Genomic DNA, 57,671 nt, shown 5'->3' with positions numbered 1-57,671 from the left:
GGCGTTCACATCGACCAGTGTGAGAGCTGTCGCGGAATCTTCCTGGACTACGGCGAGCTCGAGACACTGACCCGCATGGAGAGCCAGTGGTCGCAGCAGACCCACGCCGCTCCCCCGCCGCCGCCCCCGCCGCCCGTGCACGGGGCCCCCGCCTACGGAGCCCCCGGCTACGGCGCTCCCGCGTGGGGCGCGCCGCACCACGGCGGCCACTACGGCCACCACCGCCAGCGCAGCTGGGTGGGAATGCTCTTCTCGACCTGATCGGGGTCCGGAGGACATGAAACGGAGACCGCGATCCCCTGAGGGGGTCGCGGTCTCCGCGTTCGCAGCGGTCCCGGCGTCCGCGCCGGTCTCCGCGTCCGCGCCGGTCTCGGCGTTCTCAGCGGTCCCGGCATTCGCGCCGGTCTCCGTGTTCGCGCCGGCGGCGCCCACGGGCCGGCGCTCGGGCCCGGCGGGCGGTCAGCCGGGGAAGTCGTTCGGGTTGATCTTCTTGGGCTTCACGTTCCCCCCGACGACGCTGTGCAGCGTGATCGTCCAGACCGACCAGCGGATGTGGGTCGCGGTCCTGGTGGTGGTGAACCGCACGCTCTTGCCGAACTGCTGGAAGTCGCACGACCGGGTGAAGGTGCGGGCCTTGGAGTCCCAGTCCTCGCCGAAGGTGTAGTAGATCTTGTAGTTGCCGTCCCGCACACCCTGGATCTTGAACTTCGACTTCTTGCGGACGTACACGCTGACGGCCTTCCTGCCGCCGCGTACCAGGATGACCACGGCGTCCTGCGCGGTGCCGTTGCGCAGTTCGAGGGAACCGCGGCCCGACCGGCTCTCCGAGGCGACGAAGCTGCCGTTGGACAGCCGCCGGTCGCGCTCCTTGGGCGCCTTGACCGAGATGACGCTCGCCGGGTAGCCGCTCAGCGCGCCGGCGGCCCGCTCCACCGCGCTCAGCGAGCCCTCCTTGCCCATGTTGGCCAGCACGGCCGGGCCGGTGCACAGCTGCTGGGACGCGGCGTCCTGGCGGGCGCCGCCGAAGGAGGCCGACAGGTCGCGCAGTGCCGCGACGTAACCGTCGTGCTGGGCCTTCACCTCCGCGGGCGGGGAGAGCGCGCCCAGCCGGGTCACCGCCCCGTCCACCGCGGTGGTGGTCCGGTCGAGCTGCTTGCCGAGCGTCTTCAGGCCGCCGGTCCCGGCGAGCCGCTTCACCGCGTCGCGGATCGGGTCGCGCGCCTCCTGAAGCTCCGTGCGGTACTCGTCGGCCGTCAGCGCCACGGCACCGGGCGAGACGCCGGGGTCCCCGGGCTCCGGCGAGGAGGCGGGACCGCCGGAACCCTCGCCCGCGCCGACCACGCCGCCCGCGGTGGGGGGGCCGACCACGGGGTCGCCGGGAGCGGAGGTGCAGGCGGTCAGGGCCACCAGGGTGACCACGGCACAGGAGAGAATACGGGGGGCAGTCACCGCACAACTATTGCCGTATCCGTCACGGTGCGTCAAACAGCACCCGGTCACGGGCCCTGGCCGGCCCCCTCCGCCCTGCGGATCACCAGGAGCGAGCGCGGGCGCTTGGTGAACTCCACCTCGCCGGAGACGGTGAACGTCTCGCCGTCGCTGCCCAGCAGCAGCCGTCCCGAGGGCGCCGAGAGGCGCAGCGTGTCGGCCTGCCACTGCTGGTGGTGGTGCGACAGCTTCACCCTTCCGGCCAGCAGGCTGAGGAAGACCCGCACGCGGGGCAGCCGGTCGGCGGCGGCGAGCACGCGGATGTCCAGCAGGCCGTCCTCCAGGCGGTGTCTCCTGGAGGGTGCGCCACCGCGCGGCTCGTGCAGGCAGTTGCCCACGAACACCGTCCAGACGCGGCGGGGCACGCCGTCCACGACCAGGTCGACGGGGCGCGCGCCTCCGGGGCCGAGCAGCTCGGCCATGGCCCACAGCAGGGCGGGCCACTTGCCGATCCGGCCCTGCCGTCGCTCCCATCGTTCCGTCAGCGCGGGGTGGAGGCCCACGGTGGCGCTGTTGACGAACGTCCGGCCCGCCACCTCCCCCACGTCGACGGCGACGAGATCGCCGGTGTGGTACGCGTCCACGGCCTCCTGCACGGTCTCCACCCCGAGCGCGCGGGTGAAGCGGCCGTGACCGCCCGCGGGGACGACCAGCAGCGGGGTGGCGCCGCCCGCGGTCTCCCCGGCGGCGAGGTCGACCGTGGAGTCGTTCCCGGCCACGGCGAGCACCGTGGCCCGCGAGGCGGCCTCCCGCAGGACGGCGCCGAGGTCGGCGTCGCGCGCCACCTCCACGACCTCGGCCCGGGGCAGGGCCTCGCGCAACTGCTGCGCGACGCCGGTGTCGGCGGAGCCGTCGACCACGGCGATCGCCCCCTCGCCGCCGGGGTCGAGCCGCGCCGAGGGCGCGGTGAGCGCCGCGCGGGCCTGCCCTGCCTCACCGGCCTCGGGCCAGATACGGCGGGTGATCAGCCCGGCCGCCACCCCGACCCCTGCTCCCACGAGCACGTCGCCGGGGTAGTGCACGCCGGTGTAGACGCGGGAGAAGCAGACCCCGGCCGCCAGCAGCGCGACCGGCACGGCGACCGCCCGGGGGGCCTCCATCGCCACGGCGGCGGCGAAGGCCCCGGCCGAGGCCGAATGGCCCGAGGGGAACGACGCCGAGAGCGGCATCTTGATCAGCACGCCGGGGAGTCCCTCGGCCGACGGCCGCCTGCGGCCGAACGCCTGCTTGCCGACCAGGTTGACCAGCGGGCTGGCCAGGCTGACCGCGAGCAGCCCCCGGGTGGCGGCGCGGCGCAGCGGCCGGCGTCCGCTGACCGCCAGCGCGCCGGCCAGGCCGGCCCACAGCAGCGAGTTGTCGGCCGCGCGGGACAGCGCGGGCACGACCCGGTCCAGACCCGGCAGCCTCGTGCCCGCCACCATGGCGAACACCCGCCGGTCCAGCCTGCTCAGACGCGAGCTCAACCGCATGCGCCGTACACCCCCCTGCGTCGAAGAAGACCGATGACGGGCCGGCGGGCGCCGGGTTCCCCCGGCCGTCCCGGCACCCGGCGCGCGTCACCCTTGCACGATCCCACCCCGGGCCGCCCCCGGTCAGTCGTCCGCCGCCCCGGCCGCGCCCTGCGGGGCGCTCACCGCCTCCTGTCCCCGGGCGGCGAGCTCGGCCTCGACGGCGTCGCAGACGGTCTCGGCCACCGTGACGCGGGCCAGGCGCTTGTCGTCCCCGGGGACCACGTGCCAGGGCGCCCCCGGGTGGTCGGTGCGGGCGAGCATCTCCTCGACCGCGGCCTCGTACTGCGGCCGCTTCTCGCGGTTGCGCCAGTCCTCGTCGGTGAGCTTCCAGGCGCGCAGCGGATCGGCGGCCCGGTCCTGGAAGCGCCGGAGCTGCTCCTCCTCGGAGACGTGCATCCAGAACTTGACCATGATCATGCCCTCGGCGGCGAGGGTCCGCTCGAACTCCACGATCTCCTCGTACGCGCGCGACCACTGCCGCTCGGTGGCGAAGCCCTCGACCCGCTCCACCAGCACCCGCCCGTACCAGGAGCGGTCGAGCACGGCCATCCCGCCCCAGCCGGGCAGGACGGGCCAGAACCGCCACAGGAAGTGGTGGCGCTTCTCGTCGTAGGTCGGCGCGGCGAACTGCGCCACGCGGACGTGGCGCGGGTCCAGCGGGCGTACCAGCCGCTTGATGGCGCCTCCCTTGCCCGAGGCGTCCCAGCCCTCGAAGACCACGCACAGGGGCGGGCCGATGCGTTTCTCGCCGGCCTGGCCGCCGAGCGTGAGCCGCAGGCGGAGCAGGCGTTCGAGGGCGGCGTCGAGGCGCTCGGACGCCTCCTTCTTGGAGAGCTTCTGCGAAAGGTCGATCTTGGACAGGCGGTTCATACCGACAAGCCTCGCATGTCCAGCGCGGCGGGCGGCGCCGGGAACGGCCCGGCCGTGTCCTCCCGGCAGGCCCGTGCCCGGCCGGGACGTCCAGGACCAGGTCGTCCCCGTGGAAGGAGGGCATCATGTGGTGGTCGTGCCGGCCAGGGGGGCGTCCTCGGGGTACCAGCCCTGACCGTGCTCACCGTACACGGTCCACTTGCACGGGAAGCCCGCGCGCACCCGCAGGCGGGCCGCCGGAGGGGCCGCCGGTCAGCGGCTCCCGGTGGACTCGGCCGGGGAGGACGTGTCCGGCAGGGGCTGGGCCTTCACGCCCAGCCGCGTCCTCATCGCGTGCTCCACCAGCGTGATGAGGACCTCCATGCCGGACGCGCGCCGCCGGGCGTCGCACATCACGATCGGGATGTCCTCGTGCAGCGTCAGGCCGAGCCTGACCTCGTCGAGGTCGTAGCGGCGGGCGCCGTCGAAGCAGTTGACCGCGACGACGAAGGGGGTCTCGCGGCGCTCGAAGTAGTCGAGCGAGGGGAAGCAGTCGGCCAGCCTGCGGGTGTCGGCGATGACCACGGCGCCGAGGGCGCCCAGGGCCAGCTCGTCCCAGAGGAACCAGAACCGCTCCTGGCCCGGCGTGCCGAACAGGTACAGGCGGTAGTCGTCGCCGATGGTGATGCGGCCGAAGTCCATCGCGACCGTGGTGGTCTGCTTGGTCTCCACGCCCGACAGGTCGTCGACGCCGACGCCCCGGTTGCTCAGGACCTCCTCGGTGCGCAGCGGCTCTATCTCGGAGACCGCTCCGACCAGCGTGGTCTTGCCCGCGCCGAACCCTCCCGCGACCAGGATCTTGATCGCCTTGGGCAGCTTCACCCTTCCGGCGTCGCGGCTAGAGCGCACGGAGTCCATCGAGCACCGCCCTGTACAGCCTTTCGTCGTGCATGTCGGTCTCCGAATGCGGTTCTTGCATGGCGATGAATCCCTGGTCGAGCAGGTCACCGAGCAGGACACGGACCGTGCCCGCCGGAAGGTTGGTGCGGGCGGCGATCTCCGCGACCGACTGGGGCTGCAGGCACAGCGAGACGATGGCCACGCACTCCGGGTCCAGGCCGGGCTCCCTCGGTGCCACCTGGCGGACGGTCACCACCAGCGTGATGAGATCGATCTTACCCCGGCTCGGCTCGGTCCTGCCGCGCGTCAGCACGTACGGCCGGACGATCGGCCCCGCCGCGCCGTCCACCCACAGGTTGTCCGGCTGCTCGTCGAAGATGCTCATGGCGTGCCGTCACCCCGGAAGGAGGACTCCGCGGTCCTGGTGGGCGAGGTGAGGTACTGGCCGACCCGGGTGACGAGCATGGCCATCTCGTAGGCGACCAGGCCGACGTCCGCCTCGGTCCCGCAGAGCAGCGCCAGGCAGGCGCCCTCCCCGGCGGCTGTGACGATCAGGTACGCCGATCGCATCTCGATGATGGTCTGGCGCATCGGGCCGCCGCCGACCCGGTCGCTGACCCCGCGCCCGAGGCTCTGGATCGCCGAGCCGACGGCGGCCAGGTGCTCGGCGTCGGCCGGGGAGAACCCGGCCGACGCGCCCAGCAGCAGGCCGTCGGTGGAGAAGACGATTCCGTGCCGGGCTTCCTCCACCCGAGCGACCAGGTCGTCCAGCAACCAGGCCAGGTCCGTGAAAGATCCTGTTCCCTGCACCACTCGTTGTCCTCTCCTTCTGCCTGCAGGCGTTCCGCGCCGCCTGCCCGGCGCGCGTCCTGGGATGGTCGGTTCGAGTCACACGGCGGGCTCCCCCTCGCCGGCGTCGTCCGCGCCCCGGCCGTAGGGCCGGCCGCCGTCACCGGTGTCCCGGCCGTGCGGCCGGCCGGCGTCGCCGTTGTAGCGGCCGTACGACCGGCCGGGGTCGTCCGCGCCGGCCGCGCCGGCCGGGTCGTTCGGGTCGTTCTGGTCGTTCTGGTCGTTCGGGTCGTTCTGGTCGTTCTGGTCGTTCTGGTCGCTGCCGTGCAGCCGGTCCGCGTCGTCGCGTCCGCGCCGGGTGCCCGCCTGGAAGGAGGACATGGCCGCGCGGATCTCCTCCGGGGAGCGCGCGTCGGTGCCGGTCTCCTCGGCCGGCGGCGGCGCGGCGGGCTCGCCGTCCAGCAGCGGGGCCGCCAGGTGGGTCTGCGGGACGCGCCTCGGCAGGCCCCCGGGGGTGTGGCTGCTGTCGGGCGGGGGCAGCACGGGCGGCAGCAGCGTACCCGCGGCCCCCGCGGCCCCCGCGGCCTCGGAGGCCTCAGAGACTCCCGGCCCCTCGGTCACCGGCTCGTCGGGCACCCCGGTGCCGGCGTCCTCGGCGGCCCGCCGCCGGCGGCGGGCCGGCGCGGCGGGCGCGGCGTAGTCGGGCAGGCGGTCCCACGCCCCCGAGGGGGCGGCCGGATCGGCGAACCGACCGGTGGCGGCGCCCCCGGGGACGTCCGCGGAGGGGTCCCTGACGGCGTCCATCGCGGCGTTCATGGCGGCGTTCATGGCGGTGTCCGTCGCGCGGTCCCCGCCGCGCGCCGTCGTCGCGTCGGCGGAGTGCCGTCCCTGGGGCAGCCTGCCCGCGAGACCGGCGGTGAGATCCGGGTCGGCGGCCAGGCCGGGCATCCCGGCCGGCCCGGACGTGCCGGGCGCGGTGCCGTTCATCTCCCCGGTGCTCGCGGTGCGCGCCTGGGGCACCCCGACCGGGACGGCCGGCCCGGTCACGGACCCGGTCACGGGGGCGGGGTCCTGGGTGATCAGCTCCTGCGGGACGAGGACCACGACGGTCGTGCCGCCGTACGGCGAGGCCTTGAACGTCACCCGGATGTCGTGCCGTTCGGCCAGGCGGCTGACGACGTACAGACCCAGGCGGGCGTTGCCGGAGAGTTTGAGCTCGGGGGGGTTGGCGATCCGCTCGTTGGCGGCGACGATGTCCTCGGGGCTCATGCCCAGGCCCCGGTCCTCGATCTCCAGCGCGTAGCCGTGGGCCACCGGCTGGCCGGTGACCTGGACCGTGGTGTAGGGCGGGGAGAAGGAGGCGGCGTTCTCGACGAGCTCGGCGACCAGGTGGATGACGTCGCTCACCGCGCGGCCGTCCAGGGAGACCTCGCCCAGCGGCATCACGTCGATCCTGGTGTAGTCCTCGATCTCGGCGAGCGAGCCGCGGACCACGTCGATCATCGGGACCGCGTCGCGCCACGCCCGGCCGGGCGCCGCGCCGGAGAGCACCAGGAGGTTCTCGGCGTAGCGTCGCATGCGGGTCGCCAGGTGGTCGAGCCGGAACAGGTCGCGCAGTTCCTGCGGGTCGTTCTCACGCCGTTCCATGACGTCGAGCACGCTGAGCTGGCGGTGCACGAGCGACTGGGTGCGGCGGGCGAGGTTGCGCAGGATGTCGGCGATGTCGCGGCGGAGCTGGGCCTGCTCCACGGCGACCTTGACGGCGGTCTGCTGCACCGCGTTGAACGCCTGGCCGACCTGCCCGATCTGGTCGTCGCCGAACTTCAGGGGTGGCGCCTCCGCGGCCACGTCCACCGTCTCCCCGTGGCCGATCCGCTCGACCACCGAGGGCAGCCGCTCGTTGGCGAGCTCCCAGGCGGCGGCCCGCAGCTTCTCCAGCTGCTGGACCAGGGCTCGGGCCGTGGTGATGGCCAGGACGACCGAGGCGACGACGGCCACCAGGCCCAGGCCTCCGGCCAGGGCCAGCCGCACGATGACGCCGGTGGCGACCGGCATGGAGCGCTCGACGATACTGTCGCCGGAGAGCAGGATCGTCTGCTGCAGCTTGACCAGGACGGGCTGGGTGACGGAGGCCCACTGCTGGGCGTCCACGGGCTCGGACATGTTCATCGGCGTCCTCGCCTGGATGAGCTGATCCTCCATGATCCGCATGCGGAGGTACGCCGGGTCCTCGGCCAGCCTCAGGTAGGGGACGCGATCGGCCTCCGGCAGTTCGTCGACCTTCTCCCGGAACAGGAAGCGCTGCACGCCGACGATCTGCGTGAACATGGAGCGCTCGGCGTCCGTGAGGCGGCCCGCCGCCAGGGCGCCCGCGGCCATGGCGTCCTCCTGGGAGAGCGTCTCCAGGGCGCGGCTCAGCTCGATGAGCGTGCGGACGTCGGCGGCGATCTCCTTGTCGTCCAGCGTCGCCATGGAGTCGTAGATGTGGTAGATGGACGAGATGACCTCGGTCAGCGAGGTGGCCGCCCGGGTACGGTCGGTCCGTGCCGCGTCGATCGCCTTGCGGTCGGCCGCGAGGCCGTCCAGCTTCCTGTACACCTCGGCGATACGCCGGCCGAGCATGTCGCTTCCGAGTGTTCGCACGCTGCCGCTGCCGGTGAGCCTCCGGAACTCCGTTCCGGCCGCGTCGGTCCGCTTGCGCTGGGCGGTGAGGGCGTCGCGCATCCGGCGGCCCGCCCGCGGGTCTCCCTGCGCGATGAGGGTGAGACGCCGCTCGGTCTGAAGCGCGCCGACGAGCTTCTCGCTCGGCTGGGCGACGTTGGTGTCGAGCGTGGCGACGCCCAGCATGTTCACGCCCTCACGCACCGTGACCCATGCGGTGAACGCCCAGAGCGCGGTCAACGACACCAGCAGCGCCGTCACCTTGGTCCGCAATCGGCCGTTGCGCACGCGCATAGCATCCATCCCGGTGAAAGTGAAATAAATTCGCAGTGCGTTTCACGGCGATCGGTACGCGTGAATCACCTGACGCCATGCCGCAGTCACAACACACATCGGCGGCGTCCCGCGTCACACCCGGTGAACCTTAGCAACGTCGCGAAATACACTCAAGGCAGCATCGAAATCACCTCATAGATGTCCTTTTTTGGACAAGGCCTGTTAATGATTGATTACTCTTTGTTACGGTCAAGAGGTACCAGACCCTCCACGGCCGGAAGGGCGCCGGAAGCCGGAAGGGACCGGGGACACGGGGGACGCCCATGACGCCGGGGACGCTGAGGACGCTGAGGACGCCGGGGACGCCGGGGACGCCGGGGACGCCGGGGACGCCGGGGACACGGCCCTGTCCGAGAGGTGGAGGGCCCCCAGGACCGCCGCCCGCACGATGGCGGCCGGCAGGTAGAGGTCCTTGTCGTGCCAGAGCGGCGGGGCGTCGACGGGCTCACCCCGGTCGGTGATCGAGAGCAGCAGAAAACGGTGGCCTCGCTCCAGGGCGGCGGCGCGCGCGTCGTCGCGGCCCGCCGCGGGGCCCGCGGCCAGCAGCAGGGTCTGCAGCGCGTACGCGGTCTCCTCCGCGGTTCCCTCCCAGCGGCCCCAGGACCCGTCGGGGCGCTGGGTGGCGAGCACCCAGTCCCCCGCGGCGCGCACCGCGGCCGTCGACTCCGGCCCGCCGAAGTCCGCCAGCGCGATCGAGCAGCAGGCCGTCGCGTAGTACGGGGAGGCGTGCCAGCGGTCCAGCCAGCTCCCGTCGGCCTCCTGCCGGTCGCGCAGCCAGGCGGAGATCCTGGTCACGGCCGCGGCGTAGCGGGGGCCGGCCGGGCCCGCGCCACGGCGCAGGTACTCGCCGAAGGCGTCCAGGACATGCGCGTTGACCGTCGGGGACGTCCCGTCCTCTCCCTGCCAGGTGCAGAAGTGGGTGCCCGTGTCGTACGCCCACAGCCCGGCGGGTTCGAGCCGGATTCCCAGCAGGGCCAGCGCGTGGAAGGCGACGGAGGTGGTGTCGGCGTCCGGCGGCAGTCCCGGGCCCGCCGCGGTGCCGCCGGGGCCGAGCGCGCCGCTCAGGCTCGCCGCCAGCGAGGCCGGTACGGTCGTGCGGATCCCGGCGCGCAGCAACCAGCTCAGCACCCACCCGCGCTCGAACACCGTGACCGGGGTGGCGCAGGGCATGGGGCCGCCGGTCCCGCGCGCGACCTCCTCCAGGTAGCGCAGGACGGGATCGCCCGGATCGGCGGCGTCCCGGTCCCCGAGCCAGGCCGCGCTCGCCGCGGGTGAGGCGCCGATCGCGCCGATCGCGCGGCCGCCCCGGCCGTCTCCGGTCAGGGCCGGGGAGAGCGGGGCGGGACCGACGCCCGCGGCTCCGGCGGCGGCCTTCCCGATCACCTCCAGGGCGTGGGCGAGCTTTTGCGGTACGGCGGCGCCCGCGACGAGCCGGGAACGGATCGCGGCCAGTTTCGTCCCGTCCATGCCCTCGGGCGTTTCCAGCTTCTCCTCCGGCGCCAGGTGGGAGTCGATCGCGGAGGCCAGGGCGGGCACGATGAGCTCGATCGCCGGCATGTCCGGCAGGCGGGTCCGTGTCCGCTCGCCCGGCCAGCGCCTCAGCGCCCGCAGCCCGCGGCCGGCCGCCTCCGTCAGAACGCGGAAACCGATTCCGGGAAGCGGGCCGGGAGCGCGGCCGTCACCGTCCGGGGAGCCGCGCCCGGCTCCGGCGGGGGGCCGGTGACCTCTTCGCCGCAGCTCGGCCAGGAGGGCCTCGGTCGCGCTCAGCGTGGGGACCAGGTCGTAGCCGTCCGGGAGGCCCCAGCCACCGTCGGGGCGCTGCGCGTCCAGCAGGAAGCGGACGCGGTGGGCGTGGCCGGAGAGCCACGGCGCCGCGCTCACCACGCGCCCGGTCTCGTAGACCGAGGCGGAGACCTGCCCCCAGGGCTCGGCCAGGAGCCCGGCCACCAGGCCGCGCGCCTCGGCGGCCACGTCGACGCGCGCGGGAGGCCGTTTCCGTCGCGCTCCGGGCATCTGTGTCTCGAGGACGCTCTCGGAGACGCTCACAGGGGCCCCCAGTAGTCGCCGACCCGGTAGAACCCGGCGCAGAAGTCCATCTGCCGCTCCAGGTATCCCGCGATCCGCGGATGCCCGTGGCGCAGGGGCGCGATGAGCCTCCGGCTCGTGGCCGCGAGCGCGGCGACGTGGCGCTCGACCTCGGAACGGCCGGTACCGAGCAGCAGGGCGTTGAGGTCACCCCAGTCCAGGTCGCGTTCGTAGGTGCCCAGGTCGTTGAGCAGGCGGATCACCCGCTGGACCGCCCGGCTCGCCTCGCGGATCGGCGCGATGTCCGCTTCGTCGACCGGTCCCGAGGTATGGATCCAGTGGGAGGTGAACGCGAAGGCGAAGCCCAGGTTGTCGGCGTTGCCGAGGTACTCCTCGAACGAGGGCCGGCCCCCCCGCCCCTTCCAGTGCCACTCCAGCAGCATGGCGTCCAGCATGAGCCTGAGCTCCTCGCGCCAGACCGGGCCGAGCATCGGGAAGGCGGGCGAGGTGGCGAGCTCGTCGCGGATGTCGGCCAGCATGCGCGTCAGGTCGTCCCCGGGTACCGGGGGCGCGCCCTCGGCCGTGGCCAGGCACCGCCGGGTGACGTCCTCGGCCTCGGCGGGCGAGGCGGCGACGTAGTCGACGAGCCAGTCCAGGGCGAAGGCCCACAGGCAGACCTTGTTGGCCATCCGCAGCCGCTCGGCGTCGAACCAGGGGCCGCTGAACGCCATGGCCAGCGACAGCGTGCTGTAGAGGGCCGCGTCGAAGGGCCTGGCGGAGAAGAGGCCGGGATAGGCGGCGGCCCATCCGCGCATGTCCCGCTGGCACTGCCCGGCCACGGCGCAGACCATCCCGCTGCCGACGGCGTCGGGCAGGCCGTCCGGGCCGTCGGCGGCACGGGGATCGGCGAGGTCACGGAGCCCGGGGAGGGCAGGGAGGGCGGGGAGGGCGGTCACCGCACACCGCCCGCGACGCGCCCGGCCCGGGTGATCTCCAGTTCGATGTCCTGCTTGGGCCGCAGCGAGGCGGCCGCGGCCGCGGTGAAGGGCCCCTTCGACCGGACGCCGATCCGGAAGCGGCCGAGGATGGCCCCGAGCAGCAGGGGTGCCTCGACGTAGAACAGGTGCTGGCCCAGGCACTGGTGCGGGCCACCGCCGAAGGGGAAATAGGCGTACTTGTGTCGGCGCGGCCGGTCGCCGGGGGCGAAGCGCTCGGGGTCGAACTCCAGCGGCCGCTCCCAGAACTCCTCCAGGCGGTGCGTGGCGTAAGGACTGATCAGCACCTGGGAGCCCGCCTTGATCCGCACGCCGCCGATCTCGCCGTCCCGCATCGCCATCCGGGGGAAGATCCAGCCCGCCGGGTAGAGGCGGAGGAGTTCCTGCAGGACCATGCGGGTGTAGCGCAGTTCGGGGACGTGCCCGGCGGCCACCGGGCCGGAACCCACCACGCCGTCGATCTCCTCCTGCAGCCGGGCCGCGATCTCGGGGTGCGCGTCGAGCAGCGGCCACAGCCAGGTCAGGGTCATGGCGGTGGACTCCGAGGCCGCCCCGTAGACGCTGACCAGGTCGTCGCGGATCTGCCGGTTGCCGGCCTCGTCGTCGTCGCGCAGGTCACAGAGGGCGGAGATGACGTCGGGACCGCCGGAGGAGTCGGCCCGCGCCTTCCTGATCAGCGGGAACACCACCTCGTCGATCGTCTCGACGGCCTTCATGAAGGCCCGGTCGCCGGGTACCCGGATGGAGTAGGGCATGAACGGCATGACAAGGCGGAAGGTGATCGAACCGGCCGCGGTGTCGTAGGCGGGCGCGAGACGCTCGCCGTCGGCGCGGCTGATCCTGCCCCCGAACAACGCCCCCACGATGGCGGCGTTCACGATGCGGGCCATCTGCTCGGCGGCGTTGACGAGACGCCCCGAGCCGGCGTACTCGTCGAGCTCGTCCATCCGCTCGTTGATGATCTCCGCCATCCGCTCGGCCAGCGAGGCGACACGGCGCGTGGTGAAGAGGGGCTGGAGTGCCCTCCTGCTGGACTCCCAGGGCTCGCCCTCCCCGAGGATGCTGGCGCCGAGGACGCGTCGCAGGGGCCGCCAGAACATGCCCTCGCGCTGGTAGCTCGTCCAGTCGGACTTCAGCACCTGCTGGACGTGGTCCGGACGTGTCACCAGGTAGGGGCGGAAAGGACCGAGCCCCAGCCGGACGAGCTCACCGTCCACCTGCCCGCCGATGTCCGCCAGGGTGTTGGCGGGGTCGCGGGCGAAATTCGGCAGAACCCGGTGAACAGGGATCGTCCGGGCGCGGCGGAGCGGCGGAGCGCTCACGTCGATCGGCATCGGTGTGTTCTCCCACCTGGCGCCGCGTCAGGGAACGCAGCGTGACGGCCGCCCGCAGCGGATCGCACGGGCGGTGTGACGCGGACCGGGAACAGCCGTCGCGTCATAGCGTGTCGACGTACGAGAAAAGGCCAGAACCGGTCAGTCCGGTCAGCCCTCGCGTGCCTTCCCGTGCCTTCTCGTACGATGCAGATCTAAAGTTCTTTTATTGCACTTTCATTCTGTTAGGGCGGATTATCACATGATCAACCCGGAGCGATCAACCCATACCTGGAAATAGATGCCTGTAACGGGATGAAACACGCTATTAACAAGGCTTTCGTCGGCCGTTGACTTGACAGGGATTGACAGGGCGTGTCACGATTACGGACCGTATACGCCCGTCCGTCACCGTCCGTGCTGCCCGCTCCCCCGCGGGGACGAGACACGCGGCCGTCAGGACGACCGTCCGGGCACGTGGCCGGGGGATTCCGCCGTCCCGGCGAACCGGGATTTCCGGCGGTCAGACCGCGTGAGGACGTCGCCCCGGGTGAAGGCGCCCGGCGCGTGGGGCCCGCGCGTGGGACGGGCGCCCGACGCCGCGAGGGTGGCGGCTCAGCGCGTGAAGGCGTCCAGGACGCGGTCGGCCGCCGCCGACGGCGTCAGCAGGCCCTCGCGGACCTCGTCCTCCACCCCGGCGACGACCTCCGCGACCCCGGGGTGCTCGCGGAGCCGGGCCAGCAGCCGGTCGGTGATCAGCGCCCAGGTCCAGCGGACCTGCTGCAGGCGGCGCCGCTCGGCGAGCTCCCCGGAGACCTCCAGGGCGTCGCGGTGGGCGGTGATGTGCTCCCAGAGCTCGTCCAGCCCCGCGCCGGTCAGCCCGCTGCAGGTGAGCACCGGGGGCGTCCGGTCCGCGCCCAGCAGGCGCAGCGCCCCGGCGAGCTCCCTCGCGGCCCGGCGCGCGTCCAGCTCGTGCGGGCTGCCCTCGGCGCCGTCGGCCTTGTTGATGGCGATCACGTCGGCGAGCTCCAGCACGCCCTTCTTGATGCCCTGGAGCTGGTCGCCGGTCCTGGCCAGGGTCAGCAGCAGGAAGGTGTCCACCATGTCGGCGACGGCCGTCTCGGACTGGCCCACCCCCACGGTCTCCACCAGCACGACGTCGTAGCCGGCCGCCTCCACCACGACCATCGCCTCGCGGGTCGCCCGGGTGACGCCGCCCAGCGTGCCCGAGGTGGGCGAGGGGCGGATGAACGCCGCCGGGTCCGTCGCCAGGCGGGACATCCGGGTCTTGTCCCCCAGGATGCTCCCGCCGGTGCGCGTCGAGGACGGGTCCACGGCCAGCACCGCCACCCGGTGCCCCATGGCGGTCAGCCGGGTGCCCAGGGCGTCGACGAAGGTGGACTTGCCGACGCCCGGCACGCCGGTGATGCCGACCCTGCGCGCCGCGCCGGCGTGCGGGGTCAGCTCGGCCAGCAGGTGCTGGGCCGCCTGTCTGTGGTCGGCCCGGGTGGACTCCACCAGCGTGATCGCGCGCCCGATCCAGGCCCTCGACCCCCCGGTCACCCCCCGGACGTAGTCGTCATGCGCCCGCGTCATGGCCCAGCCGGGTGAGCAGGTCCGCCAGCAGGCCGCGGGCGGCGTCGGAGATCACGGTGCCGGGCGGGAAGATGGCGCTCGCGCCGGCCGCGCGCAGCGCGTCGAAGTCGTCCGGCGGGATGACCCCGCCGACCACGATCATGACGTCCTCGGCGCCCAGCTCCGCCAGCGCCTCGCGCAGCGCGGGCACCAGCGTGAGGTGCCCGGCGGCCAGCGAGTTCACCCCCACCACGTGCACGTCCGCCTCGACGGCCTGGCGGGCGACCTCCTCGGGCGTCTGGAACAGCGGGCCGACGTCCACGTCGAAGCCGAGGTCGGCGAAGGCGGTGGCGATCACCTTCTGGCCCCGGTCGTGGCCGTCCTGTCCCATCTTGGCCACCAGGATCCGGGGACGGCGCCCCTCCAGGCGCTCGAACCCGGCGCACGCGGCCCGGACCTCGTCCACGCCGGACCCCACCTCCTCGCGGTACACCCCGGTGATCGTACGGATCTGCGCCGCGTGCCGGCCGAAGACCCTCTCCAGCGCGTCGGAGATCTCCCCGACCGTGGCCATCGCGCGGGCCGCCTCGATGGAGAGCGCCAGCAGGTTCCCGTCGCCCTCGGCCCCCTTGCTCAGGGCCGCCAGTGCCTGCTCCACCCGTACGGGGTCGCGCTCGGCGCGCAGGCGGCGCAGCTTGTCCAGCTGCTCGGCGCGCACCGCGCTGTTGTCGACCTTGAGCACCTCGACCGGCTCGTCGACGTCGGGCCGGTACCTGTTGACGCCGATGACCGGCTGGCGCCCGGAGTCGATGCGCGCCTGGGTGCGGGCGGCGGCCTCCTCGATGCGGAGCTTGGGCAGCCCGGCGTCGATCGCCCTGGCCATGCCCCCGGCGGCCTCGACCTCCTCGATGTGCGCCCAGGCCCGCTCGGCGAGCTCGTGGGTGAGCCGCTCGACGTAGTAGGAGCCGCCCCAGGGGTCGATGACCCGGCAGGTGCCCGACTCCTGCTGCAGCAGCAGCTGGGTGTTGCGCGCGATCCGGGCGGAGAACTCGCCGGGCAGGGCCAGCGCCTCGTCCAGGGCGTTGGTGTGCAGCGACTGGGTGTGGCCCTGGGTGGCGGCCATCGCCTCCACGCAGGTGCGCACCACGTTGTTGTAGACGTCCTGGGCGGTCAGCGACCAGCCGGAGGTCTGGCTGTGCGTCCGCAGCGACAGCGACCTGGGGTTCTTCGCGCCGAAGCCTGAGACGATCCGCGCCCACAGCAGCCGGGCCGCCCGGAGCTTGGCGACCTCCATGAAGAAGTTCATGCCGATGCACCAGAAGAACGACAGCCTCGGCGCGAACCGGTCGACGTCCAGGCCGGTCTCGACGCCGGCGCGCAGGTACTCCATGCCGTCGGCGAGGGTGTAGGCGAGCTCCAGGTCGCAGGTGGCCCCGGCCTCCTGGATGTGGTAGCCGGAGATGGAGATCGAGTTGAACTTCGGCATCCGCTCGCTGGTGTACGCGAAGATGTCGGAGATGATCCGCATCGACGGCGCCGGCGGGTAGATGTAGGTGTTGCGGACCATGAACTCCTTGAGGATGTCGTTCTGGATGGTCCCGGCGAGCTGCTCGGGCGCCACCCCCTGCTCCTCGGCGGCCACGACGTAGAGCGCCAGCACCGGCAGCACCGCGCCGTTCATGGTCATCGACACGCTCATCCTGTCGAGGGGGATGCCGTCGAAGAGCTGCCGCATGTCGTAGATGGAGTCGATGGCCACGCCCGCCATGCCGACGTCGCCGGTCACCCGGGGATGGTCGGAGTCGTAGCCCCGGTGGGTGGCCAGGTCGAAGGCGACCGACAGGCCCTTCTGCCCGGCGGCCAGGTTGCGCCGGTAGAAGGCGTTGGACTCGACCGCGGTGGAGAACCCGGCGTACTGCCGCACCGTCCAGGGCTGGTTGACGTACATCGTCGGGTACGGCCCGCGCAGGTACGGCGCGGCGCCGGGGTAGGTGTGCGGGAAGTCCAGGCCGTCGAGGTCGGCGGCGGTGTAGAGCGATCTGACGCCGATGCCCTCGGGCGTCTCCCACACCCCGTCCGGGCCCGGATCCCGGGCCGCGTCCGGGGCCGGGGCGCCGGTGTCGTCGGCGGCCGGTCGCGGGCCGAGCTCGATCTCGGAGAAGTCGGGAATCACCGGGTCACCCCCAGGTCGTCGAATGTCGTCCGGAGCACGCCGAGCGCGTCGCATCCGGCGTACAGCCGGGAGTCCACGCCCTCGAACTCCCCCTTGCCCGCGATCCAGATCCGCGTCGCGCCCGCCTTCCTCAGCGCGGCGGCCACGGCCTCGGCGTGCTCGGCGTACAGCCGGTCGCTGGAGCACAGGCACGCCACCGGGGTGTCCGCGGCGGCGAAGGCCGCGGCGATCTCCTCCGGGTCCGCCGACGCGCCGCCGGGCACGGTGGCGATGCCGCCCGCCCGGAACAGGTTGGCCGCGAACGACGCCCGCGCGGTGTGCGCGGCCACCGGGCCGACGGTCGCGAGGAAGACCTTCGGCCGCGCCGGTCGCGCGTCGGCCAGGTCGCGCAACGCCTCGAACTCCCCGGCGTAGTGCACCCCGGCGCCCCCCGCGGCCTCCCTCGCGGGCTCCCGGGCGGGCCGGGGCCTCCTGAGCACGGGCCGCTCGTCGAGGTCGGGGAACTCACTGACGCCGGTGATCGGGTCGCGGCGCCTGGCGATGGCGGCCGAGCGCCGCTCCCAGGTGGCGGACAGGCGCCCGGCGACCAGGCCCGAGGCGAGGGCGCCGGCCATCCCCCCGGCGCGCTCGATCTCCTGGAACCACCCCCAGGCCGCGTCCGCCAGGTCCTCCGTCAGCCGCTCGACGTAGAAGGAGCCCCCGGCGGGGTCGATCACCCGGGCCACGCCCGCCTCCTCCACCAGCAGCGCCTGGGTGTTGCGCGCGATCCTGCGGGAGAAGGCGTCGGGCAGGCCGAGCCGGGTGTCGAAGGGCTGCACGGTGACCGCGTCGGCGCCACCGGTCCCGGCCGCGAAGCAGGCGAGCGTGGTGCGAAGCATGTTCACCCACGGGTCGCGGGCGGTCATCATGGCCGAGCCGGTCACCGCGTGCTGCCGCTGCGGCTCCCCGGGGACGCCGCACACCTCGGCGACGCGCGCCCAGAGCCTGCGGGCGGCACGGAGCTTGGCGATGGTGAGGAACTGGTCGGCGGTGGCCGCGTAGCGGAACTCCAGCTGGTCGAACGCCTCGCGCGCCTCCAGGCCCGCGCCGGTCAGGACGCGCAGCGCGGCGACCCCGGCCGCGAGGGAGCAGCCCAGCTCCTCGGCGTCGCCGCCGCCCGCCTCGTGGTAGGGCGTGGCGTCCACGACCACCGCCCGCAGGCCCGGGTGGCCGTCCACGCAGCGGCGGGCCAGCTCGGCCGCGGTACGGGCGTCGGCCAGCGCGTCGGCGCCCAGGGTGCCGGTCAGGACGGCGCCCCCGCCGCCCGTGCCGGCCCCGCCGCTCCGGGCGGCCGTGGCGAACAGCGCCTCGGCCGCCTCGCGGGTCCGCCCGCCCGCGTCCAGCGCGACCGAGATCAGGTCCAGGTGGACACCCTTCAGGGCGGCGGGCAGGTCCTCGGGCTCCAGGGCGAGCCACAGCGAGGTGACGCCGCTCTCCAGGTCGGTGAGGATCGCCTCGGAGTCGGGCGTCTCGTGGCGCTGGCGCACCTCCCAGCCGCCCTCGGCGCGGGCACCCCGGATGTAGGGGGCCCGCCCGGGCAGGCCGGGATCTCCCGGCAGGTCGGACGCGTCGTAGAGCGGCGCGATCGTCACGCCGTCGTGGGTGGTGAAGGCCAGGGCCTCCTCCGGGGAGCCGGTCTCGACTCCGGACTTGCGCAGCACCCCGAGCGCCAGTTCCCGCCACCGTTCACGGGTGACCGATGGGAACTCGCCGGCCGATCGAGGGTCCTCAGGCGGCACCGTCATGCACCGGATACTAAGCGCAGCCGGACGGGGAGCGCTCGCCGGGTTCGTGCCCGGCGCCGATCCCCGTGGCGGGACGCGGTTCAGTCGACCGGCACCTCCCAGGAGGCGTTCCACGTCACCCGGTCGACCGCGCCGGTGACGGGCAGGTCCTTCTCCTTCTGGAACCTGCGGCACACGTCCTCGGAGGCCGGGCCGTACAGGCCGTCGACGTCGAGGTCCCAGCCCCGCTCCAGCATCCGCCCCTGCCAGGTGCGGACGTCCTCGCCCCGCATGACCGGCGGCTGGGTGAGCGTACGCCCGGGGAAGGAGGGGTGCGGCCCGGGCGGGCCGCCGGGGCCCGCGCCGGGGCGGGGGGCGCCCTTCCTGACCCACGTGTACAGGGGCTCGCCGGGGCAGCTCGTGGAGTAGCCGTCGCGGTGGCCCTTGATCTCCCGGCCCGCGCCGCCCTTGTCCCTGAGGTACTCGATGGCGTCGAGGATGCCGTGCAGCATGCCGTCGTTGGGCGTGGTGAGGCCCGAGGACCCCACCAGGCCGAGGACCGCGTAGTGGTCGCTGTTGAGCCCTGCGCCGTTGGCCGCCGGCACGCGGTTCAGGCCGCGTCCCTCGAAGACCTTCCGGTGCGGGCAGACCAGCAGGGAGTATCCCACGTCGATCCAGCCGTTGCCGTCCATGTGGTGGTTCTGGATGGATTTCACCATCGCGACGCACCTGGCGTGGTCGTCGACGATGTCCGGGCTGACCTGACCCCCCGTGTAGTGGACCTTCACCCCCCTGGTGGAGGTGAGCCTGCTGTAGGAGCCGCGGGGGGAGCGGGCACCCCATTCGCGGCGGGTGACGAGATCGATGGCCAAGGAACGTCTCCACTGTCTGAGATATGTCGGCCCACCGGAGCGTAACGGCTGACACGTGACCATATGGGGCAGGTCGATCAACCGGTGTTCATCGGATCGTGACGTGAGGGCACTCCGGGGACATCGGAAAACTTCGAGCAGCGAAACGCCCCTCCCCTGACCGTGACCGACCGGTCCAAACCACCGGGCGAGGACCGAAAACCCGTCGACCGGTGGACGTTGCGCGAGGATCATTGCCGCCATGTCCGTACTCAGGGAGGCCCACTTCACGCCGGAACCAGACCCGGCGGAGGTACCGATGAAGATCTGGCTCGACGACAGCGACTCGGCCGCGGACGTGATCGACGCGCTGGCGCTGTCGCCGTTCGCCACCGGGGTCCAGCCGTGGTCGTGCAGCGCGAGCCTGGAGCGGGTCCGCGCCGACGCCTCCCTCGCCCCCGCCTCGGGAACGCTGGTGCGGGCCGCCTCGAACAAGGACGGCCCCGAGTCGCGCCTGCTGCGCGGCGAGGGGTGGACGCTGCGCGTGGTCCGCTACCGCAACCGCGCCGCCACGGTCAGTGTGACCGCCGTCGACGAGGAACTGGCCCGCACGGTGCTCGACGAGGTCACCAGGGACGCCGAGGAGCCCGCCCCGCAGAGCGATCACGTCGACATGGGCTTCTGGTGGCAGGGCCCGCACGGTGGCCGCCGCGCGGGCAGGCCGATCACCGCCTCCCCCTGGGCGGAGGTCTCCGGCAACTACGCCGCCTCGGTGGGCGGGCCGCTCTCGCGGCTGATGTCCGTCACCCCCTCCGAGGTGCACGGCCGGCTGGTGCTGCTGCACGGCCCGCCGGGGACCGGCAAGACGACGCTGCTGCGCACGATCGCGCACGAGTGGCGGTCCTGGTGCCAGGTCGACTGCGTGCTGGACCCGGAGGCGCTGTTCCAGTCCCCCGGCTACCTGATGGAGGTGGCGGTCGGCATGGACGGCGGCGAGGAGGGGGAGGGCGACCGCTGGCGGCTCCTGGTGCTGGAGGACTGCGACGAGCTGATCAGGTCCGGTGCCAAGGAGGCCGTCGGGCAGGGCCTGTCGCGCCTTCTCAACCTGACCGACGGGCTCCTCGGGCAGGGCCGCGACGTCCTGGTGGCCATCACCACCAACGAGGACCTGGCCCACCTGCACCCCGCCGTCACCCGGCCGGGCCGCTGTCTCTCCCGGATCGAGGTCGGCCGCCTGCCGTACGAGGAGGCGGCCCGCTGGCTCGGCACCACCGAGGGGCTCCCCCGCTCCGGCGCCACCCTCGCCGAGCTCTTCGCGCTCCGCGACGGCGTGCTCGACCGCAGGACCGTCCCGGAGAGCACCGGGCTCTACCTGTGAGGCCCCCGTCACCGGAGTGATGAAGGTGACGCCGCCGGTGTCCGTGACCCGTGTGACACCTGTGAAGCGTGCGACGTCCGTGACAGGTGTGACCGATGTGACGTCCGTGACCGATGTGACGTCCGTGACCGATGCGATGTCCGTGACGGTCGTGGCGCATGGCTCCGGGAACGCCGGGTAACAGCAGCGCATGCTCGATCTTCTACCGGAGGAGACCCTCCGGGAGTTCGTCAACCTGCTGGTCCGCCTCATCGAGGTCGCCGGGGCGGCCGTCATCTTCTCGGGTGCGGCCATCGCGTTCGTCCGCTTCGTCGTGGTGGCCGTGCGGCGGCACGATCAGGGCTTCATCGCCGTCCGGCTGTTCCTGGGGCGATTCCTGGCGCTCGGCCTGGAGTTCCAGCTCGCGAGCGACGTGCTGCGCACCGCGATCGCGCCGAGCTTCACGCAGATCGGGCAGCTCGCGGCGATAGCGGCCATCCGTACCGCGTTGAACTTCTTCCTCAACCGGGAGATCGAGCGCGAGGGGCGCGCGGTGGAGGGCGGGGGCGACCGGGGCCCGCGGGGCGGAGAGGACTGACCCCGGCGGGCGCGAACCACCGATCCCCGGCGGCCCCGGCGGCCCCTGCGGCCCCGGCGATCCCGGCGGTTGCGGGGTCCCGGGGGACGGTCGCGCGGGGCGGCGCCGGCCGCGGTGACGGCCCGCCCGTTTTCCCGGCGACAACCCAACAATTCGGGGAACTCCGATGGATTGATCCCCAGGACGGTGGAACGGACCAATAGTCGTCATAGAGCAAACCACGCCCATCCGCTCGCCGCCCGCAATGCGAGACAACCGGAATCGCCCCGTCCAGAAGACGACCCTTGTCTTACCCGAGCGTGGCCGCGCCGCCCCTCAATGTGATCGGTCACGTCCCGGAGAGGCGCTTCGAAGGCCACGATCGTGAAGACCGCAAACCCGGCGGGGGAGGGGAGCCCATTCGGGAGCGGGACAAGTCATTTGTCCCGGGAAACCCGGGCGCGTTCGGTTACGGACATCCGGACGGTGCGAATTACCACAGAACAACCGGGACGGATCCCGCCCCGCCTTCGCGTGTCCCGCGCCCGGACCGCCCCGCCCCCGCCGGGCCGTCGCCTCCGCGGCGGCGCGGCGCCGAGGTGGCGTCGGCCCGGCACCTGACACCGGCCGGGACCGGACCACGCAAGAGCCTCCGGACCAGCGGAAAGACGACGGAGAGACGTCACGACGCCCGGACCGGGACGCCTCGTGCCGACGCCCGGGGAACCTCCCGCGACGCGAGATCCGGCGGAGTCGCGGGCGGCGGTCGCGCGTCGTCCACTCCATTTTTCAGGCGACGAGGGCGAAAACCACCCGTAGGTCACGAAACTTCAAAGACCTCCGCGCCCCCGTCCGAAAAACCGGCGCGCGGGTGAGTCCCCCTGCACCGCCATAGGCGTGCCGGGGAACCCGTCGGCGCCGCGGCCGTTTTTAATCCCCTCCCACAGGGAAGCATTTCTCAATGACGTGGAGACCCGGAGTTCGGCCTCGGGTAATTGTCCCAGAGGATGGATCTCCGACGGACAGGGGTTTCCCGCACGCGGCGGTGAAAGGAGGGACTAGAGTTTTGCGCGCGGGGAAGAGACGCGGGAACCATCGGTCGGCCGGGTTCGCAGCCGCACTCTGACGCCAAGATTAAGGAGTGACACAATGGCACGTCAGCAAGTCGTCACGTTCACCGATGACATCACCGGGAAGCGGGCGGACGAGACGGTCTCGTTCGGCCTGGACGGCACCAGCTACGAGATCGACCTGAGCTCGAAGAACGCCACGAAGCTGCGCGAGGCCCTCAAGCCCTTCCAGTCCGTCGCCCGCAAGGCGAGCACCGCCTCCGGGCGCAAGGGCAGGACCAAGGGGGCCGGTGGCAATCGTGAGCGGAGCGCCGAGATCCGGGCCTGGGCCAAGTCCCACGGGATAGACGTCAGCGAGCGTGGCCGTATCGGGGGAAAGGTGGCCGAGGCGTTCGCCGCCGGCGACCCCAGCCTGGCCAAGCCCGCGGCCAAGAAGACCCCGGAGGCGGCGCTCAGCGACTAGGACCGGGCTCCCGGACCCTTCAGGGGTGACGGCGTCGTAGCCGGCCGGGAGTGCGTGAGACGACGGCGAGAAGGTGCCGCTCCCGGTGTTCCCCGGCGCCCGCCCTCGGTGCCGTTCCCCGGCGCCCCCCGTGTCACTCCCACCCGCCGGGTGGACGGGGTGCCCTCGCCCGCCTCCGTGTCACTCCCACCAGCGGGGTGACGGGGGTGCCCTCGGCCGTCCCCGCGTCACTCCCACCAACCGGGTGACCGGGCCGCCCTCACCCGCTCCCGCGTCACTTCCGCCCGGGTGGTGGCCCGCCGTCCCTTCCCTCGTGCGGTCTCCGTCGCAGGTGGAGGTGTGTGCCGTCTCACGTTGGGTTTCTCGAATCCCCAGAAAACAGGGCACTCCATATCACAATCCAACCCATCCGTGGGCTTCCCCGCGTATGCCGGACGCGGGGCGCCTGAAACTGGGGCATCATGGCTCACGTGCCGACTCTCATGTTCCCCTCCGTGACCGGCCGGTCTCGTGACGGGAGGCGGACGCCCCTGACGCCGCCCACCGGGCTTCCCGGCGGGGCCCTCGCCCCGTCCGCCGGTCGCGCGACCACACCCGCGGCCCAGGGGTCCGTACGGGGAACGCGAGAGACGCGAGAGACACACGGATCCGTACGGGGAACGCGGGACACCCGCGAACCCGCACGGGGGACGCCGGAGGCACGCGCGGACCGGGGGCACCGGGGTGAGTGAGGACGACCTCGGGCGCCACTCCCCGCCCCCCCGCCACCCGATCGGCGCCCCCGCGCCGGGAGAGCGGCCCGACCGGCCGCACCCGCGGCCGAGCGCGGCCGCCCGTCTCCGCACGGCGGATCCTCGTCCGGCCGATCTCCGCGCGGCGGATCCTCGTCTGGCCGATCTCCGCGCGGCGGATCTCCGTACAGCCGACGGCAAGGCCGGCGCAAGGGCTCCGGCCGACGATGACGACGTGACGCGCGACGGAGGCGACCAGACGATGGGCCGCACAGAGGGCCGCACAGAGGGCCGGGCAGAGGGCCCGACGGAGGGCCCGGCGGAGGGCCGGAGGGTGGCCACCGACCGCAGGCCCGGCCTGATGGACCGCCTTCGCAACGACCTGCGCAACCCGCTGTTCCTCCAGGGCTACGCGCTGATGATCAACACGGGGATCACCGCCGTCCTGGGACTGGGCTACTGGTTCCTCGCCACGCACCTGTACACCCCCACCGCGTTCGGCGAGGGTCAGGCCGTGATCAGCGCGATGCGGCTGTTCGCCTCCCTGACCGGCCTCGCCTTCGCCGGGGCGCTGGCCAGGTTCATCCCGGTGGCCGGCCGCCGCACCGCCGAGTTCGTGCTCCGGGGCTACGCGATCGCCGGAGCCACCGGCCTGGTGGCGGCGCTGGGGTTCCTGCTGACGCTGCCGATGTGGGGGTCGGTCTACACCCACCTGGGCGGGTTCGGCCCGGGGCTGTTCTTCCTCGTCTCGGTGCTCGTCTGGACCGTCTTCACCCTGCAGGACGTGACGCTGGCCGGGCTGCGCAAGGCCGTCTGGGTGCCGGTCAACAGCCTGGCGTTCGGGCTGGTGAAGATGGGCATGCTCGCCGCGCTGGCGGTCGCGCTGCCCCAGGGCGGGCTCTTCGGCGGGATCTTCGTCTCCTGGATCGTGCCGACCGCCATCGCGCTGGTGCCGATCAGCTGGTTCATCTTCGGCGTCGTCATCCCCCGGCACGTCAAGGACACCGAGGTGAGCGCGGCCAACCCGCCGCACCTGCGCGAGGTGGGACGTTTCCTGGCCGGGGACTTCCCCGGCGCGTTCTCCATCCTGCTGATCCTCTACCTGGTCCCGGTGATCGTCGCGGGCTGGCTCGACGACGCGCCGACGTTCGGGTACTTCTCGATCGCCCACACGCTGGGCTCCATGATCGGGTTGCTGGCGGCGAACATGGCGGTCTCGCTGACCGTCGAGGGCTCCTTCAACGCCGCGCGGCTGGCCGACAGCGTGCGCAACGCCCTTCGCCGCACCTTCCTGATCGTCGGGCCGGTCATCCTGGTGGTGGTGATCGGCGCGCCGCTGATCCTGAGCGTGTTCGGCCCCGGGTTCGCCGAGGCGGGCACGCCGCTGCTGCGGCTGATGGCGATCGCGGTGCTCCCCCAGACGGTGATCGAGATCTGCCTGAGCATGCTGCGCGCGCAGAGCCGGGCGCGCAGACTGGCCCTCATCCAGATCGGGATGGCCGTTCTGGTCCTCACGTCGATCGCGGTGCTGTTCCCCCACTTCGGTATCGTCGCGGTGGGCTACGCGATGCTCGGCAGCCAGCTCCTGGTCGCCCTGCTGATCTTCCCCAACATCCGCCGGGTGATCAGGCAGGGTACGTCCTCGCAGGTGAGCGCCGACTAGCGTCACTTTGCCACAGCTTGTGGTCATGGTGTCGTACGTGATAGACGGTCTCCGGTGACTCCTGAGCACATTGTGGCGAAGCGGACAGATCGCCTCTGCCTTTCGCTTCCCTCCAACCGCCTGGGCCTGTATCTGGCCCTGCGGCATTGGTGCCGTCCCGGCCAGCGGCTGCTGATGTCCCCCCTTTCGGCCGACGAGATCCTCTTTCTCGTGCTCGCCGCCGGGCTCCGCCCGGTCATCGCCCCCCTCTCGGTGGAGGACGGCAACATCGACGCCGGGGCCGTCGACCTCGACACCGTGGACGCCGTCCTGACCACGAACCTGTACGGCCTGCCGGACCGGGTGTCCGCGTTCGCGGGCAAGATCCTGATCGAGGACGTCGCGCACGCGATCGAGACGTCCGTGCACGGCAGGCCGCTGGGCACCTTCGGGGTGGCGGGCGTGTTCAGCCTGTCCAAGCACGCCGGGGCGGGCTCCGGCGGGGTGCTCGCGGTGGAGCACCTCGAGGATCTCCGCGTCCTGGAGCGCGAACGTGACCGGCTGCTGCAGCCCGGCGTCTTCCGCAGGGAGATCCACAGCGTGCTGACCTCGGCGAGCCGGCACGCCGCGCTGCGCCTGAACATGGTCCGCCCGGCGCTGCGGGCGATGCGCGCGCTCGGCATGGAGGAGGAGCGCGAGGGCTACCGGATCGCCCCGCGCCCCGTGGAGCTGCTGCGGGCCCTGGAGTACGCCCCGCAGCTTCCCGCGTTCGACTCCTGGGTCCAGGCGGACCTGCACGACTACCGGACCAGGCGCGGCCACCTGGCCCGCTGGTACCAGTCCAGGCGGCTGCGGACGCTGCCGAGGCAGAGGTCGCGGCGGATCGCGGGGGTCTCGATGCTGGCCGCGCTGCCCTCCGTGGCGGCCGCGGTCCGCCGCCACCTCGACCAGCCGCTCTTCCGGGTGCCGCTGCTGGTATCCGGCCGCGACGAGGCCATCGCCGAGCTGGAGCGGCACGGCGTCGCCACCGGCTACCTCTACGACCCGCCCTACGACGGGTACCTTCCGGAGTTCACCGACCCCTCGCCCGCGCCGGAGGTGGCGCGCTGGTGGGGCCGGCACGTGCTGCCGATCGACCCGCTGTACGCCCGGCGCGCGATGACGGTCGTCGAGCGGCTCACCCCGGCGGTCCCGCCGGCGTGGCCGGGACCCGTGACGGGGCTGCCCACCCCCGTCGGATCGGACACCGCCTGACGGGGTTTGGCCGTCGTTCAGCGGACCGGGCCGAACCCCTATAGATTTGCCGCGTCACACGGTGGTTCCGGGGAAGGCGCCGCCGGGATCGGGGGTCGGGGGCGGCTCCGCGGCCGAGGGTTCCTCCGTCCTGCGCGCGACCGTTCCCCGGGCCGCCTTCGAGACGCCCAGCGCCTGAGCCCAGGCCTCGAGAAAGGCATCCCCTCGTGAACGCTAGCTTGACGTCCGCCGCCGGTTCGGCCACCGGCCCTTCTCGCGGGGCCGGGGGCCGCGTATGAGGGTCAGCGTCGTCCGGCCGGGGGAGCTGGGGCCGGTCGAGCTCAAGACCTGGCGCGAGATGCAACACTCCACCCCGTCCCTGGGCAACCCCTTCCTGAGTCCCGACTTCACGGTCGCGATGGGCCATGTCTCGGCCGGCGCGCGGGTGGCGGTGATCACCGAGTCGGACGGGCCGGTCGGGTTCTTCCCGTTCGAGCGGCGCGGCGGCGGGGTGGGCGCCGCCCTGGGCGGGTGGGTCTCGCTCTGCCAGGGGGTGATCCACCGGCCCGGCGCCGAGTTCGACGCCGGCGCGCTGCTGCGGGCGTGCGGGCTGAGCGTGTGGGAGTTCGGCTGCATGGTCGAGGGCCAGCGGTGGTTCCGGCCGTTCGAGACGCTCAGGCAGCAGGCGGTGGTCCTCGACTTCGCCGGCGGCTACCCGGCCTTCCTGGCCGGGTTGCGTGAACGCTCCCCGAAGTTCGTCAAGAGCACCCTGTACAAGGAGCGGAAGCTGAGCCGCGACGTGGGCGAGGTCACCTCGGAGTTCGCGGTACGCGACCCGGAGCAGCTGAGACTGCTGCGCGGCTGGAAGTCGGCCCAGTACCGGCGGATGGGCCGCCCCGACCGTTTCGCCCGGTCGTGGGTGGTGGAGCTGGTCGAGCGCCTGCACGCCGCCGACACCCCGGACTTCGCCGGGCCGCTGTCCATGCTGTACGCGGACGGCAGGCCCGTGGCGGGTCACTTCGGGCTGCGGACCGACACCACGATGATCGGCTGGTTCCCCGCCTACGATCCCGAGTACGCCCGCTACTCCCCCGGCCTGATCCAGCACCTGCGCATGGTCGAGGCCGCCGCGGGGATCGGGGTACGCTCGCTGGACCTGGGGATCAGCAACGGCTCGGAGTACAAGGACGCGCTGTGCACCAGGACCGTCCCCGTCTCCGAGGGCACGGTGCGCCGCAGGTCGGTCGCGGCGACGGCGCACTGGCTGCGCACCGAACCGGTCCGCCGCGCGCGGCGCCTAGTCCTGGACACCCCGGCGCTGTACGGCGTCGCCGACCGGGCCATGAAGCGGTACGGGCGGCTGCGCGGCGACGGGGGACGAATGAGCGGAGAGGCCGGATGAGCGGGAGGGCCTTCATGAGCCGGAGGGCCTTTGTGGGCGGGAGGGCCTTCATGAGCCGGAGGGCCTTTGCGGGCGGAAGGGCCTGTATGAGCCGGAGGACCGCATGAGCGGGCGAGGCACCGTCTCCACCACCCCCGGAGGCTCCGGCGACCCGGGTGGCCCAGGGGGCCGTCCGCGGGGCTCCGGGGGCTCCGGCGGCGGCACGGATCGCCGCCGGGCGATCGAGGCGGTCATGCGCGACCGCATCGGCCAGGAGTGCCTGCACGTGCCGTCCGCGAGGTTCGGCCTGCTGCTGGCGCTGCGGCACTGGTTCGGCCCCGGCGACCGGGTGCTGATCTCCCCGACGAACTGCGAGACCGTGCTGTTCACGGTGCTGGCCGCCGGGCTGCGGCCGGTGATGGCGCCGGTCTCCTGGCACGACGGCAACATCGACGTGCCCGCCGTGGACTGGACCGGCCTGGCCGGTGTCGTCACCACGCACCTGTACGGCCAGCCCGACCGGGTGAGCGAGCTGCGGGCCGAGTGCGACCGTCGCGGCGTGGTCCTGCTGGACGACGCCGCGCACGCCATGCAGACGACCGTGGACGGCCGCCCCGCGGGCACGTTCGGGGAGGCCGGGGTGTTCAGCCTGGCCAAGCACGGGCGGGCGATGTCCGGCGGGTTCCTCACCGCGCGGGACCCGGCCGCGCTGGTCTCTCTGGCGCGCGCCAGGGAGGAGCTGCTGCTCCCCGGCGGGGCGCGCGCGCAGCTCTCGGGCGCGCTGCGGCCGGCGCTGCGCGAGACGATCTACCGCACCGGGCTGGTCCGGCCGATGTGGCACGCCCTCAAGGCGGCCGGGCTCGTCCGGTGGACCGGCCACCGCTGCCCGCCGCGCGAGGACGAGCTGCGGGCGCTCCTTGCCGCCGGTCCCGTCGACCCGGACGCCATGCGGTACTGGCTCCGGATCGACCTGGACGAGTGGAGGATGCGCCAGGGCGCGCCGCTCCTGGGCTACCAGCGGTCCCGCTTCCGGGTCGTCGACCGTGAGCGGGAGCGCCGGGTGGCCGGGGTGGAGCTGCTGCGCGCCACCCCGTGGGCGGCCGAGGGGGTCCGCCGGGCGGCTCCTCGGCCGCTGCTGCGGGTGCCCCTGCTGGTGGAGGACCGCGACGGGCTCGTGGCCCGGCTGGAGAGCCGGGGCGTGGTGCCCGGCTTCGTCTACGACCCGCCGCTGGACGACTACCTGGACCTGGTCCCCCACGGGCCGACGCCGGAGGTGGCCCGCTGGTGGACGGGACACGTGCTGCCCGTCGACCCGCTGCGCGCGGGCCGGATGGCCGGCCTGCTGACCGAGCTCGGCGCCCGCCCGGCTCCGCCGCCTCCCGTGGCGTGACCGGGATCCTCCGGGTGCCCCGCCGCGATTCGGGTGACCCGCCGCGAGGCCCGCGTCAGGACACCAGCAGCGACGCCTCGAAGGCGAGGAGCACGTCCCAGACGCGGGGGAAGACGATCACGGAGCCACCGGTCGGGCCACCGCAGTTCACGCTCTTGCTGTAGGCGGAGAAGATGCCCTGCGCCTTGACCGTGTCGTAGAGGTCGGCGTAGCTGTAGACCGGCCCGCCGCTGTCACCCGCCGCCCCGGCGCAGGACCCGTTGACGTGCTTGGCCCGGATCATGTGCTTGACGTGCTGGCCGTTGCTGTAGGTGCCGCTCCAGCCGTAGTGGGTCACCTTGATGTTGCAGATCTCCCCCATCGTGGCGCCGGAGTTGCACACGTAGTTGCCGGGATAGGACTTGATCACGTCCACCACCCTGGCGCTGGAGGAGGAGGTCTTGCCGCCGACGAAGACCCTGCCGGTCGTGTTCCCGTTGACGATCGCGGCGTCGCGGTTGGAGATGCGCCAGTTCAGGCGGCCCATGTGGTTCGCCTGGTCGTAGACGTCCCCGCCGTCGTAGAAGTCGGTCCAGAGGTTCCCGCAGTGGGCCGCGGTGAGGAACCCGGTGTTGCCGTTCCGGTCGACGATCGGGAAGCCCGCCGTGCAGCCGCTCCACTCCTGCTTGTTGTAGGTCCGCCCGCCGCCGTAGTAGCTGGGGACGTCGTTCTGCCGGTCGTAGACGGGGGTGAAGGTCTCGCCGCGCTCGACGGCGATGGGCGCCGTCGATCCGCCGGGCCGCCGCAACTGGTCCGGAGAGGTGTCGCCCCCGGCGACGGAGAGCTGGACGCCGCTGCCGTCAGGCTGCGGCACCGCACCGCTGACCTGACCGGCCTCCAGCCATCGGGTGGCCTCCTGGAGGAGCTGGTCGTTCGTGTGCGCCGCGGGAAGCACACGGACCGGCGCCACCTGCCGTCCCTGCTCGACGACCTCCTGTACGGCGTCGGGCACCGTGCCCCGCCAGTACAGGCGCACCTCGTGGTTCTCGGGAGCGACGACGATCCCCCCGAATCCCTCGGCCGTCTCCCCCCTCTCGGTGATCCGGTCGGCCACCCCGTTGAGCCGATCCTGCTCGGCGAACAGGGCGTCCCAGCCGGTGAACCCGGCCGGGGCCGGTGCCCGGGGGGCGTCCCGGTTGGCGATCGGCGGTTTGTCCCCGGGATCGCCGGCGGCCTGAGCGCCGGCGATCCCCGTCCCCGGCAGGGTCAGGAGCGTGAGGGCGGCGGCACCGACGGCCGCCGCGCGTAAGCGGGTTCTGATTCTCATCGTTTCCCCTCGTGGTCGTCCGTGAGAGGTCATGAGACCAGCGCTCCGGCGTCGTTTCTTCGCCCTTTTACAGGGTGTGAAGGGTGGTTCGCCGTTGTATGTCCTCTGCTGGGACGAATGCCAGGTAACGCGAGCGCGCCGTCCGATCACGGCCAGAGCTCCCGCGTCCCCGGCGGCAGGATGAGGCGCATGAGCCACACGGAGATCACGAAGACGCGCTTCCGCGTCCTGGCCGTCGCCCCGGACGTCGTGAGGGAACTGCTGGAACGCGACGACGCGGGAGGCGCCCCCCGGATGGTCCTCGACGAGGAGGGCGGCAACCCGATGCGCTGCTGCCTGGGCCGGAGCCTGCCCGGGGAGAGGATCGCGCTGGTGTCGTACGCGCCGCTGCGGCGCTGGGCCGCGGAGACCGGGGCGGACCCGGGACCGTACGACGAGGTGGGGCCGGTGTTCGTGCACCCCGGCGGCTGCGGCGGGCCGGCGGGCCCCGGCCTCCCGGACGCCATGCGCGGCGACCGGCGCGTGCTGCGCGCGTACGCGGCGGACGGCCGGATCCTGCGGGGACGGTACGTGGAGGCCGGCGACGGCCGCCCGGCGATCGAGGAGGAGCTGGAGGACCTCTACCGCGACCGGGAGGTGGCCGCGGTCCACCTGCGGGCGGTGGAGTTCGGCTGCTTCCTGCTGGAGACCCGCCGGGCCTGAGGGCACCTCCCGGCGTGCCCTCTCCCACCGGGCCGGCGGCCGCTCCCGGCGTGCGCCCTCCCCCGCGGGCGACCGGCGGGCGGGCCGGTGTCCCCGGCGCTCACCCGGCGACCGCCAGGCTGGCGGCGCGTACCTCGGCCGGCTGCGGGACCAGCTCGAACCAGACCCTGTTGAAGCCGGCCTGTCTGACCAGGCCCCAGCGGTGGGCCAGCGTCTCCAGCAGGGGCAGGCCCCGGCCCCCGGTCGCCTCGGCCGAGGCGCGGCACGCGCAGGGGACCTGGGAGGATCCCTCGTCCTGGACCGCGACCCGCACGCCCCCCGCCGAGCAGGTCACCGTGACGGTGAACGTCCCGCCGCCGGCGGACCGGGAGTGGATCACCGCGTTGGTGGCGAGCTCGCTGGTCAGCAGGACGCAGTCGTCGTGAAGGGGGTGGTCGCGCCCCAGGGTCGCCGAGACCAGGCGGCGGGCCCTGGCCACCTGGTCGGGCAGGCCCGCGAGGTGGAGAACCCATTCGTCGCCGTCGTACTCCGACACGTCCATGACGCCCCCTCCGATGTCGTTCTCGCTTCTGGGAAGACGCGGAGGTCGGAACGGGAGATGTCTCGGAAAAGTAGGAATGTGATCACTTACCGGACAGGCAGGTGGGGCTTGCCCGAAGGGCCCCCACCTGCCTGTCCGCACCTGCCGTAACGCAGGGTCCCATCCGTCACATGCGGTGCCAGCGAGCCTCGAAGAAACAGTAGGCCGCGAAGAGCAGCAGGCCGATCGCGACGAGCCCGAGCAGCCACGGACCGGCCGGGGTCTCGGCCAGCGAGCGCAGCGTCGCGTCGATGCCCTTGGCCTTGTCCGGGTCGTAGGTGATCGCGGCCTGGATGACGAAGACACCGGCGACCGCGGCGATCACACCGCGGGCGATGTAGCCGGCCATGCCGAACTTCTCGGCGAGGTCACGCGCCCTGGCCGGCATCTGGCCGGTGCGCAGGTCCTCCAGGAACTTCTTCTTCCATCCCTTGTGGATCCAGTAGACACCCAGCGCGATCAGGCCGAGACCGATCAGGCCCACCAGGAACTGCCCGGCGGGCAGGTCCATCAGCATGGCGGTGATGTCCTTGGACTTGCCGTCCATGGAGCTTCCCGGGTCCCCGCGCAGCACCATGCCGAGCAGCGCGAACACGAGCAGCCCGTAGACGACGGTGCGCGCCGCCGACTCCACGCGGTCCTTGGTCTGGCCACGGCCGATGACCGCCTCGGAGAGCTGCCAGAGGGTCAGGGCGATGAAGCCGACGACCATGAGCCAGAGCATCACCTTGCCGAACGGCTGCTCGGCCACCATCTCGATGGCGCCGGTCTTGTCGGCCTCCTTGCCGCCGCTTCCCCCGCCGAAGGCGATCTGCAGGGCAAGGAAACCGATCAGTCCGTAGAGGACGCCCCGGCAGGCCATTCCGACCCGCGCGAGCCTGTCCAACGCCTGACTGTTGGCCGCTTTACGAGCGGCCCCTTCCGCCTGAGCCTGTGGGCTGTTCATGAACATGCGCTCTAACCCGCTCAGCCCCTGGTAAACCTCAATTCTCGGGCATGGCGTCGAGCCTGCGCAGGATCACTCCCTCGCGCAGCGCCCACGGGCACACCTCCAGCTGCTCCACCCCGAACAGGTCCATCGCCGCGTCGGCGACGATCGCCCCGGCAGGCAGCTGCGGCGCCCTCGCCTCGGAGACCCCGGGCAGCCCGGCGCGCTCGCGCGTGTTCATCCTGGCCAGCCGGTCGGCCCACCCGACCAGGTCGGCGTGCCTGAGCACCCGGCGCACGCGTTCCCCCTCGCCGGAGGGCGCGGCCCCGGCGATCCTGGCGAGCTGCCTGAACGTCTTGGACGTCGCCACCGCGTGCTCGGCCGAACCGTACCGGCAGACCTCGCCCACGGTCCGGGCGATCTCGGTCCGTACGTGCCGGCGCAGCGCCCGCACCTCCTCGGCGGGCGGCGGGTCGGCGGAGAGGTGGTCGCGGGTGAGGCGCCCGGCCCCCAGCGGGAGCGAGACCGCCGCGTCGGGCTGCTCGTCGAGGCCCGTGGCGATCTCCAGGGACCCGCCGCCGATGTCGAGCACGAGCAGTCGCCCGGACGACCAGCCGAACCAGCGGCGCACCGCCAGGAACGTCAGCCTCGCCTCGTCCTGGCCGGACAGCACCTCGATGTCGACGCCCGTGCCGGCCTTGATCCCGGCGATGACCTCCTCGCCGTTGACCGACTCCCTGACCGCGGAGGTGGCGAAGGCCATGAGGTCCTCCACGCCCTTGTCCTCGGCGATCCGCAGCGCCTCCTCGACGAACTCCCGCAACCGCGCGGCGCCCCGGACGGACAGGCGGTCGCCGTCCTCCATGTGCTCGGAGAGGCGCAGGTCCACCTTGTGGGAGTACGCGGGCAGCGGCCGAGCCCCCCGGTGCGCGTCCATCACCAGCAGATGGACCGTGTTGGAACCGATGTCGAGAACGCCCAGTCGCATGGGACGAAGTTACTACTCCTCTCCCGCCTCTCCGCCCGGGGTCCGCGGACGGGCCACCGCACCCGCGTCCGGGGCCCGCGGGCGCGGAACTGGCCTGATCCGGCCAGTCGGAAAAAAGATCTTGTCAATACCCGTCACTCCTGCGAATACTTGCCCTTTATTGCTATTAACGGGGAGGAACACATGAAGCGCATCATCATTCACAAACCCGGCACCGTAACCCTCAGTGGCAGCGCGAGCCCCAAACACGTCGGCTGAGACCGGAGTACAGAACCGGCGTCCTGCCACGGGCGCCGGCCCACCGAACACGGTGTTGCCGGATACCCTCGGAGGCACCCGACCGATGCGAGACCGACGTGAAGGAGTCCGGTGAGCCGGGGACCGCACCCTTCGGAGAACCCGCCTCCCGCCGCCCCGCCGCTCCCCACCGTGGACGCCGGACGGCACCTTCGCGGGCCCTACACCGCCGCGGGCGCGCTCGTCGCGGCCCTGCTGCCCACCGCCCGGCCGGACCTCGTCGCCCGGTACGACATCGAGCTGCGCGCCGTCGCCCCCGACCTGCACGACCTGATCCCCGCCCGGCGCCGCTCGGTGGCCGCGGGCCTGCCCGAGGCCGAGCGCATCCTGGTCCACGCGCCGCGGCGCACGCTGCGGCTGGCCAACGGGCTGGCCGAGTTCGTCCGCGAGCACCTGGCCACGGCCGGGCCGCGGACGCTCGTCGTGGAGAACCTCGCCCTGGCCGACCCCACCGACCTCGAACTCCTGACGGTGCTGCGGCGCCGCGTGCCCGGCGAGCTGCTGACCGTGGTGACCCGCGAGGGGGGCACTCCGCCCGAGACGCTCACCCCGTCCGAGCACGACGCCCGCGCCGACGAGCTGGAGCGGCGCGGGACGGTCGGCGCGCGGCTCGGGGCGATCCCCCACCACCGCGAGCGGGGCGGCGACCCGGCCGGGGCGCTGGACGCACTGGCGTTCGCGGTCCGGTGGTGCCTGGACGCCGGATGCCACGACGCCGTGGTGGACCTCGGCCGGCGCGCCCTGCGCCTCGCCGACCCCGAGGGCGCCCCGCGCCTCTGGTGGCGGCTGCTGCACAGCACCGCGACCGCGCTGGCCGCGCTGGGCCGCGAGGACGAGGCCGAGGAGCTGTTCGACCTGGCCAGGCGCGAGAGCGTCTCCCCGGCCGTGCACGCCTCGGCCGCCTACGCCACCGGGATGCTCAAGGTCCGCCACCACGAGGTGGCGCGGCGTGACACCGATGCCGCACTGGCCCTGGTGAACCAGGCGATCGCCATCTCCTCGCTCCTGCCCGATCCCCGCGAGCGGGCGTTCAAGCTGGGCTTCGACCTCAACGGCCGGGCCCTGGTGGAGACGCGGCGGGGCCGTCCCGCCAAGGCCATGGAGCTGGTCCAGGAGGCGGTCGACCTGGCCGGGCGTGACCTGCGGCCCGGCGAGCACCCGATCCACCGGCTGGTGCTGCTGGCCAACCGGGCCCAGCTCGCCGTGATGCTGGGCCGCCCCGAGGAGGCGCTGGCGGACCTGGACGCGGTGATCGCGGCCGATCCCGGCTACCCCGACTACTACATCGACCGGGGCAACCTGCTGCACCGGCTGGGCCGGATGGAGGCGGCGGTCGCCGACTACGAGACGGCGATGCGGGCCGGGCCCCCCTTCCCCGAGCCCTACTACAACCGGGCCGAGATCCGCTTCTCCGCGGGCGACCACCGGGGCGCGCTGGAGGACCTGGACCACGCGCTGGAGCTGGACCCGGCGTTCGTGGACGGATTGGCCAACCGGGCGGGGTTGCTGGCCGGGCTCGGCGAGTACGGCAGGGCCCGCGCGGACGCCGAGGCCGGGCTGGCCATCGCCCCGGGCAACCCGTACCTGCTCTGCGCGCTGGGGCAGGTGGAGACCGCGCAGGGCCGTCACGACGCGGCGCGCGCGGCCTTCGACCGGGCGCTGGAGCTCGCCCCCGGCCTCGCCGCCGCCTGGGCCAACCGGGGCCTGCTGGCGTTCGAGACCGGCGACCCCGAGGGCGCGGCCGCCGACTTCACCCGGGCCCTGGAGTCCGGGCCCGACCCCGCGCTGCTCTTCAACCGGGCGATGGCGCTGCGCGCCGCGGGGCGCGAGGGGGAGGCCGTCGCCGACCTGACCCGCGCGCTGGAGCTGGCCCCGGGCGACGAGGACATCAGGCGCGAGCTGAAGTCCTGACCCCCGGGGGCGGAGGGCCCGGGCCGAGGTCCTGCCCCCGGGGGCGACAGGCCCCGGACGGCGGCCGGGGCCCTGACCGCGGGTGGCCCGGGGTCAGGTCGGACCTCCGGTGATGTCCGGCGGAGCCACCGGGCACCGAGTGCGCCCGATCAGCCGGCCCGGTGGCTCCCGTCAGCCGAGCGTGCCGGAGAGATAGCGCTCGGCCAGCTCGCAGGTACCCTCGGTGTAGCCGGGACCGAGCTCGGCGGCGATCTCCGCGCCGGTGTGGGTGCCGATCCAGGCGACCAGCAGCAGCCTGCGGAACATCACGAACGTCCAGATCTCGGCCGCGTCCCGGGCCGGCAGGTCCAGCACGGTCCGGTAGCCCCGCACCCAGGCGTCGAGCAGCTCGGGGACCTCGGGACGGTGCTCGACGAAGCTGACCGCCGCGGCCAGGTCGTAGAGGTACCAGCCGAAACCGCAGTCGTCGAAGTCGATGACGGCCGGTGGCCCGTCGCCGGCCACGAGCAGGTTGGCCGAGCGCAGGTCGGCGTGGATCAGGCCGTAGCGCTCCGGATCGCGTCCGAAGCGGTGCAGCCGCGTCTCCAGCTCCTTGTCCAGCCGTCCCAGCAGGGTTCGCGCCCCGGCGTCCATCCCGGGGCCGTCCTGCCAGCGGCCCCAGCGCGACCCCGCGCCGAGGGCGGCCTCGTGGTCCCAGTGGAAGCGGGTGAAGGCGGCCGGGCGGGACCAGCCGCGCGCGTGCCGGTGCATGCGCGCGGTGAGGGCGCCGAGCCGTTCGAACGCGGGCAGCGGGCGCGTCGCCGGAGGTTCGGCGCCGGGCAGGAACTCGAACATCACGCAGTCGCGCGGCTCGGCGCCCGGGACGGTCACCACCCGGGAACCGTCACGGGCCGGGATCACCCGGGGCGTGCGCACACCGGCCTGCTCGCGCAGCGCCTCCAGCCAGGCCAGCTCGGATGCGATCTCCGCCGTGGAGTGGTAGCCCAGGCGGTGCACCCGCAGGACGGACCTGCGCCCGGTGACCGGGTCGTCCACCCGGTAGGTGGCGTTCTCCGACACGTTGATCAGGGTGATCCCGGCGCCGGGCATGCCGTAGGCCGCCGTCGCCGCGCGGGCCGCGCCGTGGACGCGTTCCAGCACACCGCCCCCGGCCGACAGGTCGTGGGCGCGCATGGACGTCTCCCCAGGGGTCGGGCCGGAGCCGTTCCGGCGTCGGGCGAAGGCCCGCGGCGAGCGGGCGGCGGACAGGCGACGGGCGGGCGACGAGCGGTGCCCGGCCGGGGCCGGCCCGGCGTCGGATCCTATCCGGGCGGTCCCCGCGGCGCCCGCCCGGCTCCGGATCCCGCTCCCCGCCCGGCTCCGGATCCCGCTCCCCGCCCGGCTCCGGATCCCGCTCCCCGCCCGGCTCCGGGTCTCGCTCCCCCGGCGCACAGGTCCCCTCCCCGCGGTGTGCGGGTCCCGCCTCCCCGCACCGTGCGCACCCGGGGCACCACCCGTCCCGCCTCTTGCGGGCCGCCCCGCCCGGGGCACTTTCCGGGCGATTCCGGAGGCGGCCCCGGTCCTCCGGGGGGCCCGGTCGGGCGTCGGATCGGTATGACGTTTTCCATCACCCGACCGGTGGCGCGCCGTGCCCGGCCGCACGCGCCGGAGGTCGTCGGAACGGTGCCGAGACCGTGAGGAGCGCGGTGAACCTGGAACTCGCGTTGCGCATGTGCGAGGCCGCGGTGAGACAGGCCGCACGGGAGGGGGCGCTCATCTCGGTGGCGGTGGTGGACCCGGGCGGGCACCTGGTCGCGTTCCAGCGGATGGACGGCGCGCGGATCGCCGGCCCGGCCCTGGCGGCGGCCAAGGCGTACACGGCGGTGGCCCATCACACGCCGACCGCCGAGCTGGCACCGCTGGCGGTGCCGGGCGGCGAGCTGTACGGCCTGGCGGGCGACCGTTACGTCTACCTCGGCGGCGGCGTGCCGCTCACCGGTGCCCGCGGGGACGGCGAGGTGCGCGGCGCGATCGGTGTCAGCGGGGGGAGCATTCCCCAGGACGTGGCCTGCGCCGAGGCCGCCGCCGCCCTCTGCGAGGGGACGTAACACCATATGTCCATTATGTCCATAGGCGTCGGCGATAGATGTTCGATGAAAGCGGGAGTTTCGCGTTACCTCCGGTGATCGCGGGGCAGTAGACGCCCGTCCCGGACGATGATCGTCCGGGCGCCGACCCTTTGGAGATTCCCGTGGACGTTCTCGTGCTGCTCGCCCTGGTCTGCTTCCTGGCCTCCGCGATCTGGTCGGCCATCAGCCGGTCGTGGCCGATCGCGCTGCTCGCCGTCGGCGCGTTCCTGCTCACGCTCTCGGAGACCTCGCTCCTCGGCGGAAACTGACGACCCCCCGTACCCGCGCTCCGGTTCAGCCGTTCCGGGCGTCCGTCCCCGAGAGGGCGCGGTCGATCTCGGCGCGGGTGGGCATCGAGGTGCTGGCGCCCGCGCGCTGTACGGACAGGCCCGCCGCGGCGGTGGCGAAGCGGACGGCCCGGTCAGGGGGCTGCCGCTCGACACGGGCCGCGGCGAGGGCGCCCACGAAGGTGTCACCCGCGGCCGTGGTGTCCACCGCGGGCACCCGGGGCGCCTCCACGTGCACGACGGGGCCGTCGCCCGAGGCGGTGAGCGCGCCGCGCGACCCGAGGGTGACGATGACCCACCCGACCGTGCCCCGCAGTTCCTCCAGGGCCCGCTCGTGGTCGGCCTGGCCGGTGATCGCCGCGGCCTCGTGCTCGTTGGCCACCAGGACGTCCACGGCCTCCAGCAGTTCGGCCGGGAGCGGCTGGACCGGCGCGGGGGTGAGGATCACGGTGGTACCGGCCGCGCGGGCGGCACGGGCGGCGGCCGTGACGGCCTCGACGGGAAGTTCGAGCTGCAGCAGGAGCACCTCCGAGCGGGAGATGACCTCGATCTCGGCCGGGGAGGGTGAGGTCACGGTCCCGTTGGCGCCCGGGACCACGATGATCGAGTTGCCGCCGCCGCCGTCCACCACGATCTGGGCGATGCCCGACGGGCCGGGGACCGTGCGCAGGTCGCTCACGTCGACCCCCGCCCCGGCGAGCGTACGCCGCATCTCGGTCCCGAAGTCGTCGTCGCCCACGGCGCCGAGGAAGGCCACCCGCGCGCCCGCCCGCGCCGCGGCGATGGCCTGGTTGGCGCCCTTGCCCCCGGGAACGGTGACGAAGGACCGGCCGGTCACGGTCTCGCCGAGCGCCGGGGCGACGTCGACGTAGGCCACCAGGTCCATGTTGGCGCTGCCGAAGACCGAGATCATTGTTCCTCCACCACCGGGGCCGCCGCACGGCGGCTCATCCGGACCGGCCGCACCGGGCCGATCGCACCGGGCCGGCCACGCCGGTCAGGTCACCGGACCGGCCACGACCCGGCGACCGAGCCTACAGGTGGCCCGCCCGGCGTCCCCCGGGCAGGGTGCGCGCGCGACGCCGCCCGGGAACGGGGCCGGGACACGCCCAGGACCCGGCCGGGACGCGCTCGGGGCCCGGCCGGGACGCGGTTCAGGAGCGCAGGTAGGCCAGGACCGCGAGGACCCGGCGGTGCTGGTCGCCGTCCTCGGCGTACAGGCCGAGCTTGGCGAAGATACTGCGGATGTGCTTCTCCACGGCGCCGTCGCTGACCACGAGCTGGCGGCCGATGGCCGGGTTGGACCTGCCCTCGGCCATCAGGCCGAGCACCTCGCGCTCGCGCGGGGTGAGCTGGGCGAGGGGGTCGTCGCGCCTGCGCCGCACCATGAGCTGCGCCACCACCTGGGGGTCGAAGACCGTGCCGCCGGCCGCGACCGTGCGCAGGCCGCCCATGAAGTCGTCCACGTCCACGACGCGGTCCTTGAGCAGGTAGCCCACCGCGCCCCTGGCGTCGGCGAGCAGGTCGTCGGCGTAGGAGACCTCCACGTACTGGGAGAGGATCAGCACCGGGGTGCCCGGCACCCTGCGGCGCGCCTCCACCGCCGCCCGGAGCCCCTCGTCGGTGAAGCCCGGCGGCATCCGCACGTCCACCACCGAGACGTCGGGCCTGTGCTCGGCGACGGCGGCGACCAGGCCGTCGCCGTCCCCCACCGCGGCGACCACCTGGCATCCGAACTCCTCCAGGAGCCTGATCAGCCCCTCCCTGATCAGCACCGCGTCATCGGCCACCACTACCCGCACGGAACCTCCGCCACTATGACCGTCGGCCCGCCGACGGGTGAATCGACCACCAGCTCGCCGTCCACCGCCTTGAGGCGGTCGCCGAGACCGGACAGGCCGTGCCCCTTGGCGACGTGCGCGCCGCCGACCCCATCATCCCCGATCGTGAGCATCAGGAAGTCCCCGGTCCTGGTGAGCGTCACGGTGCAGACCGTGGCGCGGCTGTGCTTGGCCACGTTGGTGAGGGACTCGGCGACGACGAAGTAGACGGTGTTCTCCACGGCGGCGGGGAAGCGCTGCTCGATCTGCAGGTCCAGCTCGACCGGGATCGTGCAGCGGCCGGCGAGCGCGGCGAGCGCCGGGGCCAGGCCGCGGTCGCTGAGGATGGGCGGGGCGATCCCGCGCGAGAGGGCGCGCAGCTCGTCCAGGGTCTCGCGGGTGGAGGTGATGGCCTGAGCGAGCATCTGGTCCACGGCCCCGGGGTCGCGCTTGAGCTGGCGCTGGGCCCGCGACAGGTCCATGGCCAGGGAGACCAGGCGCTGCTGGGGCCCGTCGTGGATGTCGCGCTCCAGCCTTCGCAACGCGTTGGCCTCGGCCGAGACCGCGGCGGCCCGGCCCTCGGCCAGGTCGTCGATGCGCTCGTGCAGCTCGGCCACCCCGGTCAGCATGGCCCGGCCGAGCCCGGCCTGGACCAGCGCGGCACCCCGCACGATCATCGGAAGGGTGATCGTGAACAGCATCCCGACGACGGTGTTGACGAGCACGTCGGCCCACAGGCCGTCGCCCAGGCCGAGGAGCCTGCCGAGCCCACCGTCGTTGCCGGGGATGGCGTAGACGATCCATCCGTAGAGCGGATAGGTCAGGCCGGCGATCGCCCCGAACCACCAGACCACCGTCAGCACGAAGGTGACGATGGAGATCGGGAAGGCCACGATGCCGTAGAGCAGGTCCAGCCACGACTGGCCGTTGGTGAACGGGTTGATCATCCTGCGGAACCACCCGGCCGTCGGCGGGGCCGGCCGGTACCTCGGCCGGGCGACCGGGCGTCCGAGCACCTCGGGCAGCCAGCGCCGTTCGACGTCGGCGAAGCCCCGGGCGACCAGCAGGGTCGTCGCGAGGACGGGCAGGCCCACGAAGGCGACGGCCGACCCCACTCCGGCGGCGAAACCCGCCACCATCAGGACGAACCAGATGATCGACAGGGGGAAACCCACGACCAGGTAGCGGGTGTCGGTTCCGATGCGCCGCAGCAGGGGTCTCATGCGACCAACGCTAGGGGGGCGGGCCACGCGGATCGACCCCGTGGACCCTCCTTGCGGGGTGGGGCCAGCCCTACCCCCGCCGGTGGTGTCCTCCGTCCCGAAGACTGCTGTCCGCGTCAGTGTGCCGCCGGGGCCCGTGGAGGAGGCTTTTCCCATTGCCTCATCCGTCCCCGTGGAGAATCGAGACCCCGTGACCGCCGTGATCCCCCAACCGGCAACCCGGCCGACGATCCGGCCGGTGACCGCCTCCGTACCCGCCGCCGCCCCCGTGTCCCCGCCGGTCGTGCCGGTGCCCCGTGCGGAGCGGGCGCCCGGGGGCCGTGACCCCTTCGTCGACGTGCTGAGGGTGTTCGGCATGGCGCTGGTGGTGCTCCAGCACTGGAGCATGCCGGTGCTGTCCTTCGCCGGGGACCGGATCGTCACCGGGAACGCGCTGGCCTGGGGGAACGCGTGGGCGATCACCTGGATCAGTCAGGTGATGCCGCTGGTCTTCTTCGCGGGCGGCGCGGCCGGGGCGATCAGCCGCCGCCGTGCGGCGCGGCGCGGCGACGCGCCCGCCACGTGGCTGGCGGCGCGCGTGCGCAGGCTGGCCTGGCCGGTGCTGCCGCTGGCGGCGGTCTGGGTCCCGCTGCCGCACCTGCTGACGGCGCTCGGCATCCCCGAGCAGCCGGTCGCGACCGCCTCGCGGCTGGCCGGGCAGCTCCTGTGGTTCCTGGTGGTCTATCTCGTCGCGGTGGCGGCGACCACGCCGATGCTCCGGCTGAACGCGGCGTACGGCTGGCGGGTGCCCGCCGTGCTGGCGGCGGCGGCCGTGGCGGTGGACGTCCTGCGTTTCGCCGGCGACCTGGAGGTGGCCGGCCTGCCCAACACGGTGCTGGTCTGGCTCGCGGTGTACCAGCTCGGCTTCCTGTACGCCGACGGCCGGCTGACCCGCCCCTGGGCGATGGCGCTGGGCGGGTACGGCACGGCGGCGGCGCTGGTGGCCTTCGGCCCCTATCCGGCCAGCATGATCGGGATGCCGGGGGCGGTCTCCAACATGGCCCCGCCCACGGTCGCGCTGCTGGCGGTGGGGGCCGGGCAGATCGGGCTGGCGCTGGCCCTGCGCCGGTGGATCGTCTCCCTGGCGCGCTGGCCCGGGGTGGCGCGGGCGCTGGGCTGGGCCTCGGGCCGGATGATGACCCTCTACCTGTGGCACATGAGCGCGCTGTTCGTCATCGTCTCGGTGGTCGTGGTGGGGCTGGGCGTCTCGACGCCCGAGCCGGGCAGCCCGGCCTGGACGTCGGGCTGGCCCCACTGGCTGCTCCTGCTCTCCCTGGCGATGTGGCCGCTGCTGCGGGGGTTCACCCGCTTCGAGACCCCCCCTGCGGGCGGGCCCTCCACCGGCGGGCCGGTCAGGGCCGCGACGGCCACCGTCCTGGTGGGGCTGGGGCTGCTCACGTTCACCGTGGCCGGTTTCGTGCCGGGGGTCGTGCCCGTGATCGGGACGGGCGCGCTCGTGGCGGGGCTGGCGCTGACCGGCCCGCTCACGCGCACCGCCCGGTCGTCAACGATCGGTTGACGAAATCGACTGCGTCAACCTATGGTTGACGCATGTCCTCATCTGTCCAACGCACGTGGACCCTCGGCTACACGTTGCTGATGATCCCGCCGTTCATCGGCCTGCCGATCGTCCTGTTCGATCTCCCCCGCTGGCTGGAGATCGTCGCCGTCGTCGCGATCCTCGCCCTCGTCTACACCGGCACCCGGCTCCTCTACCGGCAGCGGGGCGGGTGGCAGCCCTCGAAGACGCTGCCCGAACGGGCCGGCGATGACCACTGACCGGGCCGGTTCCGACCGGGCCGGTTCCGACGCCGTCCACGAGGCCCTCACCCGGATCCTGATGGAGAACACGGCCGTCGAGGACCCGTACGACACCGAGGACTTCCTGCGGCTGGTCGCCGGGGCCGCCGCGCTGCAGGGGGAGGCGACCACGCTGCTGCGCACGACCGTCGCCTCGGCCCGCGCCGCCGGGGTCACCTGGCAGAGCATCGGCGCCACGCTCGGGATGACGAAACAGGCGGCGCAGAAGCGGTTCGCGCCGCCCCTGGCCCCCAGCGGCACCGGGCTGGACCCCCGCGAGCGCATCCTCGGCCCGACCACCACGTTCGACGAGATGCGCGAGCTCGCCCTGGCGGGCCGGTACGGCTGGCACAGCGTGGAGTTCGGCGCCGCCTACCACCGCGTCGTCCGCTCCGGCACCCAGTGGGAGCACGCGCGGGTGACGGTGTCGCCGATGTCGCCGGGCAGGGTCCGCGGGCTGTCCGCGGAGGGCTGGGAGGTCATCGGCTCGGGCTTCCCCTACACCTACCTCAAGCGCGACACCGGTGTCCCCGCGCTCCAGGAGCCGCCCCCTTCGTGAGGTCGTAAAAAGCCGGTCACGATAAGGCCAGGTCGCGTGTTTTCCGGCGAACACGGGGTGATCCGTCGCCCCCGGCGGTCCGACCACCGCGAGTTCTTCGGCAGTATTGGACCGTGAGCCTTGTAGACCGCCTGCCAGAAGAGATCGACGCCGACCCCGACACCATCTTCGACGCGTTCGTCGAGTGGAACTCCGAGCGGGGGCTGACCCTCTATCCCGCGCAGGAGGAGGCTCTGATCGAGGTGGTCTCGGGCAACAACCTGATCCTGGCCACCCCGACCGGCTCGGGCAAGAGCCTGGTCGCCGCCGGAGCCCACTTCACCGCGCTGACCAGGGACGTGCGCACCTTCTACACCGCGCCGATCAAGGCGCTGGTGTCGGAGAAGTTCTTCGACCTGTGCGCGGTGTTCGGCACCGAGAACGTCGGGATGATGACCGGCGACGCCAGCGTGAACCCGGGGGCGCCGATCATCTGCTGCACCGCGGAGATCCTCGCCAACGTCGCGCTCCGCGACGGCGCCCAGGCCGACATCGGCCAGGTCGTGATGGACGAGTTCCACTTCTACTCCGAGCCCGACCGGGGCTGGGCCTGGCAGGTGCCGCTGCTGGAGCTGCCGAACGTCCAGTTCATCCTGATGTCGGCGACCCTGGGGGACGTCACCAGGTTCGAGGAGGACCTCACCCGGCGCACCGGCAGGCCCACCGCGACGGTCAAGAACGCCGAGCGCCCGGTGCCGCTGGTGTACTCCTACCGGATGACCCCGCTGCACGAGACGCTGGAGGAGATGCTCACCACCAACCAGTACCCGGTCTACGTCGTCCACTTCACCCAGGCCTCGGCCATGGAGCGGGCGCAGGCGCTGATGAGCATCAACATGTCGACCAAGGCCGAGAAGGAGGCGATCGCCTCCATGATCGGCCGCTTCCGGTTCACCACCAAGTTCGGCCAGGCCCTCTCCCGCCTGGTGCGGCACGGCATCGGCGTCCACCACGCCGGGATGCTGCCCAAGTACCGCCGCCTGGTCGAGCGCCTGGCCCAGGCCGGCCTGCTGAAGGTCATCTGCGGCACCGACACGCTCGGCGTCGGCGTGAACGTCCCGATCAGGACCGTGCTGTTCACCGCGCTGTCGAAGTACGACGGCAACAAGGTGCGCCGGCTGCGCGCCCGCGAGTTCCACCAGATCGCCGGGCGGGCCGGGCGGGCCGGGTTCGACACCATCGGCTACGTCGTCTGCCAGGCGCCCGACCACGTGGTCGAGAACGAGAAGGCCCTCGCCAAGATCGGCGACGACCCCAAGAGGCGGCGCGGGTTCGCCCGCAAGAAGCCGCCGGAGGGCTTCGTCGGCTGGAGCGAGGACACCTTCGAGAAGCTGCAGACCGCCGAGCCGGAGCCGCTGAACTCCCGCTTCAAGGTCAGCAACGCCATGCTGCTGGCGGTGATCAACCGTCCCGGCGACTGCTACGCGGCCATGCGCCACCTGCTGACCGACAACCACGAGGACCGCAGGTGGCAGCGGCGGCACATCTCCCAGGCCATCGCGATCTACCGGTCGCTGCTGGCCGGGGGCGTGGTGGAGAAGCTCGCCGAGCCCGACGACCAGGGCCGGCTGGCCCGTCTCACCGTCGACCTCCAGGAGGACTTCGCGCTGAACCAGGCGCTGTCCACCTTCGCGCTGGCGAGCCTGGAGATCCTCGACATGGAGTCGCCGAACTACGCCCTGGACATGGTCTCGATCATCGAGTCCATCCTCGACGACCCCCGCCAGATCCTGTCCGCGCAGCTCAACAAGGCGCGCGGCGAGGCGGTGGCGCAGATGAAGTCCGACGGCGTCGAGTACGAGGAGCGGATGGAGCTCCTGGCCGACGTCACCTACCCGATGCCCCTGGCCGACCTGCTGCTGGGCGCCTACGAGACCTACCGGCGCGGCCACCCCTGGGTGGGCGACTACACGGTCAGCCCCAAGAGCGTCGTGCGCGACATGTACGAGCGGGCGATGACCTTCGCCGACTACGTGCAGTTCTACGAGCTGACCCGCTCCGAGGGCACCGTCCTGCGCTACCTCGCCGACGCCTACCGCACCCTGTCGCGGACCATCCCCGAGCACCTCAAGACCGAGGACCTCGTCGACCTCATCGAGTGGCTCGGCGAGCTGGTCCGCCAGGTCGACTCCAGCCTGCTGGACGAGTGGGAGCAGCTGCAGAACCCGACCGGGGAGATCGAGGCGCCCACCCTGGAGGAGACCACCAAGCCGGTCACCGCCAACACCCGCGCGTTCCGGGTGCTGGTGCGCAACGCGATGTTCCGCCTGATCGAACTGGCCGCGATCGAGAACGAGCCGGAGCTGGAGCGGCTGGCCCCGGACGTCGACTGGGGCGCCGCGCTCGACGCCTACTACGACGACCACGAGGAGATCGGCACCGGCCCGGACGCGCGCGGTCCCGGCCTGCTCCGCATCGAGGAGGAGAAGGAGTTCTGGCGGGTCCGCCAGGTCGTCGCCGACCCGGCCGGGGACGGCGACTGGGGCATCGACGCCCAGGTCGACCTGGCCGCCTCCGACGAGGAGGGCCGCGCGGTGGTCCACGTCGTCGGCCTGAACCGCCTCTGAGGCCGCCTCCGGGATCACGCCGCGCGCCGTGACCCGGGAGAATGGCGGGATGAGCGACGAAGCGATCAGGCAGGTGCTGGGCCTGCTGTACCAGGAGGACACGCTGCGGGTGCTGGCGGCTCTGGCACTGGGCGGCGAGCCCGAGAAGGAGTCCGGCCTGGAGCGGGAGGCGGTCAGGCGCGCCCTGGACCGCCTGGAACGCGGCGGCCTGGCCGTACGCGGGGAGGGCGGCCGGTGGGAGGTGCGGCGCGAGCGGTTCCGCGAGCTGCTGCACGCCACGGCCAGGCCCGCGACCCCGGTCTCCCCCAAGGAGAGGGTGCTGCAGTCCTTCCTCGTCGAGGGGCGGCTGCGGGCGATCCCCAGCAAGCGCGACAAGCAGCTCGTCGTGCTCGACCACGTGGTGCAGGTGTTCGAGCCTGGGGCGCGCTACTCGGAGAAGGACGTCAACGTCGCGCTGCGCGCCTTCCACGACGACTACGCGGCGCTGCGGCGCTACCTGGTCGACGAGGGCATGCTCAGCAGGGAGAACAACGTCTACTGGCGCAGCGGCGGCTCCGTCGGGGCCTGACGGCGTCCACCGGCGTGGTGGAGGCCACGTCGGGACCTGAGGGCGTTCATCGGCGTCTATCGGTGCGGCGGAGGCTCCGTCGCGGCCCGGAGGCGGGCGGCCAGCGTCCGGATGTGGTCGATCAGCTCGGGCGGCTCCCGCACGGTGAAGTCCAGGCCGAGCAGCCCGACGCTGAGCGCCAGCCACTCCAGCGAGTCGTCGCCGGTGCGCAGCAGGCAGCTGCGGTCGTCCAGCTCCTCCAGCGTCCAGCCGGGCCCCGAGAAGCGCTCGGCGACCACGGCGCGCGGCGCGTGCACGACGACCACCGCCCGGTGGCGGCTGAGGGGCGCGACGATCGACTCCTCGACGTGGCCGGGCGGCGGCTCGCGCGGCGGGAAGCGCACGCCGGTGCCCAGCGGGGACGTCAGCCGGTCCACGCGGTAGGTCCGCCAGTCCTCCCTGCCGGTGTCCCACGCCACGAGGTACCAGCGCCGCCCGGTGGAGGCCAGCCGGTACGGGTCGGCGAGGCGCTCGCTGCGGTGCCCGTCGCGGCGGCGGTAGCCGAAGCGGATCCGCTCGCGGTCCCTGCAGGTCTGGGCGAGCAGCGCGAGGGTGTCCGCCTCGACGGTGGGCACGGCCCCGATCGGCGCCACGGGCCGCGTCTGCGACCGCAGGGTGCGCACGCGCAGGCGCAGCCGGGAGGGCAGGACCTGCTCCAGCTTGACCAGGGCCCGCACCGAGGTCTCCTCGATCCCGGCGACCGTGCCGCTCGCCGCCGCGCTCAGGCCCACCGCGATGGCGACGGCCTCCTCGTCGTCGAGCAGCAGCGGCGGCATGGCGGTGCCCGCCTCCAGCCGGTACCCCCCGGCGGGGCCGCTGGTCGCGTCCACCGGGTAACCCAGCTCGCGCAGGCGGCCGATGTCGCGCCTGAGCGTACGCGGGCTGACCTCCAGCCGTCCGGCGAGCTCGGGACCCGGCCACTCCCGGCGCGCCTGCAGCAGCGACAGCAGTCTCAGCACCCGTCCCGTGGTGTCGGCCATAGCGGCCACGATGCCACCGATCGCGGCCAGGAACCGGCCTGAATCGTGGTTAGCGTGGCGGGATGAGCCACATCGAGATCACCGGGGCCAGGGAGAACAACCTCAGGAACGTCTCGCTGCGGATCCCCAAGAAACGGATCACGGTCTTCACGGGCGTCTCGGGGTCGGGCAAGTCGTCCATCGTCTTCGACACGATCGCCGCGGAGTCGCAGCGGCAGCTCAACGAGACCTTCACCTCCTTCGCCCGCAACCGCCTGCCCCACCACGGCCGGCCGGACGCCGACGCCATCGCCGGCCTCTCCGCCGCCGTCGTCATCGGCCAGAGACGCCTGGGCGGCAACTCCCGCTCCACCGTCGGCACCGCCACCGACATCCACCCGCTGCTCAGGCTGCTCTACTCGCGCGCCGGTACGCCACCCGCCGGCCTGTCCAGCGCGTTCTCCTTCAACGACCCGGCCGGGATGTGCCCCGGGTGCGAGGGGCTGGGCCGCAGGACCGTCCTGGACGTGGATCTCGCCTTCGACCGGTCCAGGTCGCTCGACGAGGGCGCGATCCTGCTGCCGGGCCACCGGGTCGGCAACTGGCACTGGAAGATGTACGCCCGCTCCGGCCTGTTCGACAACGACAGGCCGCTGGAGGCCTACACCGATGCCGAGTGGGACACGCTGCTGCACGGAAGCGACCGCGACGTCGTCTTCGAGGAGGGGGACGGCACCGTTCCGCAGAGGTACGAGGGCGTGGCCGAGAGGTTCGACCGGCTCCACGTCAGACGGGAGGGGGGCGGGGCGGGCCGGGAGGCGATGATGGCGTTCGCCTCGGAGCGGCCCTGCCCCGCGTGCGGGGGCGCCAGGCTCAACAGGGCCGCGCTGGCCTGCCGGGTCGGCGGGCGCACCATCGCCGAGCTGTCCGCGATGGAGGCCCGGCACCTGGTGGACGTGGTCGCCGGGATCGACCACCCGGTCGCGGCGGCGATCGTCCCGGCGGTCCTGGACCGGCTGCGGCACCTGGTGGCCATCGGCCTGGGCCACCTCAGCCTGGACCGGCCGACGCCCACCCTGTCCGGCGGGGAGTCACAGCGGATCAAGATGGTCAGGTACCTGGGCAGCGGCCTGACCGACATGACGTACATCTTCGACGAACCGACGATCGGGCTGCACCCGCGCGACGTGGCGCGCCTGAACGGGCTGCTGCGCGAGCTGCGCGACAGGGGCAACACCGTGCTCGTCGTCGAGCACGACCGCGACGTCATCGAGATCGCCGACCACGTGGTGGACGTCGGGCCGCGCGCCGGCACGCACGGCGGCGAGATCGTCTACGAGGGCGGCGTCGAGGGCCTGCGACGGGCCCCGACCCTCACCGGGCGGCACCTGCGCCGCACCCCGCCGCTCAAGACGTCGTTCAGGGAGCCGACCGGCGCGCTGGCCGTCACCGGGGCGAGCGACCGCAACCTCAGGGACGTCACCGTCTCCTTCCCGGCCGGGGTGCTCACCGTGGTCACCGGGGTCGCGGGGTCGGGCAAGAGCACCCTGGTCAACGAGGCGTTCCTGTCGCGGCACCCGGGGGCGACGGTGGTCGACCAGGCCGCGGCCGGCACCTCGAACCGCTCCAACCCGGCCACCTACACCGGGCTGATGGACGAGGTCCGCGAGCTCTTCGCCGCCGCGAACGGCGTCGCCCCCGCGCTGTTCAGCTTCAACTCCAGGGGCGCCTGCCCGCAGTGCCGGGGCCAGGGGGTCGTGCACACCGACCTGGCGTTCATGGACGAGATCACGTCCGTGTGCGAGGCGTGCCGGGGGCGGCGCTTCCGGCCCGAGGTGCTGCGGCACACGCTGCGCGGCAGGTCGATCTCCGACGTGCTGGAGATGACGGCCGGCGAGGCCCTGGAGTTCTTCGTCGAGCCGGGGGCGCTGCGGATCCTGCGGACCCTGAACGAGGTGGGCCTGGACTACCTCAGGCTCGGCCAGCCGCTCGCCCGCCTGTCGGGAGGGGAGTGCCAGAGGATCAAACTCGCCGGGGAGCTCCACGGGAAGGGCGGCGTCTACGTGCTGGACGAGCCCACCACCGGGCTGCACCTGGCGGACGTCGAGCGCCTGATCACGATCATGGACGGCCTGGTGGACGACGGCAACACGGTCATCGTCGTCGAGCACCACCTCGACGTGATCAAGAACGCCGACTGGGTCATCGACCTGGGGCCCGAGAGCGGCGACCGGGGAGGCACGGTGGTCTTCGAGGGCACGCCCGCCCGCCTCCTGGCCGCGCGCGGCTCCCACACCGCCGAGCACCTCCGCCGCGACCTGGCCCGCCCGTGACCCCGCACGACCCCGCACGACCGCGCGGGGATCAGCCGTAGTACCTCTTCGCGCCGTCGTGCAGCGGCACCGGGCCGGTCCTCGGGGCGTTGTCGCGGGTGATGTCCCTGGCCGCCGGGTGCACCTTCTCCAGGTCGGCCCTGCGGTCGAAGAGCAGCTTCGTCAGGCTCCCGGCCAGGGCCGGGTCCATCGTCTCGTTCACCACGAGCAGGTTGGGCACCGAGATCGTGGACACGTCGGCCGGGGTGCCGTACACGTCCTTGGCGATCGTGCCCTCGGCGTACACCTCGCCGTGCTCGGCCCGCATCGCGGGCAGCACCCCGTCCAGCGGTACGAAGGCGACCTTCCCCTTCAGGGAGGTGAACAGGTCGGTGATGCCCGGCGTCGGCAGGCCGCCCGACCAGACCAGCGCGTCGAGGTCGCCGTCCTTGAGGGCCTGCACGCTCTCGGGCAGGCCGAGTGCCTGGCGGTCGACGTCCGCCTCAGGGTCGAGCCCGGCCGCCTTCAGCAGGCGCAGCGCGATCACCTCGGTGCCGGAGTTGGGCGAGCCGGTGGAGACCCGCTTCCCCTTCAGGCCCGCGATCGACGTCACCCCGGAGGCGGTGGCGGCGACCACCTGGGTGGAGTTGTCGTAGAGGCGGGCCAGGGCGCGGATCGGCTGGGGCGCGGTGAAGGCCCCCTTGCCCGCGACCGCGTCGGCGGCGGTGTCGGCCAGGGTGAAGGCGATGTCGGAGTCACCCCTGACGACGCGCTGCACGTTCTCCACCGAGGCGCCGGTCGCCTCGGCGGTGGCCTGGTGGCCGGGCAGGTGCTTGCCGATCTGGTCGGCCAGTCCCCCGCCCAGGACGTAGTAGACGCCGGTGGTGTTGCCGGTGGCGATCGACAGCCGCTTCCCCGCGGCGGCGCTGCCGTCGCCGCCCCGCGCGGCCTGCTCGGCCGACCGGTCGCCGCCGCAGCCGGCCAGGAGCCCGCCGAGCATCAGCGACCCCGCAGCCAGCAGGACGGTCACTCGTCTGACGGTCATCGTTTCGCCTCTCGTCGTCGTGTCAGCAGATGCAGGAGAACGGCCAGGAGCAGCAGCCCGGCCCCGGCCAGCGCGGGCAGCGGCGACAGGAACAGCAGCGACACGGCCGCCACCGCGCACAGCACCCGCTCGGCGGGCCCGGCCGGGCCGAGCAGCCGCCCGCCGGTGGCGGCGGCCAGCGCGGCGACCGCCAGCGCCGAGACCGCGGTGGCCGCGACGATCTCGCCGAACGTGCCCCGGGCCAGCAGTGCCGCCCCGCCGGGGGCCAGCACGAAGGCGAACGGCACCAGGAACGCGGGCAGCGTGTACTTCCAAGCCGCGATCATGGTCCGGTAGGCGTCGCCCCCGGTGATGGCCGAGGCCGCGAAGGCCGACAGCGCCGTGGGCGGGCTGACCTCCGACAGCACCGCGTAGTAGAAGATGAACATGTACGCCTCGGCCTGGCCGACGCCCAGGTCCGTCAGCGCGGGCCCGATGACGACGGCCGCGATGACGAACGAGGCGGTCACCGGCACCGCCAGGCCGAGCACGAGCACCGCGACCGCGCACAGCAGCGCGGTGACGGCCAGGTTCCCTGCCGAGACGCCGACGATCAGCGAGCTCGCCTTGAGGCCCAGCCCGGTGAGGGTGACGACGGCGACGATCAGACCGGCCGCCGCGCAGGTCACCGCGACCGGCAGCACCCCGGTCGTCCCCGCGGCCAGGGCCCGCGCCGCCCTGCGGGGGGTCAGGGCATGCTCGCGGTCGAGGAAGGAGAGCGCGAAGGCCAGCAGGGTGGCGTACACCACCGCGCGGAACGGCGACTGGCCGAGCGCCATCAGGACGACGATCACGAACAGCGAGCTGAAGTGGTAGCCGAACCTTCTGACCAGCGGCCAGAAGTGGGGCGCGTCCACCTCGACCGCCCGTGTCCCGTACCGGCGGGCGTCGATCTCGATGGCCAGGAAGATGCCCAGGTAGTACAGGATCGTCGGGACGGTGGCGTACAGCAGCACGGTGAGGTAGCTCACCCGCAGGTACTCGGCGATGATGAACGCCGCCGCGCCCAGCGTGGGCGGCGACAGGATCGCCCCGATGCCGGCCGCCGCGAGCACTCCCCCGCCCTGCTCCGGCGGATAGCCCGCCCGGCGCAGGATCGGCCAGGCGACGCTGCCCACGCTCACGGTCGTCGCCACGCCCGAGCCGCTGACCGTGCCGAGCAGGAACCCGGCCAGGGTGACGGTGCGGCCGGGCGCGGAGCGCGAGCGGCGGAACGCGGCCAGGGAGACGTCCACGAAGAACCGTCCCGCCCCGGAGTGGTCGAGCACCGCGCCGTAGACGGTGAACAGGATGATGTACGTGGCCGCCACGTCCAGCGGCACCCCGTACACGCCGTCGGTGCCCATCACGAACGAGACCACGATCCGGTCCAGGTCGTAGCCGCGGTGCCCGACGACCCAGTCGAAGGGCAGGTGGCCGCCGTAGTAGGCGTACGCGGCGAAGGCCACGCAGACGGCGGGCAGGATCCACCCGACGGTACGCCGGCAGCCCTCCAGCACCAGCAGCACGATGACCGTCCCGGCCACCACGTCGAGCGTGGTCGGCTCGAAGGCGCGCCGGATGAAGTCGTCGAAGACCGCCAGCGGGTAGAGGCAGGCGGCCAGCGCCAGGGCGGCCAGCGTCCAGTCGACGGCCCCCGGCCGGTCGGTGCCGCGCCGCCCCGGCTTGTAGCAGACGAAGGTCAGCGGCAGCACGACCGCGAGGAAGACCATCCGGTACGGCAGCACGGCACCGGCGCGGAAGGCGCGGTAGAGGACGAAGAGCGACAGGCCGAGGGCCACCAGCGTGACGGCCCGCGCCACCGGCCCGGAAAGGCGCCGGGCGGGTCGTTCCGCGTCGAACTCCGCGATCAACTCGTCCGCTGAAGTGGTGCTCGCCAACCGCCGTCCCCAGGTGTGAGCCGCGACCTCTGACCGCAGATTACAGAGATCGTTGACCCGCGTCCGTCAGAGCGCGGTCACATTCGCGTCACACCTGCGGTACGGAACGCTCCCGGCCGGCACGGCACGGCCGGGGCCCGCGCGGCGGGACGGCCGGGCGTCACGGCCCGGCGGGGGCGGTCGGCCGGTCGGCCGGCACGGCGGGGGCGGTCGATCGGCACGGTGGGGGGGCAGGTGCGGGGAGCACGCCGGACGGGCGGCCCGGGGGCGTCAGCCGCCCGAGGTGTCGTTCTCGGCGTCGGCGGAGGGGACGGCGAGGTCGTAGGGGTCGTCCAGCCAGCCGGCCGGCAACTGGACGCGGTCGCGCGGGTTGGTCTTGCCGCGCGGCAGGTCGGCGCCCTCGGGCCACGCCTGGCCGGCCTCCAGCTCGGCCAGGCCCTCGCGCAGGCCGTCCAGGGTCTCGGAGGTCGCCAGCCGGCGCCGCAGGCCGGAGCCCACGGTGAAGCCCTTGAGATACCACCCGACGTGCTTGCGGAAGTCGGCCACGGCGTGCGGTTCGCTCTCGAAGCACTCGGCCAGCAGCGTGGCGTGCCGGTCCATGGTCGCGGCGACCTCGCCCAGCCGGGGGCGGACGGTCTTCTCGACGCCCTCGCACATGGCCGCCAGGTCCGCGAAGAGCCAGGGGCGGCCCAGGCAGCCCCGGCCCACGACGACGCCGTCGCATCCGGTCTCGTCCATCATGCGGCGCGCGTCGGCGGCGCTCCAGATGTCGCCGTTGCCGAGCACGGGGATCTCCGGCACGCTCTCCTTCAGGCGCGCGATCGCCTCCCAGTCGGCGATCCCCCCGTAGTGCTGGATCGCGGTGCGGCCGTGCAGCGCGATCGCCGAGACGCCCTCCTGAACGGCGATCCGCCCGGCGTCGAGGTAGGTGAGGTGGTCGTCGTCGATGCCCTTGCGCATCTTCACGGTCACCGGCAGCGTCCCGGCGTTGCCCACGGCCTCGCGCAGGATCGCCCGGAACAGGTTCCGCTTGTACGGCAGGGCGGAGCCGCCGCCCTTGCGGGTGACCTTGGGCACCGGGCAGCCGAAGTTGAGGTCGACGTGGTCGGCCAGGTCCTCCTCGGCGATCATCCGCACGGCCCTGCCCACGGTCACCGGGTCGACCCCGTAGAGCTGGAGGCTGCGGGGGCTCTCGTCCGGCTCGAACCTGATCATCTTGAAGGTCTTGGCGTTCCGCTCCACCAGCGCCCGCGTCGTGATCATCTCGCAGACGAAGAGGCCGCCGCCCTGCTCGCGGCAGAGCCCCCGGAACGCCGTGTTGGTGATCCCGGCCATGGGCGCGAGAACGACCGGCGGCCACACCTCCAGCGATCCCAGCTTCAACGACTCCACCCGGCTTTTCTACCGCACCGCGGCGAGCGGGACGAATCCTCGCTGGATATGGTGTCCCTGGTTCAGCCGGATGTGACATGGGAGGCCCCGGATGCTCCTGCGACTGCGGATCGCGCTGCCCGACCGGCCGGGCTCCCTGGGGAAGGTCACCCGGGTCCTCGGCGTCGCGGGCGCCGACATCACCCAGGTGGTCGTCCTGGAGCGCGGCGAGGGCCGGGCGCTGGACGACATCACCGTGCACTGGCCCGACTCCGCCCCCCGCCAGGCCCTGATCGACGGCCTGGAGAGCGTGCCGGGGGTGACGATCGAGGGTGTCTGGGGCACCCGGGAGGCGCCGGGCACCTACCCCGAGCTGGAGATCCTCAAGTACATCACCACGGCGGGCGACCGAGCGCTGGCCACCCTGCTGGACTCGATGCCGGTGCTGTTCAGCGCCGACTGGGCCTCGGCGGGCACCGAGCGCGTCCCCCGCGCGACCGTGCACTCGAGCTGGCGGGCCCCCGAGCCGGTGCCCTTCCCCGACGACACCCCGGCCCGCCCGACGGCCCTGACCCTCGATTCGGGGCTGCACGTGATCGCCGCCCCGCTGCCGCCGCTGGCGCTGACCTTCCTGCTGGCCCGCTCCGACGGCCCGGCCTTCCACCGCATCGAGGTGCACCGCCTCACCCGCATCCTGGAGATCTTCCTCACCCTGCCGGCGGTCGAGCGGAGCGTGGCCCGCCAGTTGCGCCGCCCCCCGGAGACGGCGCCGGCGCCGGAGCCGGGACCGGCCGGGTGAGGCGGCCGGGGAGGCGGCGGGAAGGGCCGGTCGGACGGGCCTGCGGAACGGCCGGTTGAACGGACGGTTACGCAACCGTCGGGAAAACCCGCTAGAGTTCTCTCGTCGCCACCGGGTGTGAAACCCGGGGGAAACACGCGGAAGTGGCTCAGTGGTAGAGCATCACCTTGCCAAGGTGAGGGTCGCGGGTTCGAATCCCGTCTTCCGCTCGAAGGGTCTTCGGGCTCTCACTCCGGTGGAGTGGCCGAGAGGCGAGGCAACGGCCTGCAAAGCCGTCTACACGGGTTCAAATCCCGTCTCCACCTCTGGTCTTTCCGCATGCGGACGATTAGCTCAGCGGGAGAGCGCTTCCCTGACACGGAAGAGGTCACAGGTTCAATCCCTGTATCGTCCACCACGCTCCGTGGCGCCCATGACCCTCATGGGCCGACCAGGTCGAACGACCGCCAGACCCCGTCTCGGGGGCCTGGCGGTCTTCTGCTTTCTCCGGCGACCGCCATCCCGCGAACACCACACGAACGGGGACACCCCCGCGGCACGGTCCTCTCACCGCACACCGGGTGATCTCGCCGGACCGGCGAGAACGCCGCTCACCGGGCCGCGCGAACGCGTCCTCCGCCGCCAGGTTCCCGCAGGTCGGCGGGGTCGATAGCGAGGGGATAGGGGGCCGATGCCGGGCCGTCCTACGTTTCGGACATGAGCACTCCGATCTTCGCGCTTTGCGATGAGTACGTCACCCGCTGGGCGGCACTGGACCCGATCGCGACCGGCGCCGAGGGCATCGTGTCCGACTTCGTGGCCGCCACCGACTACAGCCCCGCCGGCAGCTCCGCCCGGGCCGAGATGATCCGTTCGACCCTGAAGCGTCTCGACGAGCTGGTCCCGGCCGGTGAGCCGGACGTCAGGGCCGCCGCGCACCTGCGGGAGCGGCTGGAGGCCGAGCTGGCCTGGCACGACACGGGCGAGCCGCTCCGCTGGGTGGCCGCGCCGTACGGGGTGCCCTACCGGGTGCGTTCCAGCGTCGTCCTGCTGCCCCACGGCACCGACGACGAGTGGCGCGACGTCGCCGCCCGTCTCGCGGCGATCCCCGAGATGCTCGCCGGATGGCGGGAGAGCCTGGAGGCGGGGCTGGCGACGGGCCTGCCGGGCGCCCGCAGGCAGGCGCTGGCCATGGCGGACCAGGCCGACCAGTTCTCCGGTGCGGGCGGCACTCCCCCGGCGCACGACGCCTTCGTCGCCACCTACGGCGAGGGCCCGGTCAGGCAGGAGCTGATCGAGGCGGCCGCGGCGGCCCACGAGGCCTACGCCGCGGCGGGACGCTACCTGCGCGAGGAGTACGCGCCCCGGGCGAGCGAGGCCGACGCGGTGGGTGCCGAGCGCTACGCGGTCGCGGCCAGGATCAGCCTGGGCGCCGACATCGACCTGCGCGAGGCGTACGCGTGGGGCTGGGCGGAGCTGGAGCGCATCGGCGCCGAGACGGCCGCCGAGGTGGAGCGGATCAAGCCGGGCGCGACGATCGAGGAGGCGACGGCGATCCTCAACGAGACCCAGGCCGTCGACTCCCTGGAGGACTACCAGGCGTGGTTGCAGGAGCGCCACGACTGGGCGATCCGGCAGTTGCACGGCACGCACTTCGACATCCCCGAGCCGCTGCGGCGCATCGTGGCCGAGGTGGACGTGAGCTCCACCTCCGGCGCGGCCTCCTACAACTCGCCCAGCGAGGACCTGTCGCGGCCGGGCCGCACCCTGTGGCCGGTCGGGGGGCGTTCCCGCTTCGCCACCTGGACCGAGCTGACCACGATCTTCCACGAGGGGGTTCCCGGCCACCACCTGCAGTTCGGCGCGATGCGCATGGCCGAGGACAGGCTGTCCAGGTTCGCGAAGGTCTCCTGGGTTGACGGCCACGGCGAGGGATGGGGCCTGTACGCCGAGCGGCTGGCCGACGAGCTGGGCTGGTTCACCGACCCGGGCACCCGGCTCGGCATGCTCAACTGGTCGGCCCTGCGCGCCGCCCGGGTGGTCATCGACCTGGGCGTCCACCTCGACCTGCCGCTGCCCGACGGCTCGGCGTGGACGTTCGAGAAGGCGTGCGAGGTGTTGCGCGAGCAGGGCCGCTGCGAGCCGCACCGGGTCGAGGCCGAGGTGGTGCGCTACTTCGGCTGGCCCTCCCAGGCCATCTCCTACAAGCTGGGCGAGCGGGCGTGGGTGCAGGCCCGCGAGGAGGCCAGGACGCGTCTGGGCGAGGCCTTCGACCTGCGCGCCTGGCACACCGCCGCGCTGGATCTGGGACCGGTCGGCCTGTCGAGCCTGGCGGAGGCGCTGCGCCGCATCTGCTGAGCGGATCCGCCGCACCCCGGCGGGGGGGGGGCGGGGCCCGGGCCGGGCGGGGCGGGGGGGGGGGGGGGGGGGGGCGCCCGCGGCCGGCGCCCGGG

Annotated in this window: 46 protein-coding genes and 3 tRNA genes (1 of these 49 cut by a window edge); 23 read left to right on the top strand and 26 right to left on the bottom strand. The window is 73.2% G+C overall.

Annotated features, from left to right (window positions below; all coding sequences use genetic code 11):
* Positions 1-261, top strand: the 3' portion of a protein-coding gene (locus ACLQ2R_RS07590; RefSeq protein ID WP_425958614.1) for a zf-TFIIB domain-containing protein. It extends 48 nt beyond the left edge of the window; the window shows 261 of its 309 coding nt (coding positions 49-309); its start codon lies off the left edge, out of view; it ends in the stop codon at positions 259-261.
* A 198-nt stretch (positions 262-459) separates the two neighbouring features.
* Here ACLQ2R_RS07590 and ACLQ2R_RS07585 read toward each other — a convergent pair whose 3' ends face one another.
* The 14 genes from ACLQ2R_RS07585 to ACLQ2R_RS07520 form a co-directional block, all read right to left on the bottom strand.
* Positions 460-1,449: a hypothetical protein gene (locus tag ACLQ2R_RS07585; RefSeq protein ID WP_425958613.1), complete on the bottom strand. Its 990-nt coding sequence runs from the start codon at positions 1,447-1,449 to the stop codon at positions 460-462.
* A 47-nt stretch (positions 1,450-1,496) separates the two neighbouring features.
* The gene (locus tag ACLQ2R_RS07580; protein WP_425958612.1) at positions 1,497-2,951 is read right to left on the bottom strand and encodes a bifunctional phosphatase PAP2/diacylglycerol kinase family protein; all 1,455 of its coding nucleotides are present in this window, start codon (positions 2,949-2,951) and stop codon (positions 1,497-1,499) included.
* Between the two features lie 129 nt (positions 2,952-3,080).
* Positions 3,081-3,869, bottom strand: coding sequence for a polyphosphate kinase 2 family protein (locus tag ACLQ2R_RS07575; RefSeq protein WP_425958611.1), 789 nt, complete (start codon positions 3,867-3,869; stop codon positions 3,081-3,083).
* Positions 3,870-4,121: 252 nt separating this feature from the next.
* Entirely contained in the window at positions 4,122-4,766 is a 645-nt protein-coding gene (locus ACLQ2R_RS07570) for a GTP-binding protein (RefSeq protein WP_425958610.1), read from the bottom strand.
* Positions 4,747-5,133 (bottom strand): DUF742 domain-containing protein, encoded by a 387-nt coding sequence (locus ACLQ2R_RS07565; RefSeq protein WP_425958609.1) that lies wholly within the window; start codon positions 5,131-5,133, stop codon positions 4,747-4,749. The genes ACLQ2R_RS07570 and ACLQ2R_RS07565 overlap by 20 nt, the downstream gene beginning before the upstream one ends.
* Positions 5,130-5,561, bottom strand: a complete 432-nt coding sequence (locus ACLQ2R_RS07560) for a roadblock/LC7 domain-containing protein (protein WP_425958608.1) — start codon at positions 5,559-5,561, stop codon at positions 5,130-5,132. The genes ACLQ2R_RS07565 and ACLQ2R_RS07560 overlap by 4 nt, the downstream gene beginning before the upstream one ends.
* A 75-nt stretch (positions 5,562-5,636) precedes the next feature.
* Entirely contained in the window at positions 5,637-8,501 is a 2,865-nt protein-coding gene (locus tag ACLQ2R_RS07555) for a sensor histidine kinase (RefSeq protein ID WP_425958607.1), read from the bottom strand.
* 222 nt (positions 8,502-8,723) lie between these two features.
* Entirely contained in the window at positions 8,724-10,547 is a 1,824-nt protein-coding gene (locus ACLQ2R_RS07550; RefSeq protein ID WP_425958606.1) for a prenyltransferase/squalene oxidase repeat-containing protein, read from the bottom strand.
* 29 nt (positions 10,548-10,576) lie between these two features.
* Positions 10,577-11,515, bottom strand: a complete 939-nt coding sequence (locus ACLQ2R_RS07545) for a terpene synthase family protein (protein WP_425958605.1) — start codon at positions 11,513-11,515, stop codon at positions 10,577-10,579.
* Positions 11,512-12,888: a cytochrome P450 gene (locus ACLQ2R_RS07540; protein ID WP_425958604.1), complete on the bottom strand. Its 1,377-nt coding sequence runs from the start codon at positions 12,886-12,888 to the stop codon at positions 11,512-11,514. Before ACLQ2R_RS07540 ends, ACLQ2R_RS07545 begins: the two co-directional genes overlap by 4 nt.
* 594 nt (positions 12,889-13,482) lie before the next feature.
* On the bottom strand, positions 13,483-14,463 hold the full coding sequence (gene meaB, locus ACLQ2R_RS07535) for a methylmalonyl Co-A mutase-associated GTPase MeaB (RefSeq protein WP_425958603.1): 981 nt from the start codon (positions 14,461-14,463) through the stop codon (positions 13,483-13,485).
* Positions 14,447-16,615 carry a methylmalonyl-CoA mutase gene (scpA, locus tag ACLQ2R_RS07530; protein WP_425958602.1) on the bottom strand — a complete coding sequence of 723 codons (2,169 nt, stop codon included), beginning with the start codon at positions 16,613-16,615 and terminating at the stop codon, positions 14,447-14,449. The genes meaB and scpA overlap by 17 nt, the downstream gene beginning before the upstream one ends.
* Positions 16,612-18,399, bottom strand: a complete 1,788-nt coding sequence (locus ACLQ2R_RS07525; protein ID WP_425958601.1) for a methylmalonyl-CoA mutase family protein — start codon at positions 18,397-18,399, stop codon at positions 16,612-16,614. Before ACLQ2R_RS07525 ends, scpA begins: the two co-directional genes overlap by 4 nt.
* An 80-nt stretch (positions 18,400-18,479) precedes the next feature.
* Entirely contained in the window at positions 18,480-19,250 is a 771-nt protein-coding gene (locus ACLQ2R_RS07520; RefSeq protein WP_425958600.1) for a peptidoglycan recognition protein family protein, read from the bottom strand.
* Between the two features lie 241 nt (positions 19,251-19,491).
* On the opposite strand from ACLQ2R_RS07520, the gene ACLQ2R_RS07515 reads away from it, so the two are divergent.
* The 7 genes from ACLQ2R_RS07515 (at position 19,492) to ACLQ2R_RS07485 (ending at position 29,073) form a co-directional block, all read left to right on the top strand.
* On the top strand, positions 19,492-20,607 hold the full coding sequence (locus ACLQ2R_RS07515; RefSeq protein ID WP_425958599.1) for a DUF5925 domain-containing protein: 1,116 nt from the start codon (positions 19,492-19,494) through the stop codon (positions 20,605-20,607).
* A gap of 190 nt (positions 20,608-20,797) precedes the next feature.
* Positions 20,798-21,184, top strand: a complete 387-nt coding sequence (locus ACLQ2R_RS07510; protein ID WP_425958598.1) for a DUF1622 domain-containing protein — start codon at positions 20,798-20,800, stop codon at positions 21,182-21,184.
* A 1,128-nt stretch (positions 21,185-22,312) separates the two neighbouring features.
* Positions 22,313-22,696 (top strand): histone-like nucleoid-structuring protein Lsr2, encoded by a 384-nt coding sequence (locus tag ACLQ2R_RS07505; protein ID WP_425958597.1) that lies wholly within the window; start codon positions 22,313-22,315, stop codon positions 22,694-22,696.
* A gap of 1,065 nt (positions 22,697-23,761) precedes the next feature.
* Positions 23,762-25,090, top strand: a complete 1,329-nt coding sequence (locus tag ACLQ2R_RS07500) for a lipopolysaccharide biosynthesis protein (protein ID WP_425958596.1) — start codon at positions 23,762-23,764, stop codon at positions 25,088-25,090.
* A 54-nt stretch (positions 25,091-25,144) separates the two neighbouring features.
* On the top strand, positions 25,145-26,323 hold the full coding sequence (locus ACLQ2R_RS07495) for a DegT/DnrJ/EryC1/StrS family aminotransferase (protein WP_425958595.1): 1,179 nt from the start codon (positions 25,145-25,147) through the stop codon (positions 26,321-26,323).
* A gap of 274 nt (positions 26,324-26,597) precedes the next feature.
* Positions 26,598-27,704 (top strand): GNAT family N-acetyltransferase, encoded by a 1,107-nt coding sequence (locus ACLQ2R_RS07490; protein WP_425958594.1) that lies wholly within the window; start codon positions 26,598-26,600, stop codon positions 27,702-27,704.
* A 103-nt stretch (positions 27,705-27,807) separates the two neighbouring features.
* Positions 27,808-29,073 (top strand): DegT/DnrJ/EryC1/StrS family aminotransferase, encoded by a 1,266-nt coding sequence (locus ACLQ2R_RS07485; RefSeq protein WP_425958593.1) that lies wholly within the window; start codon positions 27,808-27,810, stop codon positions 29,071-29,073.
* A gap of 55 nt (positions 29,074-29,128) precedes the next feature.
* On the opposite strand, the gene ACLQ2R_RS07480 is transcribed toward ACLQ2R_RS07485, so the two are convergent.
* Positions 29,129-30,379 (bottom strand): S1 family peptidase, encoded by a 1,251-nt coding sequence (locus ACLQ2R_RS07480; protein WP_425958592.1) that lies wholly within the window; start codon positions 30,377-30,379, stop codon positions 29,129-29,131.
* Between the two features lie 189 nt (positions 30,380-30,568).
* Between ACLQ2R_RS07480 and ACLQ2R_RS07475 the strand changes: the two genes are divergently transcribed.
* The gene (locus ACLQ2R_RS07475) at positions 30,569-31,081 is read left to right on the top strand and encodes a DUF1203 domain-containing protein (RefSeq protein ID WP_425958591.1); all 513 of its coding nucleotides are present in this window, start codon (positions 30,569-30,571) and stop codon (positions 31,079-31,081) included.
* A 100-nt stretch (positions 31,082-31,181) separates the two neighbouring features.
* Here the strand turns inward: ACLQ2R_RS07475 and ACLQ2R_RS07470 are convergent, their stop codons facing one another.
* The 3 genes from ACLQ2R_RS07470 to ACLQ2R_RS07460 all read right to left on the bottom strand — a co-directional run bounded on the left by ACLQ2R_RS07470 (position 31,182) and on the right by ACLQ2R_RS07460 (position 33,577).
* Positions 31,182-31,622 (bottom strand): ATP-binding protein, encoded by a 441-nt coding sequence (locus ACLQ2R_RS07470; protein ID WP_425958590.1) that lies wholly within the window; start codon positions 31,620-31,622, stop codon positions 31,182-31,184.
* Positions 31,623-31,788: 166 nt separating this feature from the next.
* Positions 31,789-32,547, bottom strand: coding sequence for a DUF1206 domain-containing protein (locus ACLQ2R_RS07465; RefSeq protein WP_425958589.1), 759 nt, complete (start codon positions 32,545-32,547; stop codon positions 31,789-31,791).
* Between the two features lie 97 nt (positions 32,548-32,644).
* On the bottom strand, positions 32,645-33,577 hold the full coding sequence (locus ACLQ2R_RS07460) for a Ppx/GppA family phosphatase (RefSeq protein WP_425958588.1): 933 nt from the start codon (positions 33,575-33,577) through the stop codon (positions 32,645-32,647).
* Positions 33,578-33,946: 369 nt separating this feature from the next.
* Between ACLQ2R_RS07460 and ACLQ2R_RS07455 the strand changes: the two genes are divergently transcribed.
* A complete protein-coding gene (locus tag ACLQ2R_RS07455) occupies positions 33,947-35,785 on the top strand; it encodes a tetratricopeptide repeat protein (protein WP_425958587.1) in 1,839 nt (612 codons plus the stop codon).
* Positions 35,786-35,956: 171 nt separating this feature from the next.
* Here the strand turns inward: ACLQ2R_RS07455 and ACLQ2R_RS07450 are convergent, their stop codons facing one another.
* On the bottom strand, positions 35,957-36,958 hold the full coding sequence (locus tag ACLQ2R_RS07450; RefSeq protein ID WP_425958586.1) for a phosphotransferase enzyme family protein: 1,002 nt from the start codon (positions 36,956-36,958) through the stop codon (positions 35,957-35,959).
* Positions 36,959-37,470: 512 nt separating this feature from the next.
* On the opposite strand from ACLQ2R_RS07450, the gene ACLQ2R_RS07445 reads away from it, so the two are divergent.
* Together ACLQ2R_RS07445 and ACLQ2R_RS07440 are read left to right on the top strand one after the other, a co-directional pair.
* Positions 37,471-37,872, top strand: coding sequence for a GlcG/HbpS family heme-binding protein (locus ACLQ2R_RS07445; RefSeq protein ID WP_425958585.1), 402 nt, complete (start codon positions 37,471-37,473; stop codon positions 37,870-37,872).
* A gap of 143 nt (positions 37,873-38,015) precedes the next feature.
* The gene (locus ACLQ2R_RS07440) at positions 38,016-38,162 is read left to right on the top strand and encodes a hypothetical protein (protein WP_425958584.1); all 147 of its coding nucleotides are present in this window, start codon (positions 38,016-38,018) and stop codon (positions 38,160-38,162) included.
* Between the two features lie 25 nt (positions 38,163-38,187).
* On the opposite strand, the gene rbsK is transcribed toward ACLQ2R_RS07440, so the two are convergent.
* The 3 genes from rbsK to ACLQ2R_RS07425 form a co-directional block, all read right to left on the bottom strand.
* Entirely contained in the window at positions 38,188-39,093 is a 906-nt protein-coding gene (gene rbsK / locus ACLQ2R_RS07435; protein ID WP_425958583.1) for a ribokinase, read from the bottom strand.
* 241 nt (positions 39,094-39,334) lie between these two features.
* Positions 39,335-39,982, bottom strand: a complete 648-nt coding sequence (locus ACLQ2R_RS07430) for a response regulator (protein WP_386237736.1) — start codon at positions 39,980-39,982, stop codon at positions 39,335-39,337.
* On the bottom strand, positions 39,973-41,223 hold the full coding sequence (locus ACLQ2R_RS07425) for a sensor histidine kinase (protein ID WP_425958582.1): 1,251 nt from the start codon (positions 41,221-41,223) through the stop codon (positions 39,973-39,975). Before ACLQ2R_RS07425 ends, ACLQ2R_RS07430 begins: the two co-directional genes overlap by 10 nt.
* A gap of 238 nt (positions 41,224-41,461) precedes the next feature.
* Here ACLQ2R_RS07425 and ACLQ2R_RS07420 point away from each other — a divergent pair, with 238 nt between their 5' ends.
* The 5 genes from ACLQ2R_RS07420 to ACLQ2R_RS07400 all read left to right on the top strand — a co-directional run bounded on the left by ACLQ2R_RS07420 (position 41,462) and on the right by ACLQ2R_RS07400 (position 46,795).
* Positions 41,462-42,781 carry an acyltransferase family protein gene (locus ACLQ2R_RS07420; RefSeq protein WP_425958581.1) on the top strand — a complete coding sequence of 440 codons (1,320 nt, stop codon included), beginning with the start codon at positions 41,462-41,464 and terminating at the stop codon, positions 42,779-42,781.
* A 32-nt stretch (positions 42,782-42,813) separates the two neighbouring features.
* Positions 42,814-43,041 carry a hypothetical protein gene (locus ACLQ2R_RS07415; protein WP_425958580.1) on the top strand — a complete coding sequence of 76 codons (228 nt, stop codon included), beginning with the start codon at positions 42,814-42,816 and terminating at the stop codon, positions 43,039-43,041.
* The gene (locus ACLQ2R_RS07410) at positions 43,031-43,621 is read left to right on the top strand and encodes a hypothetical protein (protein ID WP_425958579.1); all 591 of its coding nucleotides are present in this window, start codon (positions 43,031-43,033) and stop codon (positions 43,619-43,621) included. The genes ACLQ2R_RS07415 and ACLQ2R_RS07410 overlap by 11 nt, the downstream gene beginning before the upstream one ends.
* Before the next feature lie 113 nt (positions 43,622-43,734).
* The gene (locus ACLQ2R_RS07405; protein WP_425958578.1) at positions 43,735-46,227 is read left to right on the top strand and encodes a DEAD/DEAH box helicase; all 2,493 of its coding nucleotides are present in this window, start codon (positions 43,735-43,737) and stop codon (positions 46,225-46,227) included.
* A 49-nt stretch (positions 46,228-46,276) separates the two neighbouring features.
* Positions 46,277-46,795, top strand: coding sequence for a DUF2087 domain-containing protein (locus ACLQ2R_RS07400; protein ID WP_425958577.1), 519 nt, complete (start codon positions 46,277-46,279; stop codon positions 46,793-46,795).
* Positions 46,796-46,851: 56 nt separating this feature from the next.
* Here ACLQ2R_RS07400 and ACLQ2R_RS07395 read toward each other — a convergent pair whose 3' ends face one another.
* Positions 46,852-47,814 (bottom strand): helix-turn-helix transcriptional regulator, encoded by a 963-nt coding sequence (locus ACLQ2R_RS07395; RefSeq protein WP_425958576.1) that lies wholly within the window; start codon positions 47,812-47,814, stop codon positions 46,852-46,854.
* A gap of 62 nt (positions 47,815-47,876) precedes the next feature.
* Here ACLQ2R_RS07395 and ACLQ2R_RS07390 point away from each other — a divergent pair, with 62 nt between their 5' ends.
* Positions 47,877-50,126, top strand: a complete 2,250-nt coding sequence (locus tag ACLQ2R_RS07390) for an ATP-binding cassette domain-containing protein (protein WP_425958575.1) — start codon at positions 47,877-47,879, stop codon at positions 50,124-50,126.
* A gap of 31 nt (positions 50,127-50,157) precedes the next feature.
* On the opposite strand, the gene ACLQ2R_RS07385 is transcribed toward ACLQ2R_RS07390, so the two are convergent.
* The 3 genes from ACLQ2R_RS07385 to dusB form a co-directional block, all read right to left on the bottom strand.
* Positions 50,158-51,150, bottom strand: a complete 993-nt coding sequence (locus ACLQ2R_RS07385; RefSeq protein ID WP_425958574.1) for a TAXI family TRAP transporter solute-binding subunit — start codon at positions 51,148-51,150, stop codon at positions 50,158-50,160.
* Positions 51,147-53,069, bottom strand: a complete 1,923-nt coding sequence (locus ACLQ2R_RS07380; protein ID WP_425958573.1) for a TRAP transporter permease — start codon at positions 53,067-53,069, stop codon at positions 51,147-51,149. Before ACLQ2R_RS07380 ends, ACLQ2R_RS07385 begins: the two co-directional genes overlap by 4 nt.
* A gap of 270 nt (positions 53,070-53,339) precedes the next feature.
* Positions 53,340-54,461 carry a tRNA dihydrouridine synthase DusB gene (dusB, locus tag ACLQ2R_RS07375; protein ID WP_425958572.1) on the bottom strand — a complete coding sequence of 374 codons (1,122 nt, stop codon included), beginning with the start codon at positions 54,459-54,461 and terminating at the stop codon, positions 53,340-53,342.
* 91 nt (positions 54,462-54,552) lie between these two features.
* Here dusB and ACLQ2R_RS07370 point away from each other — a divergent pair, with 91 nt between their 5' ends.
* The 5 genes from ACLQ2R_RS07370 to ACLQ2R_RS07350 all read left to right on the top strand — a co-directional run bounded on the left by ACLQ2R_RS07370 (position 54,553) and on the right by ACLQ2R_RS07350 (position 57,576).
* Complete coding sequence (locus tag ACLQ2R_RS07370; RefSeq protein ID WP_425958570.1) at positions 54,553-55,239, top strand: amino acid-binding protein; 687 nt, start codon at positions 54,553-54,555, stop codon at positions 55,237-55,239.
* A 137-nt stretch (positions 55,240-55,376) separates the two neighbouring features.
* Positions 55,377-55,448: transfer RNA gene (locus ACLQ2R_RS07365), tRNA-Gly, on the top strand.
* A 25-nt stretch (positions 55,449-55,473) separates the two neighbouring features.
* Positions 55,474-55,544: transfer RNA gene (locus tag ACLQ2R_RS07360), tRNA-Cys, on the top strand.
* A 17-nt stretch (positions 55,545-55,561) separates the two neighbouring features.
* Positions 55,562-55,636 (top strand) — tRNA-Val (locus tag ACLQ2R_RS07355).
* Between the two features lie 299 nt (positions 55,637-55,935).
* Entirely contained in the window at positions 55,936-57,576 is a 1,641-nt protein-coding gene (locus ACLQ2R_RS07350; protein WP_425958569.1) for a DUF885 domain-containing protein, read from the top strand.
* Positions 57,577-57,671: the final 95 nt, after the last annotated feature.

This window comes from Streptosporangium sp. DT93, from assembly GCF_049844535.1.
Taxonomy (GTDB): Bacteria; Actinomycetota; Actinomycetes; order Streptosporangiales; family Streptosporangiaceae; genus Streptosporangium.
Note: the sequence above shows the minus strand (reverse complement) of the source record. Positions and strands in the feature narration are given on the sequence as shown.

Bases quoted from the DNA above. Each gene is read 5' to 3' on its own strand.
- ACLQ2R_RS07385 (WP_425958574.1), bottom strand. From the start codon at position 51,150: ATGACCGTCAGACGAGTGACCGTCCTGCTGGCTGCGGGGTCGCTGATG.
- ACLQ2R_RS07395 (WP_425958576.1), bottom strand. From the start codon at position 47,814: ATGGCCGACACCACGGGACGGGTGCTGAGACTGCTGTCGCTGCTGCAG.
- ACLQ2R_RS07570 (WP_425958610.1), bottom strand. From the start codon at position 4,766: ATGGACTCCGTGCGCTCTAGCCGCGACGCCGGAAGGGTGAAGCTGCCC.
- ACLQ2R_RS07540 (WP_425958604.1), bottom strand. From the start codon at position 12,888: ATGCCGATCGACGTGAGCGCTCCGCCGCTCCGCCGCGCCCGGACGATC.
- ACLQ2R_RS07550 (WP_425958606.1), bottom strand. From the start codon at position 10,547: ATGCCCGGAGCGCGACGGAAACGGCCTCCCGCGCGCGTCGACGTGGCC.
- ACLQ2R_RS07370 (WP_425958570.1), top strand. From the start codon at position 54,553: ATGCTCCTGCGACTGCGGATCGCGCTGCCCGACCGGCCGGGCTCCCTG.
- ACLQ2R_RS07485 (WP_425958593.1), top strand. From the start codon at position 27,808: ATGAGCGGGCGAGGCACCGTCTCCACCACCCCCGGAGGCTCCGGCGAC.
- ACLQ2R_RS07400 (WP_425958577.1), top strand. From the start codon at position 46,277: ATGAGCGACGAAGCGATCAGGCAGGTGCTGGGCCTGCTGTACCAGGAG.
- ACLQ2R_RS07480 (WP_425958592.1), bottom strand. From the start codon at position 30,379: ATGAGAATCAGAACCCGCTTACGCGCGGCGGCCGTCGGTGCCGCCGCC.
- ACLQ2R_RS07350 (WP_425958569.1), top strand. From the start codon at position 55,936: ATGAGCACTCCGATCTTCGCGCTTTGCGATGAGTACGTCACCCGCTGG.
- ACLQ2R_RS07525 (WP_425958601.1), bottom strand. From the start codon at position 18,399: ATGACGGTGCCGCCTGAGGACCCTCGATCGGCCGGCGAGTTCCCATCG.
- ACLQ2R_RS07410 (WP_425958579.1), top strand. From the start codon at position 43,031: ATGACCACTGACCGGGCCGGTTCCGACCGGGCCGGTTCCGACGCCGTC.
- ACLQ2R_RS07515 (WP_425958599.1), top strand. From the start codon at position 19,492: ATGTCCGTACTCAGGGAGGCCCACTTCACGCCGGAACCAGACCCGGCG.
- ACLQ2R_RS07450 (WP_425958586.1), bottom strand. From the start codon at position 36,958: ATGCGCGCCCACGACCTGTCGGCCGGGGGCGGTGTGCTGGAACGCGTC.
- rbsK (WP_425958583.1), bottom strand. From the start codon at position 39,093: ATGATCTCGGTCTTCGGCAGCGCCAACATGGACCTGGTGGCCTACGTC.
- ACLQ2R_RS07475 (WP_425958591.1), top strand. From the start codon at position 30,569: ATGAGCCACACGGAGATCACGAAGACGCGCTTCCGCGTCCTGGCCGTC.
- ACLQ2R_RS07470 (WP_425958590.1), bottom strand. From the start codon at position 31,622: ATGGACGTGTCGGAGTACGACGGCGACGAATGGGTTCTCCACCTCGCG.
- ACLQ2R_RS07415 (WP_425958580.1), top strand. From the start codon at position 42,814: ATGTCCTCATCTGTCCAACGCACGTGGACCCTCGGCTACACGTTGCTG.
- ACLQ2R_RS07575 (WP_425958611.1), bottom strand. From the start codon at position 3,869: ATGAACCGCCTGTCCAAGATCGACCTTTCGCAGAAGCTCTCCAAGAAG.
- ACLQ2R_RS07555 (WP_425958607.1), bottom strand. From the start codon at position 8,501: ATGGATGCTATGCGCGTGCGCAACGGCCGATTGCGGACCAAGGTGACG.
- meaB (WP_425958603.1), bottom strand. From the start codon at position 14,463: ATGACGCGGGCGCATGACGACTACGTCCGGGGGGTGACCGGGGGGTCG.
- ACLQ2R_RS07490 (WP_425958594.1), top strand. From the start codon at position 26,598: ATGAGGGTCAGCGTCGTCCGGCCGGGGGAGCTGGGGCCGGTCGAGCTC.
- ACLQ2R_RS07510 (WP_425958598.1), top strand. From the start codon at position 20,798: ATGCTCGATCTTCTACCGGAGGAGACCCTCCGGGAGTTCGTCAACCTG.
- ACLQ2R_RS07565 (WP_425958609.1), bottom strand. From the start codon at position 5,133: ATGAGCATCTTCGACGAGCAGCCGGACAACCTGTGGGTGGACGGCGCG.
- ACLQ2R_RS07425 (WP_425958582.1), bottom strand. From the start codon at position 41,223: ATGAGACCCCTGCTGCGGCGCATCGGAACCGACACCCGCTACCTGGTC.
- ACLQ2R_RS07390 (WP_425958575.1), top strand. From the start codon at position 47,877: ATGAGCCACATCGAGATCACCGGGGCCAGGGAGAACAACCTCAGGAAC.
- ACLQ2R_RS07505 (WP_425958597.1), top strand. From the start codon at position 22,313: ATGGCACGTCAGCAAGTCGTCACGTTCACCGATGACATCACCGGGAAG.
- ACLQ2R_RS07460 (WP_425958588.1), bottom strand. From the start codon at position 33,577: ATGCGACTGGGCGTTCTCGACATCGGTTCCAACACGGTCCATCTGCTG.